Origin of the sequence: Rhizobium sp. TRM95796 (assembly GCF_025779995.1) — a bacterium.
Taxonomy (GTDB): domain Bacteria; phylum Pseudomonadota; class Alphaproteobacteria; order Rhizobiales; family Rhizobiaceae; genus Rhizobium_E.
In genome coordinates this window covers 171803-217396 of sequence record NZ_JAOXHE010000011.1, presented here as the reverse complement: position 1 = coordinate 217396, position 45594 = coordinate 171803, and the positions used below count along the sequence as shown (strand labels likewise).

Sequence of the window (45594 nt, the reverse complement as noted above, 5' to 3'; positions counted from 1 at the left end):
GGAGGTCGGTAAGACAGCCGCTCTTTCGAAGTACTCTCTTGAGCGGAAAAGCAACGACTGCTGGATCATACGTTTGGACGGACAAGAACCAATTTTCGCCCACACGGCGGACGCCGCGCGCTGGCTGAGCGGACGAGGGGCAGGGAGGCTAAATGGCATATCTCGCACTGACGCCACCTGCGAAGTCCCACGCTGGCCTCCAATCCTCGCCGCATCCGTTTCGACAAACGATAAAAATTACTCATCATAAGGAGACCGCATCATGACTTCTGTCGTTCTTTTCGACGTTCCTCCTGCCCCGACGGTCGCGGTCGCAGGGCTGCAAACGCGATTTCCCGTGAACAGAATTTTCTGCGTCGGCCGAAATTATGTCGAGCACGCCAAGGAGATGGGCGTGGAAGTCGATCGCGAGACGCCGTTTTATTTCCTAAAATCGCCGCATTCCGTCGTCGAGAGCGGAGCGCAAATAGCCTACCCGCCTGGAACCTCGAACTATCACTACGAAATGGAATTCGTTGTCGCCATTGGAAGCCCCGCCTATAAGGTGTCAGTGGAGGACGCGCTTGGCCATGTATATGGCTATGCAACCGGGCTAGACATGACCAGACGAGACCTTCAGCTCGACGCGCGAGCTAAAGGTCGTCCTTGGGATCTCGGCAAAGACTTCGAGCAATCGGCTGTGATATCGACAGTTGTGCGGCAGGAGGAATTTGGCGCCATCGCTGATCAACGAATCTGGCTCGAAGTGGACGGAAAAACATTTCAGGATGCTCAACTGTCCGACCTGGTCTGGCGCGTTCCAGAGCTTATCAGCCATCTGTCGGGATTTTACCACCTTCAGCCTGGCGACCTCATTTTCACCGGCACGCCTGCAGGGGTCGGGGCTGTTGTACCGGGGAATGAAATCCGCGGCGGCATTGACGGCTTGCCTGGTATCGAATTGCACATCGGGCAAGAATCGTGATGAAGTTTTTCGGTTATTTCCGCAGTTCGTCTGCCTACCGTTGCCGCATCGCGTTCAATCTGAAAGGGATCAATCCAGACTTCGTTTCGGTTCATCTCAGGCGCGACGGTGGCCAGCAAAAGAGATCCGAGTATCGTGCCGTCAATCCTCAGGCCCTTGTGCCAACGCTTGAAGACGGCTCTTTCATACTGACGCAATCTTTGGCGATCATTGAATGGCTGGACGAAACCCACCCTGCCCCTCCCCTATTGCCGGCTGATACAAACCAACGTGCTTGGGTGCGCGCATTCGCACAAGCAATCGCATGCGACATTCATCCTCTCCAGAACCTCCGAGTTTTAGATTATTTAAAAACAGATCTCGGCCACGACCAGAAAGCCGCTGACGAGTGGTGCCGACGGTGGATATCAGAGGGGCTGGCAGCATGTGAGTTGCTCCTGCAGAATCGTCCATTTGGTGGCCCTTATGTTTCGGGCGAGGCCCCGGGCCTCGCCGATTTGTGCCTGATCCCGCAGTTATTCTCCGCTGATAGATTTGGCGTAGAAACGACGGCGTTTCGCCAGCTCAAGGCGATCCGTGAACTTTGTGAGACCCATGACGCCTTTGCGCTCGCACACCCATCAAAGCAACCGGATGCCGAAATCTGATTGATGATTGACCCAGAAATCTAGTCTCGGCCGGCGGCATGTCGGCCACTGACCAAGATGGCGTGGAGGGCTCGCCGTATGCCCACAGCAGCAGGAGCCGCCGAATGGCCTCGATTTGTGGAATGCTGCGTTTCTCGTTTTCGGTCTTCAAGTGGAGCCTCTGCAAGCTCATTTTCAATGCGACGAAAGGAAGGTCTTTCGCATTTGAAAAGGAGAACAAGAATGTCCCGCATCCCCACACCGGCTACAATCGACGATGCACCAGAAGAATCCCGGCCGATCCTCGAGACCCTTAAGAAGCAGATTGGATCGGTGCCGAACATTTTTCGGCTGGTCTCGAATAGTCCTGCCGCGCTCAACGGACTAACGTCTCTACAAGGTGCACTGGCAAAAGGAAAACTCGCTCCAGCCACCCGCGAACGTATTGCGCTCGCGATGGCGGAAGCAAACGGCTGCGACTACTGCCTATCCGCTCATACGTTTACTGGCACCAAGTTCGCCAAGCTCGACGCCGACGAGATTTTTGCGAACCGCCGGGGCACATCGAATGATCCGAAGGCCGCTGCTGCTGTAGAATTCGCGCGTGTTCTAACGACCACCAGAGGCGCCATCGGCCCAGAGGAAATCGCCAAGGTCCGATCGGCCGGCTACGCTGACGCCGAGATCGTAGAGATCATCGCTCACGTCGCTCTCAACACCTTCACAAATTACGTCAACGAGGCGCTAGAGACTGAGATCGACTTCCCGCGCATCGACAAGGCTGCGGCTTAAAATCGTTAACGCTGCTGCTTAGTACCCATTTGAGGAGCTATCCAATGTCACGACCACCGCTTCCACCGTTCACCAGAGAGACTGCTATTGAGAAAGTACGCCTCGCAGAGGATGGCTGGAATAGTCGCGATGCTGCCAAGGTCGCCTTAGCCTATACCTTGGATACGCGCTGGCGAAATCGCGCCGAATTCGCCAAGAATCGGGCTGAAGCCGAAGCGTTCTTGACACGTAAGTGGAATAAGGAACTCGAATACCGACTTATAAAAGAGCTTTGGGCGTTTACTGACAATCGGATTGCCGTCCGCTACGCCTACGAATACCACGACGGCAGTGGCCAATGGTTCCGCGCCTATGGAAACGAAAATTGGGAGTTTGCTGAAGATGGGCTCATGCGGGAAAGGCATGCGAGCATCAACGAGCATCCCATCAGTGAAGCTGATCGGAAGTTTCGTTGGCCGCTGGGCCGTAGACCTGATGATCACCCCGGCTTGAGCGACTTTGGTTTCTGAAGCCGAAATAGCTCCGCACCTGCCTTGAACGCGCCGGTCCCTAAGGATCGACGCGTTTTGCGCGTTACCGTAGCTGGAAGACGAGAATCAGCGCTTGATATATTTCCAGGGCTGAAGGATTCCGTCGATAGTTCTCACTCTCGCGTCTTACGCTCTTCATGAGGCAGACCTCTGTAGAATGCAACCGGCGACCGTCCATTAACGGCATCAACTGTTCCGATATGAGGAATTAACAGTCTGGCAGGTGGAGTATATGTTGAATTCAGCCGACGACACAATCGCAGTCCGGGGCTAGTTCGTTTCCTTGTTGTGCGGCGAGAATTAGACAGTGTCTGTTCGAATCCAATGCAACCGACGAGTGATTCTGACCGTTCTACGTCGCAGGTTGATAAGCAACTACTAACCAAGGGGCAACCATTGTCACTCGCACTCAATGACACAGAAACTGACGCACGCTACACCGGCCTCTTTACTTGGGATCTGAAAGCAGACGCTGTCTATGCTGATGAGATCATGGCAGTTCTCTTTGGCATGGATCCTGAAAAGGCAAAGAGGGGACAGCCGATCATCGAGTATCTTCACAAAATTGTTCCGGCGGAAAAGTCCGGTCTCAAAGACGCGATTGACGACGCGATCCTGTCTGGGGATCGTTACTCCCATAAGTACAAAGTCCTGACTCATGACGGAGATCACGTAGAAGTAACGACTATCGGACAGTGTTTCCGAGATGCTTCAGGCACCCCGTCGGTCTACGCCGGCGTTATGTATCTCGGTTGGCATGATGATCTTTCGGCCGGGCCGGCCTTCTGGCATTGCCTGCGGGCATTGAGCCTCGCTCAAGCTAACAGGCGCCTCGATATAGTGAAGAATATAGAAAAGGCTTTGAAGCTGCTTCGTAAGAAGCTAACCGGGAACTTCGACTTGGCATCGCCTGGGTTGGTGTTTACCGGAAACCGGTGAAGTTCTTCGACACTACGGCCTCGTCTGCGCGGGCATAGAGCTCGCTCAAGTCGAGATCACGCTTGCTGGCGATGCGTTTACCTTTACACTCGATCATTCGAGGTGACGGATGCGATAGGAGTGGCCGGTAAGAAGCGTCCCTGCGCCAGCAGCAGGATCGATCCAACGCAAATGGCGATAAGACCTGCATTTGTTATAACGAACAACACGACCGACAGGCCCTCGAAGATTACGTCCTTGCCTGCGCTCGCGATCCTGATCCCGGCCGTCGAAATCGATGTCAGACCAAACGTAAAAGCCCAATATGACGCCGAGAATGGTTGCCTGAGAATCCAAGGCAGGAGGCGCAATATGATCGCAAGTTGCAATATGGCGTAACCCAGAAGCGCGTGCACGAACACATCTGGTTCGCTGTCAATGACGCTCAAATAGGCGACGCTCCCCACTGCAGGCGGTGCAAGTTGGATGCCGAGGGTTGGTCGCAATGCTGCGGTCATTTCGGGCAGGGTATAGAAACGATGCAGAAGGACCGATTCGATGGCGAGCCAAGAAAAGAAACCTGCCCCAAACGCCAGTTGCCCTGCTTCACGTGAACCCAGCGTGCCCAAAACGATCGCAGTGACAAATGAGCCTGCGACCGTTGGCAAATACAAAACAGCCGTAGATGCGGAGGGGTCTCTGGCACCTTGCCAGAGTCGACCGGTTCGCCATAGCGCGAAGAGAAAGGTGAACACGAAGCCAGTAACGAACAGCACCTCCGTCAAGAGCAGAGAATACGGAAGGAGGGCCAGACCAGCGAGCATCGTTGCAACTCCCGCCAATCCCACGTAGCAACATTGAACTGCATGCTCCGCCTCGGCGAGCGCCGCCGCGGGTGCTAGAACCCATTTGAGCCCATAGAGCACGGTGATGATCAACCACACCGCCACGCCAGACAGACTGAGGAGTTCGCCCGACAAGGAGGGCAACATCCATGCTTCCGACGCCGTCCGCCATGAACTCCCGAACCCGACCAGGCCTAGCACGATACCAAAGAATGACGCTGGCACCCTCGCCAGCCAGTCAGAAGCGGAACGGCGTCTTTTGCTCTCAACCATATCGTAGTTCCAGAATTGCATGAGGATGGGGTGAGCATCAAATTCCCCGGCTGGCTTGGTGGGGACCGAAGCTCCAAGGAGGGACGTGCAACTCAGCGGCGCGGCCATAGACCGCACCGCTGTGCTTACTTTACTTTTTTGCGGACAACTTTCGGTCCAGAAAGTTATGGATGAGCGGCGCCATCTCATCCAGCTTGTCCTCAAGCGCAAAGTGGCCCGTATCGAGAATGTGGATTTCAGCATCAGGCAGATCACGAAGATATGGATGTGCGCCCTCCTCCGGAAAGATCTTATCGTTTTTACCCCAAACGATCAGGGTCGGCGGCTTGCGATCGCGGAAAAACTGCTGGAACTTCGGATAGAGCGGCACGTTCGTTCCGTAGTCATGAAACAAATCAAGCTGGATGTCTTTATTTCCGGGGCGGTCAAGGAGAGCCTGGTCGTGGACCCAGTTATCAGGGCTGATCCGAGTCAAATCTTTTACGCCATCGGTATACTGGAATTTGGTGGTTTCGAGTGTGACCAATCCAGAAAGTGCCTCTCGGCTTTCGTTTGAACCATCTGCCCAATACTTTTTAATTGGGTCCCAGAACTCGCGCAGACCTTCCTCGTATGCATTCCCATTTTGTACGATAAGGCCGGTCACCCGTTCCGGATGCTTTAGAGCGAGCCGATATCCGACGGGTGCTCCGTAGTCCATGACATACATCGCATATTGCTTGGCGTCGATTTTACCAAGAAGCCCGTCAATGAGGTCCGCGTAATGTCCGAACGTGTAAGCGAACTTTGTATGATCTGGAGCGTCGCTTTGGCCGAAGCCCGGGTAATCGGGAGCGATTACACGATAGCGGTCCGCAAGTTGCGGGATTAGATTTCGAAACATGTGCGAAGACGTGGGGAAGCCGTGAAGGAGAAGCACAACCGGCCCGTCTTTCGGACCTGCCTCCCGGTAGAAAACATTTACTCCGTCCACTTCCACCGTCCGGTAGTGCACCACGACAGGAGCGTGTTGCGTAGCTGTGACGGCCTTTGCCGGTTGAGATGACGCGGCTTGAGAAAGCGAGGCAAAGCTCACGCTTGCCAACATCATGACTGCCAATATGCGCTTCATTTAAGTTCTCCCCAGGTTGACTGGCAGCGATGTGCTGACCTGATGAAGAAAATAACGGTTCGTGACGCGGCGATAATCGGCAGAATGTGGAAGGATTTATTTCAAATTGTGAAACGGTGGCGCCGCTGAGAGAACCAGGTCGGGCGCTCACAACAATAGCGTAGCAACGCCACTTGCTGGACGCCTTGGACCTGCTTTCGGAACATTCACCTTGCAAAATGTACGAGATCGCGAGCCGCAGCGCATTCGAAGTCACTCGATGCTCAACGGATGCGGTCTCTCCAAGCTGCTGGAGACACACCAAACTTCGCCTTGAAGACACGCGAAAAATGGCCTTGGTCCGCGAAGCTGCATTCTAAGGCTATCTGAGCGAGCGGTATTCCTTGACGCAACATGTCCTGAGCTTTGCGGACGCGATAATCAAGGAGCCATTGGTAAGGTGTTAATCCCGTAGAGCGCTTGAAAGCTCGAATAAAATACCCGACAGAAAGGCCGCAAAGGGATGCGATCTCGTCTATGACGACCTCCTTGTCTACGCAGCTGACGAAATACTGCGTCGCAAGATCCACGTGTTTGGCAGACAATCCACCTTTTCGTTCAGTCAGAGGAATGCCTCCGTATCGACACGCCACATGGGCTTTCACTGCTTCGGCAAGATGGTCTATCAGGAGCTTCCTGTGTGGTGAATTATTGGACACCAGCGGAACGAAGGTTTCCGCTAAGCCTTTGAGAATAGGATCGACAGGCCCATCTTCTATTCGCAACAGTGCAAATGGAACCCGACCTTGTTCGAGCGCAAAATCCCTCAATCCAGCGCTCGAGATGTTGAACCTCACATTGTCAAAGGCAGACTCCGGTCTACACGACCAATTTTCTTCGACGTCCATTATCGCCATGCTTCCGGATGCGTGCCCACCATGGAAGACCAGCCGTCCTGAGCGCCAAACACTGTGCCTTACGTAATCAATCCTTTGAACAACAACGCTAAACCCATCGAAGTTCGTAACCGGTTTCGTTTCGTTGTCACTGGCGTCCTGGTTGCCCGCCACGTGCACGACATCCATGCCATTAGCTTTAAGCGAATTTCTCTTCATTGATTAGAACACCCCAACCCTGTTCCCACTCTGGCGTTCAACGATCATCATGTGAAGAACCTCCAAATTGACTTGCAGGAGAACAAGGGGATGGGACGAAAGCGAAACCAACCTGTGGCGCTACATCCTCCGATTATCTCCCCCGGTCCCCTGATCAAACCTTAACACCCGACCACATAACACCAAAAAAATCAGTTCTTAAATCTCGTGGACACATTGGTCTGGTCGGACGTCTGCCATCGGGGGGTGGACAACATTCTCCAAAATCGGTTGTTTATCTTCAAGACCAAATCTCTCTTCTGGCTAAGGTAAGGTGCAAATTTCCTATTGGCGGCTAAATCGAGAAAAATATGGATCAGCAAGATAGCCCCGAGGAGATACGCGAGCTCATTGCTTCTTCCAGATCGCCGATCGGGCTGGTTATCGGAAACGTCTTTGGCTTAGCTGCTGCACCGACACGCCATACTGTCACGATAAAATCGTCCGCCATCACCCTCACGCATCTCGAGGTGGTTCACGCACTGCGCGAACTAACGACCCCGCTGCCCACAGAAAAAGCACTCCTTCTTTCGTTGTGGCTCACTCCTATGACTGGCCACGAACAATGGAAATGGGGTCATTTCGTCAATTCAGATGACTATCCTGCAGGCTCGATGAACCTGGTCCACCTCGAAGAGGAGACGCAAGGCCTATTCACCAACCCATTTTCCTCCATACAGATTCATTTACCCGAGATGGCCCTTCGTGAGCTATCTAACGATGACCGCGTCCCGGAATTTCCATCTCTTCTTGAAAAAAACTCACACGCCGACCCATTCGTGGAACTTCTTGGCCAGGCTCTCCTGTCAGCTCTTGCGAATAATGATGGCGTCGAAAGTCTGTTGTTTGACCATCTGATTCTAGCGCTCCACAGTCACCTTGTAGAGCGCTACTCCTCTGCGCCACGGCCTGGCGTGAAGTTCCGTCGCCTGAGTATGAGACAGGAGCGTCTCGCAAAGGATTTGCTAACAGCAGATCTGACTGTCGAGCCTTCTCTAGCTGATATAGCAGCACGTCTGGACATGCCTGTCTCTGTCTTTGGCAACGCGTTTAAAACGACAACTGGAAACCCGCCCTTTAGGTGGCTACGAGCGTACAGGGTAAAAGCAGCCAAGCGTCTTCTGAAAGAAACGGCGCTTTCTCTCGCCGAGATAGCTTACTCCTGCGGATTTTCCGATCAAAGCCATTTCACCCGCGTCTTCACAAAGTCGACGGGTGTGACCCCTGGCCAATGGCGTAGAGGCTCTTGAGAAGGGCTTCGTTGATTGCGGCCAGTCTCCTCCTGCCACCAAAGCACTGATTACCGACGTGTGGCCGAGCAGGAAATTGTTACGCAAAGCGGAATAAAGACTTACGCGCTTTGCCAATTATCGAATGCGCTCCGGGAGGTATGGTTTGGACATCGTCTGAACCAAGGAGGACCTCGCCGTGAACTTCGTAGCCAATTCACAACCTGTTAATCGCCGATCTCTTCTCACGGGCGCGCTCGCGACCTTCGCCGTTGCGCCTTTTCTGACATCCAATTCGCTGGCGAAATCTGGGACGATCGTGGACTCGCTCAGGGAAGCGGCAGCCCATGCCGACATCACCACGTATCCGACCCGTGGAAATATTGCTGTGCTGGAAGGCTCCGGCGGCAATATTGCCGTCTTGACCGGCCAACAGGGTAATGTTCTCGTAGACGCCGGTATCACCGCAACGCGTGCTCGGATCGAACAGGCCCTTTCCAAGCTGGGCGACCAGCCCGTTACGCATCTTATCAACACGCATTGGCACTTCGATCATACAGATGGAAACGAGTGGCTGCACTCGGTAGGCGCGGCAATCATTGCCCATGAGAACACCCGCCGTCACCTGCTTGAGGCCCAGCGGGTCGATGATTGGAACTTCGATTTTCCGCCTTCTCCCTCCGGCGCAATCCCAGCGACCCTGATCACGAGTGGCAAGGTCCTGGAGCTCGAAGGCACGAAGATTGCCATCACAGCCTATCAGCCTGCCCACACAGACAGCGACATCTCCGTTTATTTTGAGGAAGCAAATGTCATTCACGTCGGGGATATCTTCTGGAACGGCCTTTACCCGTTCATCGATTATTCGACTGGCGGGAGCATAGACGGAACGATCGCAGCTTCAGCAAAGGTCATCGCTGCAGTGGATGCGGATACCGTCATCATTCCAGGCCACGGCAAGCCGCTTGGGTCGCTGGACGAGCTGAAGCATTATCACGAGATGCTGGCCACCATCCGGGACAATGTCGCAAGGCTGAAATCAGCCGGCCGCTCTGTCGAGGAGGCGGTCGCAGCCAACCCGACCGAGGCTTTTGACGAGCAATGGGGCAAGGCGATCATCAGCCCCGCCTTCTTCACCCGCCTCGTCTACAAGGGCGTCTAAAACCGAGCACGCTTCGATCACTTTCTCATCTTCGAAGCAAGTGAACGCCACGCCATCAGCATGAGGACGAACATGAGTAAAGATCACGGATTTGACGTCTCGCGGCGAGACGTCTTGCTCGGAGGCTCAGCACTGCTACTGGCCTCTGGAATCCCAGCCTTCGCTGCAACAGGCAACGTACCAGTCACCCGAGAAGGAGAAACGGCAATGACAGAAGCATTCATCACCACCAAAGACGGGGTAAACATCTTTTACAAAGATTGGGGTCCGAAAGACGCCCAACCGATCGTGTTCCATCATGGCTGGCCGCTGTCGTCCGACGACTGGGACAACCAGATGCTGTTCTTCCTCTCTAAGGGCTACCGGGTGATCGCTCATGACAGACGTGGGCACGGTCGTTCACAGCAGGTGAGCGATGGTCATGACATGGACCACTATGCCGCCGACGCCTCGGCAGTCTACGAGCATCTAGACATCAAGAATGCTGTTCACATCGGGCACTCGACGGGCGGCGGCGAGACAGCTCGCTATGTCGCCGACTTCGGTGAACCGCAAGGCCGCGTGGCGAAGGCTATTCTCGTTAGTGCAATTCCACCGCTGATGTTGAAAACACCATCTAACCCCGATGGAACACCTATTGAAGCCTTTGATGGCCTACGAAAGGCATTGGCCGACAATCGGGCCCAGTTTTATCTCGATCTTCCGTCGGGGCCCTTCTTCGGCTTCAACCGACCAGGCGCCAAAATCTCGCAGGGCCTGATCCAGAACTGGTGGCGGCAGGGCATGATTGGGAGCGCCAAGGCCCATTATGAGGGGATAAAAGTGTTCTCGGAAACCGACCAGACTGAGGATCTGAAGAAGATTTCAGTGCCGACGCTCGTCCTGCACGGCGATGACGACCAGATTGTTCCCGTCAAGGCGTCCGCAGAACTTGCCGTGAAGTTGCTTAAGAACGGGACTTTGAAGGTCTATCCGGGCTATCCGCACGGTATGCTTGCTACCAACTCTGATGTCCTGAACGCGGACATGCTGGCATTCATCCAGAAATAAATCTTGTCGGCATGGGAGAGGTGGCCGCCGGCGCCTCTCTCTTTTCGACAATTCCGGGATTTGGCTCGTATTCCATGAGAGTGCAACGAAACATCGAATTCACGACGATCTTTCAATATCCTCGTTCCGCCGAATCTCGTGGATCAAGTCCACGAGCCGGCGGAGCTTCGCCGGGATATTTCGTCGGCCGGGATAGTAAAGGCATAAGCCCGGATAAGGCGGGGTCCAGTCACCAAGCACCTGCTCCAGCTTGCCGGCAGAAAGGTCATCTTCGACCTGCCACTCACTCAGATAGGCGAGCCCTGCCCCTTCACGTGCGGCCCGGAGCATAAGGTCGCTGTCGTCGAGCACGAGCTTACCGGGAACGTCAAGCGCAAAACTTTCCCCTCGCCGCTCGAACTCCCAGCGATAGATGGTTCCGCTTGCCATTCGGGCACGGATGCACAGGTGATTTTGGAGATCCGCCGGGACCTTAGGCTTTTCATGACGGCGGAAGTAATCAGACGACCCAACGATAGCGGGCCGGATACTATCACCGATCGGGACGACCACCATGTCGGGAGGAACGGCCTCTCGGATCCTGATCCCAGCGTCGAAGCCTTTGGCATTGACGTCGATCAGGGCGCCCTCCGTGACGATCTCCACCGCCATCTGCGGGTTCAGGCGCATGTACTCGAGGATCAGCGGCGTCAGGATCATCCTCGTCGCGCCCACCGAAGTGTTGATCCGCAAAGTGCCGGTTGCTTCCACCCGATGTTCATCGATGTGCTCGACGGCGCTTCGGATCGCCTCAAACGCCGGACCCACATTTGCCACGAACTGCTCTCCCGCAGCTGAAAGGACAACGCTACGTGTCGAGCGGTTGAATAGCCTGACACCCATACGGCTCTCTAACGTCGCGATCTGCTGGCTGAGCGACGAAGACGAGATTCCAAGTTCGCGCGCCGCTGCCCGGAAACCACCCAGAGAGGAAACGGCAAGTACAGCCTCCAGTTCAGCGAGCGAGCCGCGCAGCATTGTCCGTAATCTCCTGTCAGCCTGAGCGTTTTTGACCATCTTATCAGGACAGCTTGCAGATGCCAAATATCGCTCTACTGCGAATAGGAGTTTAAGATGCGCATCATCGACACAATTTACATCGACGGACGGTTCGTCACGCCAAATGGAACGGAGACCATCGATCTCCATAATCCCTCGACAGAGGAAAAAATCGGCACGGTTCGCCTCGGTGACGCCGAAGACGCTCATAAAGCTGTGGCCGCGGCAACGCGTGCATTTCCCGCCTTTTCGCGCACGGCGAAAGCTGAGCGCATAGACATGCTTAAGCAGTTGAACGCGGCTGTTCTTGCGCGGGTGCCAGACTTAACCGAAGCCATGGCACTTGAGTATGGGGCGCCGCAAGTCTTCACACGGTTTTCTGTCCCTCATGCCGCATCAAGCTTTGCCACTATGGCAACCGTCCTAGAAGACTATCAGTTCGAGCGGAAGATCGGCCGCGCTCGTGTCGTTATGCAACCCTCCGGCGTCGCCGCGGCCATCACGCCCTGGAACAGCAATATCGGCTTCATCACCTCGAAGCTGGCAACTGCCATCGCCGCTGGCACGACCATCGTCATCAAGCCGAGCGAGATGAGCGCTATCCAGACGCAGATCCTCATCGAGTGTCTTCATGAAGCGGGACTGCCGGAAGGCGTCTTCAACATCGTCAACGGGCTCGGGAACGTGGTCGGCGCCGAACTCAGCCGGCATCCTGATATTTCAAAGGTAACCTTCACGGGCTCGACCGCGGTTGGCAGGGAAATACTGCGAAGTGCTGCGGATAGCTTCAAGCGTGTCACGCTTGAGCTTGGCGGCAAGGGACCGAACATCATTCTCGACGACGCCGATCTTGAGGTGGTCATCCCTGCCGTTTTGAGGATGGGTTTTGTCAACAGTGGCCAGGCCTGCGTTGCAGGCACCCGCATTCTGGTTCCAAGCCATCGCCTCGACGAGGTTGTATCAAAGCTGAAGCAGGAGATAAACGCATTCAAGGTCGGCGAGCCAGATGATCCGGATGCGATGATCGGCCCGATGGTCAGCCAGAAACAGTATGACCGCGTCCAGTCCTACATTGAACTGGGATTGCAAGAGGGCGCCAGCCTGCTGGTGGGGGGGCCGGGTCGGCCTGAAGGGCTGCCTCGCGGATGGTTTACGAAGCCGACGATTTTCACGGACGTCAACAACCAGATGCGCATCGCGCGAGAGGAAATATTCGGACCAGTCCTGTCTGTGATTTCGTACCGCGATGATGACGAAGCCGTTTCGATCGCTAACGACACTCCTTATGGACTTCAAGCCTACCTGCATGGCAGCGACGTGGCACGCATGCAGGCGCTTGCGGATAGGCTCGACAGCGGACGCGTCGTCATCAACGGGGCACCCCACGAACCGCTTGCTCCTTTCGGAGGCTTCAAGCAGTCGGGCATCGGCCGCGAGTATGGAGTGTTCGGCCTTGAGGCATTTCTGGAGCCAAAGGCCATCATTTCGTGATCTTAGCCACGACGCGCGGAGCTTGGCATCGCGCGTCAACCCGCTCATAGTCGAACAAGGACCTTGCCGACAGCTTTGCCGCTCTCCTGCAATTCGTGTGCTTCGGTCACGGCGTCAAGAGGATATGTTTTCGCGATCTGCGGAGTGTATGCCGCAGAGGCAGCGCAGGCCGAAACCTCCTCGGCCGCCTGCCGTATAGCGGCTTCCGGCATCGTATAAACGTAGACGAAACGAAACGAGAACCCACCGAGCAAAGCTGGAAAGAATGGGATCGCTAACCTGCCTTGCGGCGACTCCGTCGAGTAGGCGGAGACGATACCGTCGCGGGCGAGACAGGCGATCGCCACGTCAATGTTGGCGGATATATCGACGTCGACGATACGGTCGACGCCATGGCCGCCGGTGGCTGATCGGACGGCCGCAGCGACGTCTTCCTCGCGCCTATTGACGATAAAATCGGCTCCGGCCTCTTGCGCGACCTCCGCCTGCTGCTCACGGCTCACTGTCGCGGCAACCCATGCCCCTGCCCATTTGGCAAGAAGGATTGCTGCGTTACCAACGGCGCCTGCACCTCCTTGGACAAGTACCCGTTTGCCGCGCAGGTCGCCGTCCGCAAACAGGCATCGATGTGCAGTCATTGCTGGAACGCCGAGCGAGGCCCCGATCTCAAACGACACGTTGTCGGAAAGCTTTGCGGCTTGAACGGACGGCACGACGACAAATTCCGCCGCGGTCCCGAACGCCCTACCCCATTGCGCCATGTAGATCCAGACCCGCTCGCCAATACGCGTATCGGGCACACCAGAACCGACGGCATCGATTATCCCCGCCCCGTCCTGATGCGGCACGATTCTGGGAAATGGCATAGCCTTGCCGCCAAATCCGGTTCTCGTCTTGATATCGGACGGATTGATACCGGAGACGACAATCCTCACGCGAACCTCTCCCGCGCCAGGCTGCGGATCAGGAAGTCCGCCCACGGTTAGCACATCTTTAGCCGATCCCTGCCGGTCGTAAAAAGCAGCTCGCATAACTCACCTTTCGAGTAACTTCCCTCAACTAGGTCCAAGACGGGCCCACTTGCAAGTAGGCAACAGTTTTGCCTATAGGTATAGAAAGTACACTATTGGAGCGCGTGATGACTGCTGGCCAGAAGTGCCCCGTCGAAACGACAGTTGATGTTACTGGCGGAAAATGGAAGCCGATGATCATTTATCGGCTTCTCACCGGTCCACGACGCTTTGGTGAGCTACGACGCTTGGTCGGCGACCCGAGCCAGCGCTCTCTGACAATGCAACTCCGCGAGCTGGAAGCCGACGGGATTGTGGCTCGCGAAGTGTTCGCCGAAGTCCCACCGCGTGTTGAATACTCGCTTACGCCTTTCGGGCAAACGCTCGCGCCAGTGTTGATGGCCATGCGCGACTGGGGTGCGGCGTTCCAGAAGCGTGATCGTTCGACATGAACTTACGCTCTCGTGCGTGGCGCTTCGCCAGAGATCGTCGAAAAACGCTCTACAAAAAAGTCGATCAGCACTCTCACTTTCCGCGACACGTGCGATCCTGGCGGCCGCACGATGTAAATTCCGACCTCAGGCAAGCTGTATTGTTCCATGATCGGAGTAAGCGTGCCAGCCTCGAGATAGCTTTGCGCGACCACGGCAGGTAGTGCCGCAATGCCCAGCCCAGCTGCGGTTCCTTCCGCGATACCCGCGGCGCTGTCAGCTTTGAACCTTCCTTGACCGCTGACGACCACCGTCCGGCTGCCGTCTGACACCTTCCAGCTTTCCGTGCCTTGGAGGATGGCTTGATGCTCGAGCAGATCTGACGGTTTTTGCGGAACGCCGTGCACGCGCAAATATTCCGGATTTGCGAACAGACCGACCGGAAATACTCCAATCTTGCGCGCAGTCAAACTCGAATCCTGCAGATAGCCGACCCGGATTCCACAATCAAAGCCGTCAGCGACAAGGTCGACGTATCTGTCGCTGTAATGTGCATGCAGCTGGAGCAGCGGATGCCGCCGGGCGAGTTCTGCGAGCGCAGGCGCGAAGTGTCCAGGACCGAAGGACGATGGAACAGCCACGCGAAGGCGTCCCCGTAGCTCTCCCGTCGGCAGCATTTCTTCGCGGGCGACATCCATCTCCAGGCACATACGGGCAGCATGTTCCCGAAAGGAGGCGCCTGCTTCAGTCAAAGACGCACCTCTTGTCGTGCGCGCGAGAAGCTGGACGCCGAGATCACTCTCGAGGCGCACAAGCCGCCGGCTGACGATCGACTTTGGCAGGCCGAGACGCTTGGCGGCAACTGTGATGCCACCACCGTCCGCCACTTCCACGAATGTCTGCATGTCCTCGAAGCTAATCATTTCTAGCGTTCCGTTTTTCGTTCTACAGAGTGGCCGATCATAGAGCTACCGCGCCACCAATCGCAACGCTAAATTCTAGTCATCGAGCGGATCGAAACAAACTTCACCAACCGCCGCTGACCAAAAAAGGAACACGACAATGCATAAGGACGTCTTTACCCCCGAGAATTCCGCCATGCTGCTGATCGACCACCAGATCGGCACAATGGCCTGGACGCACTCGCACGACATCAACCTAGTCAAGCAGAACGCGCTGAAGCTTGCTCGCATCGCCAAGGCCGCGAACATCCCGACGATCCTCACCTCTAGCATGGAAGACCAGATCCAGGGCCCCCTGCTCCCGGAATTGAAGGAGATTCTCCCAGAAGCCTTCGAAGCCCGCGTCAGGCGTCCTGGAATCGTCAATGCCATGCATCACGACGGTTTCAACCAGGCGGTCAAGGCGACCGGCCGTAAGAAGCTGTTCGTTGCCGGCGTGACGACTGAAATCTGTGTCACCTTTCCGGTCCTGCAGATGCTTGACGAAGGCTACGAAGTTCAGGTCTCGGCGGACGCCTCCGCCTCCTACACCAAGTACGGCGACGACATCGCCCTGCGCCGCATGGAAAAAGCCGGTGCAATCATCACCACCGTCGACCAGATCATCTCCGAGCTTGCCGTCGACTGGACGAGCCCACTCGGTCAGAAGCTGGTCGGGATCCTCAACTACCACTGAGAACCCACTGGTCGCCTCGGCGCGGGCAAGAGCCCGCGTCCGAACGAAAGGAGCATTCCATGATGACGACAATGATCAAGGTGCCTGCGGGGCAAACACGTGGCAACTTCGCCCATGGCTTCGGCGTCGAGATCCTGTATCCCGGACTGACGCTGACGCCGGACGATAGCGGTATTGGCCCGATAGGGAGAATTGATCGCGCCGAGGTTCAACCCGGTCATTTGATCGGCATGCACCCGCACAGGGACGACGAGATTCTGACCTATATTCGCGGCGGCGAGATGCTTCATCGCGATACGGTGGGAAACGAGAAAAAGCTCGGCACCACGCAGTTCATGATGATGAATGCCGGCCATACGTTTCAGCACGAGGAACTGATGCTTGGCGATCGCCCGATCAAGGCCCTGCAGATATTTCTGCGACCAAGCGTTTCTGATCTTGAGCCGAAGGTTCAATTCCATGATTTTACGGAAGAAAAAAGCGTCGATAGCTGGCGACTAATTGCCGGACCACGGACCGCGCCACTGATCGTTCGATCGGACGTCCGGGTTTTCGACGCGCGGCTGAGTGGCCATGTCCAGCTACGTCTCCCGGTTTCTGATAAAGGCCGGGACATGCTGCTTTACGTCTACAGCGGAAAGATCGCCTTTGAGGATGAGGTGTTCACGGAAGGTGAAAGCGTGTTCCTGACGAATAGCGATCGCCGGGTGCGTGCGTTGTCAGAGGCTGATGTCGTCCTCTTTACGTTCGATCCCGAGGCTGAGGTCTACCGCGGTGGCATGTTTAGTGGAAATCAGAAACGGCCATCTCAAGCACGCGTTTCCTAACCGCTTCGAAGCTCTCACACCCGTACTCCAAGTCATCGTTCCGCTTCTCGAAAGACTCCATGCCGCATTGTCGGGCTACCCGGCCTGCATCCTTGAACATAGCCTGGAGCCTTGAAACCGCGCAAAACTATCAGCGCCGCAAAGGTTAGACAAATGTCTCGCAGCACACCGACAGGCCCGGTTCTTGTCCCCGAGAAGCCTGAAACCCCGGCGCCGGCAGCCAGTCCGGCGCGTGACTACACAAAGATCGTGGTACCAGTCGCTGTAGTGGCTGCAGTGACTGCAATGGTAGCCTTAAGCTCTCAGCAATGGGACGTCTGGACTGCGGGTGCCGCGACGCAGACGACAGACAACGCCTATGTGCGCTCAGAAATGAGTAGGTTAAGTGCGCGGGTAAGCGGCAATGTCAGCGCAGTGAACGTGTCTGACTTCGCTTCCGTGAAGGCCGGCGATGTGGTCCTCCAGATCGACCCTTCAGACTATGAAGCAAAGCGCGATCAAGCTAGGGCGGCCCTTGAGGCAGCGCTCGCGCAATTGAAGAACCTTGCCAATCAGGAACAGCTTCAGCGGGCCGCAATTACGCAGGCAACCGCTCAGTTGGCGGTGACACAAGCGAATGCCGACCTTGCTCAGACAGAGGCCTATCGACAGGTCTCGCTCGCACAAAGTGGTGCTGGTGTTCAGCAAAAAAAAGAACAGGCGCTGGCGCAGGTACAGGTTTCGTCAGCTTCGGTGGCTGCGGCAACAGCTGCCGTTGCGTCGGCACAGGCACAGCTTTCGTTCATCGAGGGTCAAAAAGGGCAACTTGCTGCAAATATTGAGGGAGCCAAGGCGGCTCTGCAATCTGCTGAACTTTCGCTGTCCTACACGAAGATCACCGCCCCCTTCGATGGCGTTGTTGGCGAGCGGCAGGTCCATGTCGGCGATTACGTAACTACAGGGTCAAGCACGATATCCATCGTACCGCTACCATCGGTCTACCTGATCGCCAATTTCAAGGAAACGCAGCTCGGGTTGATGAAGGAGGGTCAGGTCGCCACGGTGAGTGTCGATACGCTGCCTGACGAAACTTTTGCGGCAAAGGTCAGCCGCCTTTCGCCCGCGTCCGGTTCTCAGTTTGCGCTTCTACCGCCAGACAATGCCACGGGCAACTTCACCAAGGTTGTGCAGCGCATTCCGGTCCGCATCGATTTCGAGCCATCGCCGGCACTTGCCAAACTGAGATCGGGCATGTCTGCGGTCGTCTCGGTAGCGGTCAAGCCTGAGTAGAGGTGGACAATCATGGCCAACATCGTATCTATGCCGGCTCATCCGACTTCCGTCGCCATGCATCGCCCCTTGCTGGCAGTGTTCGCGGTGCTGCTTGGGCCATTCATGGTTGGCTTTCACAGCCGCATGTTCGGGATAGGTCTCGTCGATCTGAAAGGCGCATTTGGCCTCAGTTACGACGAAGGCGCATGGCTGAGCACATTGGCGACAGCGCCTCAGATTATCCTGGCGCCTGCGGTCGCCTGGTTCGCCGCTGCCTATGGAATACGCCGCGTCATCGTCGGACCTGCACTTATCTACGCTTTCATATCAGCAATTATACCATTCGCCCGAGACTATCACTTCCTCATTGGACTTCACATCGTTCACGGCGCGTTGCTTGGCCTGTTTATCCCCGCAACGCTGATGATCATCTTTCAGACCCTGCCGTCAAAGTGGTGGATGTCGGCGATTGGCTTTTATGCCTTCCGCGCTGCGTTCACCACAAATTCGGGCCCCGGCCTTATTGATTTTTATGTTCAGCATCTGGGGTGGCAGCTGCTTTATTGGCAAGATGTCGTGCTCGCTCCTCTCATGGCTCTGCTCATCCTTAAGGGAACATCGAGCCGGGAGCCCAACCGTGAACTCATTCGCAGCGCCGACTGGGGAGGCATGATCCTCTTTGGCAGCGGATTGGCCATGCTTTTCGTCGCGGTTGACCAGGGTAACCGGTTAGACTGGTTTGAGAATGGAATCGTCGTATCAACGCTTCTTGGCGGCTTCGCCTTGATGATAGCATTTTTCCTGAACGAAGTGCTGGTCGCGCATCCATGGGCAAGCATAAGCGCGATCAGCGCGCGAAACGTCATCTTGCTGCTGGTGGTATCGCTCTTCTACCTGATGAGCGCCAGTTCCAATACCGCGTTGGTTCCGAACTTCCTCATTAATGTCATGCAGCTTCGGCCTGAGCAGGTGGGCTCCACACTCGTGATTTGGGCCTGTGCGCCCTTGATCGTCATGACCCCGGTGGCTGTCTGGGCAATGCATCGCATAGACGGCCGTTTGGTCCTGTTTGCTGGGCTGTGCTGCTTCGCGGGTGCAGCTCTCATTGGCACTGGTCTCACTTCCGACTGGAGTGGCGAAAACTTCAGGACCATGCTGGTGCTACAGGGGACAGGTCATATTCTCACGTTCCTGCCTGTCATTGCTGTTGCCATCGCCCATGGCGATCCCAAACGTGCAGTTGCAGTGGCTGCCTATATCCAGGTCATCCGCGTGCTGGGAACACAGACTGCGCAGGCCTTGATGACGACGTTCATTCGCAAGGGCGAGCAGTTCCATTCCTATGCCGTCGGCCTGAACTTGCAACGCGGATCGGAAATCTCGGCGGATGCGATCTCGGCCATTGCACGGGCCGTGGCGAGCTCGGGGCAAAGCCTCGCCGCGAGCCGAGCCACCGCAGTGGTTGCCCAACATGTTCAAAAGCAAGCGAACACTCTCGCCTATATCGATGCGTTTTGGCTGACATTCTACTGTGCGATGGCGGGGCTCATCCTTCTCGCTTTCGTCACGAAAGCACCCAAAGGTCCCTTATCGGCATGACCAGAGAGCCTAATCTGTAACCCGTGGTGACGAGTGCGGCTGGGAATGCCGTTCCTGCAAAATGGGTAGAAAGCCAGCGCTCAGACAGGGCCCGCATTGCAGTCGCCGCCTGCACTGAGATCAATGAAATCAAAATGAGAACGTCGGCTCAGCTTCATGGGCTCGCAAAGGCAACCATAGGAGAATTGCAATGAAACCGATCAAAATCGAGTCCTCTGTAAAGCACGGCGACTGGAAACACGGGTTTGGTGTCGAGATCTTTTATCCTGGGACAGCGCTTGACGAAGGCGACAGCGGTATTGGAGCGATCGGCCGCATTGATCGCGCGCTGATCCAGCCGGGTCACGTCATCGGCATGCATCCCCATAAGGATGACGAGATATTCACCTACAAACGCGGCGGGCGGATGTTGCATCTGGACACTGTCGGCAATCGTGAGGAGGTGAACGCTCACCGCCTCATGATGATGAATGCGGGCCACACCTTCCAGCACGAGGAGCGGGTCATTGGTGACGAGCCGACCAAAGCCTTACAGATTTTCTTGCGTCCTCGAAAAGACGATCTTGAGCCCAAGGTACAGTTCAAAAGTCTCGACAGCGCTTACAGTGAGGACGAGTGGCGACTGCTCGTGGCACCGAGTGGCGCCATATTTGAAGTTCGCGCTCAAGCTTGGGTTCGAGATTCTCGTCTTCATGCCGGACGGCGCTTGCAAATCCCCGCCCCACCTACGCCGTCTTCAGTAAACCTGCTCTTCGTCTTCGAGGGTGAGATAAGTCTTGGCGAGATCTCGATCAGTGCCGGCCAATTTTACTATCTGGGTACGGAATCACAAGCCATCGAGGCGTTGACCGATTCAGACATCGTCCTCTTCACCACCGATCCCAAGGCACCCGTGTTTAAAGGGGGCATGTTCAGTGGAAACGTCAAGTAATCGTCGTTCAGGGAAAATCTCAAGCCGTTCGTTGAGCGATAGCTCGCGCGCAAGGGCCTAGGGCAACCGTCAAGCACCGGACAAAACGTGAGGCCGGCTTCGCTGGCCCCTTCCTGACAAATCCAAAAGGTAGAGAGAGATGATCAAACTCAAGGCTCCACCATTGATCGCCAAGATACTCGATTGGCGCGGCACGTGGCTCACTGCCCGTCTCGCGATCGTCTTGGTTTTTCTCGTTTCGGCATTCGGACACTTGTTTGATTTCGGTGCGGCGGTTGCGGAACAGGTTAGCTATGGCTTGCCCGCGCCGGAATTTATGGCTGCCCTCACCGTGGCCGTTGAGGTTGCAGGATCACTTCTCATTCTCACTGGTCAGCTGGTTTGGTTTGGAGCCGGAATGCTGGGTGTTTTTACGGCGCTTGGTGCGGTGTTCGCTCACCCGTTCTGGGCGATACAAGGGGCTGCCCGCTTTGATGCTCTCGCCTCCTTCCTGGAGCACGTTGGACTGGTTGGCGGTCTGATGCTCGTCGCTCTCGTTGCTCGCCGTCTCGAATATGAGGAGCAAAAGAATGTCTGAGCAGTCCTTGATGCGCTTGCAGCGCCTGGAAGATAATCTGGCCATTCAGCAACTCGCTGCACGCTTCTCCGATGCAGTGAATGAGCGAGACGTTGACGCCTTTATTTCGACCTGGGCGGAAGATGGAGCCGTTTGGGAGATTGGTCAGCCCCTTCCTTTGCGCGGTGAAGGACGGGACGGCATACGAAGGATGCTGAATCAGTTGTTCACAATAGAGCACTACTTCATGCAGATGACCCATTCCGGTGTGCTCAGTCTCAACGGCGACCTTGCAACCGCGCGCTTTGTGATACGCGAGCACGGTCGCGGAGCAAATACATTCTACGATAACCTCGCCGTTTATAACGACGACCTCATCAGGCAGGCCGACGGTTGGCGGTTCCTGCGGCGTACCTACACCTACAGATTTCTGGCCCAAGAGCCGTTTGGGGGCACCGCTTATCCAGTGGCGGCGCCTTGACAACCCTATCGCATCCACGCGGCCGACATCGGCCTACAGATCGTAGCCGCGACACGCGGCCACGTCGGATAAATCGACATGAGAAAGGATTGACAATGTCTGACATCGAACATTTTGAATACGTTTTCCTGGGTGGCGGAAAGGGTGGGAAGACTCTCGCGATGGAGCTTGCAACAGTAGGCAAGAGTGTCGCGCTCATCGAAAAAGGAATGATTGGCGGGTCCTGCATCAATGTCGCCTGCATTCCTAGCAAGACTTTGATTCAAAGTGCCCGCATTGCCCACGCGGCAGAGTCCGCCGCACCGGCGTCATTCAAACCCGATATGCGCGCCGCAAATGATCGTATTCGCACAGTTGTGTCCGAAATGGTCGATATCAACATGAAGAGTTTTATCGCCTCAGGTTTCGACCTCATTCTTGGAACAGGCCGCTTTACCGCTCCGAGAACAATCACAGTCGAACTGAATGACGGCGGGACGCGGACTGTGGAGGGCACGCATGTCTTTATCAATACAGGGACCCAAGCGTCCATTCCGGATATTCCAGGGCTTCGCGCCAGTGAACCCTTGACCCATGTAGAGGCTCTCGAGACGACAGAAACGCCCGAAGAACTGATCGTGATCGGTGGCGGCTACATCGGCCTCGAAATGGCTCAGGCGTTTCACCGGCTTGGTAGCAAAGTGACCGTTCTTCAGGAGACGCCCCACGTTGCCAACCGCGAAGACGTAGATGTCTCCGAAGCAATCGAAACAGCGTTTCGAGAGGATGGCATCACCATCAGGACGGGCGTAAAGGCGGTTGAAGTTCAAGGGCGATCGGGTAGTTACGTCTCGGTCTCACTTAGCGACGAAACAAACGTCACCGGAACCCACATTCTCGTCGCGGCGGGGAGAACACCTCTCACCTCAGATCTCGGACTGGATCTGGCTGGCGTAAATGTAGACGAACGCGGCATCATCGAGGTCGATGAGCGGTTAGCGACTTCGGCTGCGAATACCTGGGCGATCGGCGAAGTGGCAGGGACACCGATGTTTACCCATGCGTCTTACGACGACTACAGGGTTTTGAAGTCTCAGCTATCAGGCGGAGACCGCACCACGCGTGATCGCGTTATTCCCTATGCCATGTTCATTGAACCGGAATTAGGACGCATTGGCCTGAATGAAAGAGAGGCAAGTGAGCGCGCCATAGCAGTCCGCGTGGCGAAGCTTCCAATGACCGCGGTGCCGCGCGCTCGCACCAATGGCGCTATGCGCGGCTTCATGAAGGTTCTCGTAGACGCTCATTCCGACCAGATTCTCGGGTTTACGATGCTGGGTACGAACGCTGGAGAAGTTGTCACCGCAGTGCAAATGGCGATGATTGCAGGGCTTCCTTACACGGCGGTTCGCGATTCGATCATTTCGCACCCACTGATTTCGGAAGGATTGAACCTGCTTCTTCTGAAAGTGCCAGGGAAGGCGGCGTAGTGGATGATACTCGCTCCTACTTGACGCTGCCCTTCGCCTCTTTCCATAACGAACGGAAAAGCCGAGATCATCACGAGTGAATGCTACTTCCCTCTTGTCGCCAACATCAGGCCGGAGCGCAAAAGGGTGGGTTATAAAGAAGTCTATCCACAACGACATAGGGGTCTCAGCTTTGTCAGGACCCCGAAAAGGCCCGCTCTAGCCCAACCAGTGCGACAACCTCACCGTCGATAATGACGAATTAATCAGGTAGTTTAACGGGTACGTTGTCAGCCCATCCAGCCACCGTCGGAAAGCGAGTTCGCCATGAACAGCAATCCGGCGCGCAGCTGTTCGCGGTTGACGATGCCCCCAAGACACACTCTGACCTACTCGTCAGGTGCGCCACGAACAGCAAATGCGTCCGACGGCATCAACCCGACATGACGACCGGCCATCCGTCCCATAAGTTCCGCCCTGCTGAAACCCTTGGGCAGCTTTAGCCATATGCTGAAAGCCTCCGGTTCGCCTCTGACATCTGAGTCTGGAAGCGCTTCGATAGCGATCTTATGTCGAGCTGAACTTCCCGTCCGGAGGAAGTGTCGAACGGCATCCTCAGTGCCATCCTTGATACTCTAAAAGGCGCTCTCGGCGCGAAGGGCTCCCCACAGAGGGAGCGCCCCACGCGGTGCTTCATCTCATCTGCGATAGGCTTCCGCAATCTGCCCCACTAATCCCGCCCAGGGCATATCGATTGCCGCGTATACTGCAGCTGCTTCGGGCTTGGCATTGTCTTTTAGGATTTCCACCATGAGTGTGGCGTAGTCGGAAACGATGACGCCGGCCTGCTGCATGCGGAGCAAGCCCGTTTCCCTCTTGGTTTTGTTGAAAGTCCCCGACGCATCGACGGCGACGAATGCAGTGTAATTTTTCCTCACCGCCGTCATCGCGGGGAAGGCAGCGCAAACCTCAAGCGAGATGCCTGCGAAAATGAGATTTTTGCGGCCCGTCGCTTCGATAGCTTGAGCCACATGCGCATCGTCGAATGCGTTGACCGAGGAGCGATCGATAATGTCGATGCCCGGAAGGACTGCAACTAGTTCCGGGAAGGTCGGCCCCCACATGCTGTCGCGAGCGGTCGTTGTAACAACGATCGGCAATTTCAGCGCGCGAGCAGCTTTCGCAAGCGCCACGACGTTGTGTTTAAGCTCTCCGGTCTCATAATCTCGAACGCCCGTCATCAACCCAACCTGATGATCCACGAGGACGAGAGCGGTGTTTTCTGAGGTGAGAGGTTCATACGCACGAACTCGTTCAGACATGTTCGTCTCCCTTGAAAGATTAGGTTGAGCGGCTGTCGCAACTGCGGGCGCAGCCAAAGCCGTGGACACGGCACCACCAAGTGCCGCCATGTGTAAAAAATCACGCCGTTCCATGAGTCTTTCCGTGCTTTCCTGACCTGCCTCTGGCCGATGAGGTCGCGGCTTGTGCAGCGACACAAAGCAACTTATCCCCTGGACGAGCGGCTAAGAAGACCTCAATATTTAGACTTAACGTTCGACAGATTGGACGATTGGACAAGTTATGGTTGACCTAAATGACTTTTTTTATTTCGTGCAAGTCGTAGATCGCGGAGGATTTACGGCTGCAGGGCGAACGTTGCGAATGCCCAAGTCAACGCTTAGTCACCGGATACAGCAATTGGAATCTAGCTTGGGCGTGCGGCTCCTTAATCGATCGTCGCGTCAGTTCGGGATGACTGACGCCGGTCAGGACTTCTATCGCCATGCTGTTATAATGCTGCAAGAGGCAGAGCGGGCCGAGACCGCAATTCGCCATCGGCTTATTGAGCCGATGGGCACAGTTCGTATCACGGCCGGTAAGGCAATATCGCAGTTCGCTTTACGTGATCTCATCGCCAAATTTCTTCTTCAGCACATGAAGGTCAACGTCGTTCTGCATGCAACTGATGATACTGTCGATATCGTTGCTGAAAACTTCGATATTGCCGTCCGCGCGCATTCCGGTTTGCTTCCGGACTCAACGCTCGTTCAGAAGAGGCTGGCCTCTGCCCCGTGGCATTTGTTCGCCGGCACCACTTACATTACAACCAACGGTGAACCAACTACGCCCAGTGAGCTGCGCCAGCACGCGGCCCTCTTCATGATGCGCAAAGGAGTTGCACCAACTTGGCGTCTTCAGCAGCCGCTAGGCGGAGGAAATGAGGTTGTGATCCCATTGACGCCGCGCCTGCTTAGCGATGACATGATCGGCCTTAAGCAGGCAGCGATCGCAGGACTTGGGATTGTTGCGTTGCCCAGCTATGTCTGCCGTGAGGAAATCCAAAAAGGAGTGTTGCAGAGAGTTCTGCCGGGCTGGCTAACGGGGGAAGCAACATTGACCGCGCTGTCCCCATATCGACAGGGTTTATTGCCTTCGGTAAGAGCGCTTATTGACTACCTGTCGGCGACTTTGCCGAAGGCCATTGGCCCCTAATGCCTCCTGCGAGCTTGAGACGGACCGCTTACTGCGAAATTGACGTCTACCTCGCGACGGGAAGGTGTGACGCGTCTAATCACTTCTACCACAGAGCCGTGAAAGCGCCCATCTATCGCGATCACATCCCTCAATCTAATCTTGTCCCCTGGCAGATAAAGCCCATAATGGCCGCTATATCATCATGGAGAATACCGGCTTTGTATTCCTTTTCAGGATAGCTATGATGGGCGAACTCTATTAGCTAAAGGTCCGGCCTGCACTAAAGGCCGCCTTGAACAATCGATTGCAGAATGCGTGCATTTTGGTTATGGGTGTCTGCAATCGCGAGGAAAGCATGGCATCTTCCACATCACCCCGACGTAAAGTAACTATGGCTGACGTAGCAGCGGCAGCAGGTGTCCATTCATCAACAGTATCGCGGGCCTTGAACCCCGACACAAGAAAAATGGTGGTGCCAGAGCTTGTCGATAAAGTCTTAGCAGCTGCAAAAGATCTTGGATACAGAGTTGACCCAATCGCCAAAAGTTTGCGAACGGGAAAGTCGAGACTAATCGGCGTTCTCATTCCTGATATTGCCAACACGCTATTCGCGCCAATTCTGAGTGGGATAAACGACTGGCTCCGCAATACCGGTTATTCGGTCATTGTCGCAGAGGTTGGAAATGATGTTGCAAAACAGCTGGAGCTTGCAGACAGGCTTGCAGCGCAACGCATCGATGGTCTTGTTCTGGGGACGGTTTCAAGAAGCGATCCACTTGTTGACTTTTGCATTGATAACGGAATTCCGGCAGTCCTGGTCAACCGCGCCGAGACAAGCTCTCGTCTATCGGCCGTGATCTCCGACGACATGGCGGGAATGCAGATCGCTGTCGAACATCTTCATCAGCTTGGCCATCGCAAGATCGCGCATATTGCCGGTCCTCCGGAACATTCGACCGGCTTTTTGCGCCGGCGAGGCTTCGACTTTGCGGCGTCATCCCTGGAATTGAAGGACCTGCCCTGCGAGGTGGCCTCGGCATACAATCGCAGCGAAGGCGCCTCTGCAATGAACCGTCTGCTCGATCGACGACCCGATATTACAGCCGTTGCAGCCGCCAACGATCTGCTGGCACTCGGCGCCTACGATGCTCTCGCCTTACGGAGCCTGTCCTGCCCAGATGATATCTCCATCGTCGGCCACAATGACATGCCACTTATGGACATCGTACATCCGCCGCTGACAACTATCCGAATTGGGCACAAGGAGATGGGCCGACAGGCGGCACAGCTTCTGCAGCAGGCCATTGAACACAATGATCAGACATGCCGCAACATTGTCCTGCCGGCGAGCCTCATTGTCAGGAAGTCGACATTACCTCCAGGTAGTCGGCGCGGATGATCATTGAAGAACCTATTCCAGGCAACAAGAAAATGGGCGCTTACTGCGCCCATCAGACTGCTGACAAACCCGTCGATTTTTTTTCGGCGGTTTTTTGCGTTTTTGGAAGTTTGCGCTCGGGTGATGTTTTCGCGAGGGTGCGGCGCATGTTGAATTCGGCGTGAAGCCCTTATCCGCAGGCTGGTTTGGGGGTTTTGGTCATTGCCATTGCGATCTTCTTGATGTTCTGGGCGCTAGCGGCAAGCAGGCATTGCCATCTGACCTTGATGAGGCCGCGGAAGCGGGCATAGCGGTGCCCGTGTAGCTGTTTGGCGTCGGCGAAGGATCGCTCCACCGTCTCCTTCCGTCGTTCGTAGATCGCCTTGCCCCAAGGCGTCTTGCGGTGACTGTCGGTGCGCTCGCGAGCATCCTGCCAAACATGCCGGGTGATGGTGCGCTCCGCCTTGGCGTTTGAGGTGCACGAGACCAGAAGCGGGCAGTCGCGGCAGACGGACGGGTCCGAGCGGTAGTGCTTGTAGCCGTTGCGGTCGGTGGTAGCATAGGTGAGGAGCTGGCCTTCAGGACAGCGATAGCCATCACTCTCGGGCTCAAAGACGAACTTCGATTTGCGCATCATCCCGTCTTTGGGCGGAGTGGGGTTGCGATAGCCGGTCACGCCGAGGATGGCGCGGTCTTCCAGCCCCTTGGCAATGCCAGCCGTCGCATAGCCTGCATCAAGGCCGACAGCCCCAACATCGAAGCCGAAGCGCTCGCGCTGCCGGTCCAACCGCTCCAGGTAGACGATACTGTCATGCACATTGGCAGGCGTCACATGCGTGTCTGTAATGATCGCATGGCGGCCATCGACCGTGCGATGATCGAGATAGAAGAAGCCCTTGGGCTTGCCGTCGCGCACCATATAACCGCTGTCCGGATCGGTGCGGCTGACCTTGGTTTCCTTCACCTCCGGCTCGCGGTCCTTTTCCTTCAACGGCTTCTGGCCGTGCGCCATCCGCTCCATCTCGATTGCCCGATCGAGATCAGCCCAGTAGTCGGCGCGCGACTTCGCAAGCATCTCAAGATCATACTTGCCCTTGTTGGCATTGGCCTTCAGATGGGTTGAATCCGTATAAAGCACCGTGCCATCGACCAGGCCGTGCCGGATCGCCTGCTCCACGATCGCATCAAAGATGTCCTGGGCCACCGAGGTGTCGTTGAACCGGCGGCGGCGGTTCTGGGAAAGCGTCGAGGCATCGAAGACAGGGTCCGTCAGCTTCATCCGCAAGAACCAGCGATAGGCGACATTCACCTCGATCTCGCGCACCAACTGCCGCTCGGAACGCACGCCGAACAGGTAGCCGAGGAACAGCGCTTTGAACATCAATGTCGGGTCGAGCGGCGGGCGGCCATTGTCGGCGCAGTAAAGGCCGGCAACCCGATCATGGATGAAAGAGAAGTCGATCACTGCATCGATCTTGCGAAGCAGATGATCCTTCGACACTAGCCCATCGAGCGTTACCATCTCGAGAGCCGTCTGTTCGGGAGCAGGTTTCTTCAACATGTCCCACTGAATCATAAACCCCCGGCCAAGACCAGGGGTTTGTCAGCAGTCTGATGGGCGCTTACTGCGCCCATCTTAAAATAGGTCGGGTAAATAGTTTAGGATGGCGCTATCATGCGTTCTCAATCATGGCCAGCTTACTCTCGAAAGCCTTGTTAACGGCGAGCAGCTCTCTAGGAAATTTTGAGCCGAAACTTTCAAAGTAAGAGCGATGATCTTCGATCTCCCCGATGAGCGATGACCTGTCGAGGCAGCTGAGCGCTGCGAAGCTCTCCTTGGGGTATTCGAGCCCTGCCCAGGTGATGTCGTTATAGGCGGGCATACGGCCAAGCACGGTCTCGAACGAACTCCCTACCCCCTTCAACTGATCCGCGATCCACTTCAACACTCGCATGTTCTGGCCAAATCCAGGCCACAGAAACAGGCCTTCATCATCCTTGCGGAACCAGTTAACGCGAAATATTTGCGGCGGTTGTGCGAGCTTGGAGCCGATCTGTAGCCAATGGGCAAAGTAGTCGCTCATGTTGTAGCCGCAAAACGGTAACATCGCGAAGGGATCGTGGCGGATGGTGGCCTGGTTTTCGGCAGCAGCCGTCGCCTCAGAAGCCAGCGATGCCGCCCAATACACCCCCTCCTCCCAATTCTGGGTCTGATAGACCAGTGGGTATGTGTGGGACAGTCTGCCGCCGAAAATGAAGGCGGAAATCGGAACGCCCAGCGGATTCCTGCCCTCCGGGTCCATGCTTGGGCAATTAGCTGCGGCAACGGTGAAGCGCGCATTGGGATGAGCCGCAGGCCGTCCGGCACCCGGTGTCCATTCTTTACCCTGCCAGTCGATCAGATGTTCAGGCTTGACCTCCGTCAACCCCTCCCACCAGACATCTCCCTCGGGCGTCAACGCGCAGTTGGTGAAAATCGTATTGCTTCGCACCGCCGCCATCATATTTGGATTCGTCCCGGCATTCGTGCCCGGTGCCACGCCGAAAAAGCCTATTTCGGGATTGACCGCCCATAGTCGCCCGTCATCTCCCGGTCTCATCCAGGCGATATCGTCGCCCACCGTCTTTACCTTCCAGCCATCGAAACCGTCTGGCGGTACAAGCATTGCGAAATTCGTTTTTCCGCAAGCGGAAGGAAATGCACCCGCAACATAGGTCGTTTCTCCATCCGGACTTTCTATACCCAGGATCAGCATATGCTCGGCCAGCCAGCCTTCTTTGAGAGCCCGCGCTGAAGCCGTTCGCAATGCCATACATTTCTTGCCAAGCAGCGCGTTGCCGCCGTAACCAGAGCCGAATGACACGATTGAATCATCGTCCTGAAAATTGACGATGTATTTCTTGTCGGCATTGCAAGGCCAGGTGCTGTCAGTCTCACCCGGTTGAAGCGGTTTGCCGACGGAGTGCAGGCACCGCACCACTTGGGCCTGATCGAGATAACGCAATACTGGCTCGCCAATATGCGCCATAAGTTTCATATTCGCGACGACATAGGGGGAGTCGGTCAACTGAACCCCATACATCGCATAGGCTGAACCGGGCTGACCCATGGAGAAAGGGATGACGTAAAGCGTCCGCCCACGCATCGCGCCGCTGAAGAGATCTTTCAATTCGGCTCGCATCTTCGAGGGATCGGCCCAATTGTTGGTCGGGCCGGCATCTTCCTCTCGTTCGCAGCAAATGAAGGTGCGGTGTTCAAGACGGGCAACATCGGTCGGGTCGGATCTGCACAGGAATGAATTGGGTCGAAGATCCGGGTTGAGCCGGATCATCATTCCCGACGCAACCATTCGATCGCAGAGTTCCTGATATTCGGCGTCGCTTCCGTCACAGAAGTGAATATCTGCGGGTTGGCATAGCTCACGGATGTCATCGATCCACGCAGAGAGCATTTCATTGTCGATCATCAGGTTGTTATTCGTCATAAGGCCTCGCCTTGTCGCAATACGCGCGATGCAGTGTATTTAGTTGTCTCGCAGTGAACGCTTGAACTGTTCCGAGAGCCAGTCCGCGACAAGCGGCCGATATTTCCAGGAAATATTGTTGCAGACGTGATTGCCTTCTGGGAATATGTCCAGAGTGCTCTCTGGACCGGCAATCGCCATGCACCGCTCTGCCTCGGATGGCGGGAAGATCTTGTCCCGGCCGCCGTGCAGGATCAATGCGGGAATATCGAGGTGCGGCGTCTCTCTGAGCGTGAAGCGTTTGGCCCGCTCAAAGGTATTGTCTCCGCCAAGCGAAAACCGCATATTGTCGTGATAAACTTGAGGCAAGTCCGGCCAGAAGTCGCCGAGATCGAAAAAGCCGTTGATTGAGACGACTGCGGTAAACCCGCCGACCTCCGCCGCACGCAGCGCGAGATGACCACCAAAAGCCATGCCAACCAGGCCTCGCTCCCCATTTAGCCGTTCATCGCTCGACAGGTGATCGACTGCCGCCCGGACAGCGCGCGAAATATCAGGCTGCAAAGGACCAAACTCCCTGCCCTCGCCCTGCCCCGGGCCGTCAAGCGAGAGCGTTGCGATGCCGCGAGAAAGCAAGTGCTTTTCGAACGCGGGAAATTCCTCCTTGGTCGAGTCCGAGCCGGGGATGATGACGGCCAATGGATGCCGGCCTTCGGGCTTCGGATAACGAAGGATCGCTTTCAGCATCCCGCCTTCGTAAGGAATGACAGTGATATTGCCTGGTGGATCGAGAAGCGGTACGGCACGCGCGAACGTCTCGACTTTTTTCTGCGCAACCTCCTGCTTGGCGGAGAGATCGTCAAAGGCCATGAACTGCCCGAAGTGATAGAGCAGACTCGCCCTGGCGAAAGCCTCTCCAGCGGTTATTCGCCGGCCGGCTTGCAAAGCCCGTTCGCCAAGCTCCGCATGGACGTCTCCCTCCTCGGCCCAGGTTTGCAGCCAGCGGTCCCACGTGCCGGCGCGATCGATAATCGCTCGTGCCGTTGGCGAGGGAATCCCGGCAACCTCAATCCTCGGCAGCCAGTGTTCGACGACGCTAAGAAGTCTATTTTCGCTCTTCATCTCTTTTTCTCCCAGGCGATCACTCCGTCGCCGCTGAGCGCTGCTCTAAGGTCTCTGGTCTTCGAACGTCGCCAAGGCAGTCGGATAGAATTCAGCTTTTTCCCGATAGCGTTTCGCACCGGCCGAAAAGCGATCCGCCGCCTCGTCCGAGAGCACTTTCACGATTTTTGCCGGCACGCCGACGACGAGCGAATTGTCCGGAACGATCATGCCTTCCGGAACGAGCGCGTTTGCGCCGACGACGCAACGCTTGCCGATGGCTGCGCCATTCAAAATAGTTGCGCCCATACCGACCAAGCTGCCGTCACCGATCGCGCATCCATGAATGATTGCACCGTGGCCGATCGTCACGTCCTGTCCGATCGCGACTGGAAAGCCGGGATCGGTGTGCACGACGCAGCAATCCTGCAGATTTGCCCCTTCGCCCACTATGATCGGCTCATTGTCACCGCGCAGAACTGCGTTGAACCAAATGCTTGCCTTGCTGCCAATTCGCACATCACCGATGACTGCCGCTCCCGGTGCAACATAGAACCGTCCTTGCGCCGGGAGTTTGGGAGCCTTGTCGCCAAGGCGATAAAGTCCATGAAACGACATGGTAAGATCCTTCATCACCGGGTTGGCATTGCAAGCAATATCGAAGCTGGTGCGTTCGTCTTGTTGACGAGACGCCGTGCCTCACCCGGGGCAAGGCGACAACTGTCAAGGAACGCGAGCGTCACGGCTTCCGTTGGCGTTTCGACGGTAACCTCGCCGGCCACCACGACGTAGATTTTCTCGACGGCAGCGTCCTTGAGGGATGTCTCGCCGCCAGGCAGAAGGTGCGACAGTCCGATCCAGATCGTATCGGTTTGCGTCGCTTCCTTGCCTTGAAGGCGCAAGCACGCCATCCCGTAATGCTCCGGCGCCTCGTAGGGGCGTGCTTCACTATATCGCGTGACCTGCATCGTCTTTTCCTAAGGCTTCAGCAGAACGCGGTCAGGTGTTCCCCGCAATACCGAGGCATAAGCCTTGGCGGCATCGTTCAGGCCATAGCAGCTGGTGGGATTGATCGGAAACGGCTTCAGCAAGCCTTCCTCGAACTTTGGACGCAGCTTGTCGAAAATCTTGGCACCTTCGACAGAGGTGAGCGCCAGCGTGTCGATGCCGATGAATTTGTGACGGCCGCGGAAGAAGTTGAAGATGTCAAACGGCACCGCGCGATCAAAAGTCGAAATGAAGATCTGCCGGCCTTGTTTTGCCAGCGCCTTGTTGGCGAGCTCGAAATAGGGGCTGCCGACCGTGTTAAAGACAATATCGGCACCATGTCCATTCGTCTTCTGCCGGACAATGTCGGCCACGTCGTCCACCGAGCTGTTGAACAGCTCGACAGGCTTGTTGGTATGCGCCATCAGTTGCTGGGCCGTATGTTCGACGGCGAAAACGGTCGCGCCGGCCATCGTCGCCAGCTGGATCGCAGCCTGCCCGACCTTGCCGTTGCCGCCGCAAACCAGAACGACATCGGTCGGCTGGACGCCGCCCGCCTCCCGCAAACCCTCGTATGCGGTGATGAAGGGAACGCCAATCGAGCCTGCCTCTTCCATTGTGAAGTTCGATGGCTTGGCGCGGACGGCCTTCTGATCCAGCACCATCCATTTGCCATGGCTGCCGTCCTGGGTAATACCGAGCTCTCCGCCGCCGCCCCAGACTTCCAGGCCGATCATGTTCGTCGGCCCTTCGCGGACGATGCCGCTGAAGTCTCGCCCGGGGGTGCGCGGCCATATCGCATGCGGCATGTGGCCGAGCGACGCTTTAACATCGCTTGGATTCACGCCGGCCGCAACGATCTCTACGAGTACCTGCCCAGGTCCAGGCCGCGGCGGGGTTATCTCTACCAGTTCGACCAGAAGATTATCGAGATCCTGCGAGGGCTGGCTGACGCGAAGGGCGCGGCCGGTGACGGTTTCATTCCTGATGTCCATGTTGTTGTTCTCCCTAGAATCTTGTTAGGCCTTCAATCCGAGAATTTCCCGGGCCTGGTTTGCGGAGGCAATCCTGCCGCCAAGCTTTTCGATAAGGTCGCGTGCGCGTTCAACGAGCTCACCGTTACCCTTGGCAAGCACGCCTTTGGAAATGTATGAATTGTCTTCAAGGCCGACGCGGACATGGCCACCGAGAAGGTAGGCCTGCATAGCCATCGAGAACGACATCCGCCCCACACCAAAGGCGCTCCAGACGGCATTGGGAGGCAGAAGGCGAGCAGCCATCGCCATCACTTCCGGTGAGGCTGGGAAGCCATATTTGACGCCAGTGACGATCGTGAACATCGTCGGGGCGCGCAGCGTGCCATCCTTCAGCATGTCGAGTGCGAGCTGGATGTGCCCGGTATCGAAGACTTCGAGTTCCGGCTTGGAGCCGGCCGAATAGATGATGTCGGCCATGGTCTTTACGCTCTGGGGCGTGTTGATAACGACCTCGGAGCCGAAGGTCATCGTGTTCAGATCGAGAGTCGCGATGTCCGGCTTGAGGGCGACTATATGCTCCACGCGTTTTTCGGGCCGCATAAGCGTCGTGCGAGGTCCGGCAATAGCCGGGTTTTCATCACTCGGATGATAGCGTCCGCCAGGCCCGGTCGTGACGTTAAGGATCAACGCGCTGTCCTTTTCTCGGATGCGCCTGATCACCTCTTCGTAATACTTGAGCTCCATCGACGGCTTTCCGGTTTCCGGGTCGCGCACATGGATGTGTGCGATTGCAGCCCCAGCTGCGGCAGCCTCAAGACAGGAGTCCGCGATTTCCTGAGGTGTCACAGGAAGCCCGGGATGATTTTCGCGGGTCGTCAGGTTTCCTGTTACCGCGCAGGTGATGATCACATCGGATTTCATCGTCCACCCTCTCTTCAACTACACACATGATGCAATTTACTGCAATCGATTGCAAGAAATCTCCACCGAAATCATGCGTCAAATATTGCGTTTCTCGCTCTACCGAACTCTGATTAGAGGCTCGGGAAACAAACGATTGTGAGCCTCAACGGTGGCCCGGAGGCATGCGCCTCTTGGCCGCGCAGCAAGCAAACATGTTCTCGTACGCACACGCACCGAACGTGGATGCTCAGGGTACTAAGATTACCGCGCCAACTTGTCCAAATCCCGATCAGGGGTGGCGCCTGGAACCACCCCTGCCGCTCCATGCAAGCGGCGGACATTTCTGTTCCCAGGAAACGTCACGACGGTGGCGTAGCCCGGCCTTGTCGATGACAGAGGCCGCAAGCGTTTCGACCTCCTGCAGAACACGTTCTCTGTCCTTGAACTTCGTGAACTCGCCATGGCGATACACCACATCACCGTTGACAATCACGAACCGCGCGTCCGAACCCTTGCCAGCGCCGACAAATGCGGAAAGCGGTCTCTGAAGAGATCCGACATGAGGTGCCCGCATATCGAAAATGGCGATATCGGCGAGCTTTCCGGCTTCCAGAGAGCCCAGCTCGTCGGCGAGGCCGAGCACTTCAGCGCCATTGATCGTCGCCATTTCGATCCCGCGTTCGAACGACATCCGGGTCGGGTCGAGATGACGCTGGTGCTGGAAGAGGACGCAGGCCTTCACCTGCTCCAGCATGTCGTTCGTATAGTCGACCATCGCGCCATCGGTTCCCAGTGCCGTCGCCACGCCGGCACGCAAGGCGTTGGCTGCGGGTGCGATGCCACCGCCGCGAACAGCTTCGCTGGTCGGCGTATAGACAAGCCCGGCTCCCACATGCGCCATGTGTTCAAGATCAAGTTCTGTGCAATGAATGCCGTGGATCAGCATCCACTGATGATCGAGAACGCCGAGTTGCATAAGGTATCGGACGTCTGTTCGGCCGGTCTCGCGCAGATGTTTGAGAAAGCCTTTCTCAACCGAGAAGGTGCCGCCCGCGATGTGGCTGCTGATCTTTACGCCGAGCTTGCGGGCGAGTTCGGTACCGCGAATGATCAGTTCCTCGGTGCTCATTCCCGATGAGGTCCAGTGGGCATTGGCTTCGATCACCATGCCCATGCGGATAAGGCCGTCGGCCTTGCCGTCCCAATTTCTGATGTCTTCTTCCACAGCCGCCAGGGACTCGTCCAACGTCAGCGGGTGATTGAGGAAACGAGCATTGCGGCAACGCAACTCCTTGCCGAAGACCTGCCGGATTCCGAGCTCGGCCTGCGGCTCGACGATCGCTTTGACCGTCTCCGCTGTCGTGACCGAAACGGAATGGTTGAACGAGGTCGTCGTTCCCGTCGCAAGCATCTCGATGCCGCACTGATAGCTCGCAAGCCGCATCGCACCGTCCGAGAGATTGGAAACCAGCGGAAAGACAAGATCGCTGATCCAGTCCTCAAGAAGCAAGCCATCGGCAATGCCCTTGAACATCGCATACCAGTGATGCTGATGCAGGTTGATCAGTCCGGGAATAACCAGGCATCCCTTGGCATCGATGACCTCGTTGAAGTCGGCATCCCGCGGTGTGTCTGCGGCTGCATAGACTCCGCTGATCGTCTTTCCACGGATGGCGACGGCGCCGCCATCGTGGATTTCGCGCTTGCCGTTGACGGTCACGACATATCCGTTCTTGATCAGGATCGTCTTCATTTTTGTTGTTCCACCTCTGTTTTTTGCGCGTTGTCGCGATTGTGGGGACAATTAGTCCTTCGGCGGCCAGGTTGGGATCACCCCTTTGCCGGACGGGAAACGAACGTTTTTAGAACGAACGAATTCCCGAAGTGTTTCGGTCGCATTTTCGCGTCCGAACCCGCTGCCCTTGACGCCGCCGAACGGTGATCCCAGAAAAGCTCGCCGCATGTAATTGTTGACAAAAACCATGCCCGCCTCAAGCTGGCCTGCCAGCTTCCAGGCTCGGCTCTCGTCCGTCGTCACCATCGCAGCCGTCAGGCCGTAAGCCGTCCCGTTTGCGATCTTGACCGCCTCCGCCTCATCGGTGAACGGCATCAGGCACGCGACCGGACCGAAAATCTCTTCCTGGGCCACTGTCATTGTCGGCGTTATATCGGCAAGAACAGTCGGAGCGATCCAGTAACCATTCTTGTATTTCTCCTCTGCCGGCAGTTTTCCCTGCGTAACGAGCCGTGCGCCTTCCTTAAGCGCGATATCGATATATCCTGCGACCCGGTCGCGCTGTTTGGCATCGACCATCGGACCGATATCGGTCTTCGGATCGCGCCCATCGCCAACTACAAGCTGCTCAGTCGCACGGGCGAACTTCTCTTCAAATTCCTTGTAACGGGAGGCGTGGACGAGAATTCGCGCTGTCGACGTGCAGGCCTCTCCCTGGTTATAGAACATGCCTTCCAGCGCTACATTGATCGCCGTCTGCATGTCCGCATCTTCGAGGATCATCAGCGCATTCTTTCCGCCGAGCTCCATCGTTGCATAAGTAATATTTTCGGCCGCACTTTGCAGCACGCGCCGGCCGGTCGCGGTCGCGCCGGTGAAACTGATCCGTTCGACCAGCGGATGCGACGCGAGTGCTGGCCCTGCCTGGAGGCCGGGGACGACATTCAGGACGCCCGGCGGCAGGACTTCGTTTGCCAGTTCGACCAGTCGCATGACGGTCAACGGCGCCTGTTCGCCCGGCTTGACGACCACGGTGTTGCCTGCAGCCAATGCCGGGGCGCTCTTCTTGGCAAAGTGGATCGGCGGCCAGTTGAAGGGCAAGATGGCGGCGACAACGCCGTAAGGCTCGAACAAGACGCGGGCCTCGATCGCGCCCTGATCGAGGATCTCCCCGTGCAGCGTATCAGCAAGCCCGGCGAAATAGTCGAAGCAGGCGTGGCTATAGGATACGTCGAAGCGCAGGGCATCCCGCTTGGGTTTGCCGACTTCCAGCGCTTCAAGTTCTGCCAGTTCATCCACGTGGTCGCGGATCTTGGCGGCGACTTTCTGCAAAAGTTGAGCGCGTTCGCGCGGCGAGCGCTGCCGCCAGTCGTTTTCGTAGGCCCGGCGCGCATCGCGCACAACCTCGTCCACAAGGGCCGCATCAGCAGCCTGCACTTCCGCTATGTCTTGTCCTGTCGCAGGGTCCTGAACAATAAACGTCGCGGCAGACGTCACGACGTCGGTTGCCTTGCCGTTGAGGATCGTGCTCCACTTTCGCGGCTGCAGATGCTTATCTTTGAACAACGAGCTCATTTCAATCTCCATACAATCGATTGCAGATTTCTGCAAAATTTCAAGGTTTTGAGGTCAAAGAGCTCTGCCGCCATCGACCTGAATGATATGACCGGTCGAGAAACCGAGATGCGTGGCGCATGCGACGATCGCGCCGGCAATGTCGTCCACCTCTCCTATGCGCCGCAATGGGGTGGACGAGGCAACTTTATCGTTGAAATCCGCTCCGCGTCCGGGCACGAAGGACGTATCGACGACCCCTGGCGATATGGCGAGAACCCGTACTTCGGGAGCGAGGACACGAGCCAGAGCTTTCGTCATCACATCGATACCGGCCTTTGCCGCACAATAGGCGATGTTTGATCCAACCCCCGTGAATGCAGCAATCGACGACAGCGAAACGACCAAGCCGTCTCCTGATGCCTTAAGAAGGGGAGCGAATGTACGAATGGTCGCGAACTGCCCCCGCCAGTTGACCTTGAAAAGGTCGTCGATCAGGTCGTCGGTCAGCGCATCAAGATCGTGATGGGCAATCGGCTTTGTGTAACCTGCCGCGTTGATCAGAATGTCGAGCTTGCCAAATTTCTTTTCGATCTGATCGCGCACACTGACAAGGGTTGGCGTATCGGTAATATCAGCGGCGAAAGAGGCATGATCCTTATTTCCACCCAGAGCAGTGACGACCTTGCCAGCGGACTCAAGATTTTCATCGCCGGGCATATGGCTGATCAGAACCGTCACGCCGGCATCGGCAAGCATCTTGCCCGTCGCCGCACCGATCGCCCCGTTACCGCCGACTATCAGGGCAACCTTGCCCTTGAGAGATTTGGGATATCGCATGGAAGTTCCTCTTTACTTGATCGGGGGCACGGGGAGCTTTGCTTCTCCCGGTTCCATCATGAAATCATAGTCAAGGCTGCACCAATGGGTCACCGACGGATCGTCAGGCGAAGGGGTGTCCGCATGCTCCTTGAACTCGCCGATGAGATGCCGCGTCACACCGAAGACCACATCGCTGTTAAGACGCTCGTCGCCGTCGACGAAGACCTGGGTTATCAGCGTCTTAAAGCCGTGCTTGAAGCCCAGAAAATGGAGATGTGCCGGGCGAAAGGGATGACGGTTTTGGGCACGCAGCAAGTCTCCGGCCGGCCCGTGCGTCGGCACGGGGTAGCCTGCCGGCTTGACAGACCGGAACCAGAACTCACCGTTGGCATCGGTCATGAACTTGCCGCGCAGGTTCATGTCGACCTGGTTTTCGTCCTGGTTCTCATAAAGTCCCACCGGAGAAGCTTGCCATACGTCAACTTCCACATCCGCGATCGCATGACGCTGCGGATCGGTTATGCGGCCACGTACATAGAGTGGCGGACCTTCGGTCTTAGAGCGAACGATTGTTCCACCGTTCTCAGTGCTTGGGGAATGTTTGCGCCAGAACGGACCCAACAGGGCGGCCGCAGTCTCAGTGGCTCCTGAATTTCCGTTGTTCAACAAACACACAAGCGTGGAAAAGCCCAGGATATCCGAGAACAGAACGGCCTCATTGTGGCTATCGTTGGTTTCCTGACCAATCCTGTTGAGAATCTGGAGTCCAACCTCGAACTCCTCCTCGGTAAGCCGCGCATCCCTGGCAAATTGATGAAGAGCCTTAACAAGCGCGGTCATTATCTCTTTAAGGCGCGCGTTCTGCGTGCCCTCCATGGCGGCAAGAACCACGTCAGTAAGCGTTTGTTGGTTTTCAATAATCATCTTGCAGCCTCCTCTACGCAAAAAACTACTGCAATCGATTGCAGATGGCAAGACAAAATCTTGAACAACGTGTTGTGACAAGCTTAAGCGACTGATCTGATTATAGTATTTTACGCAAAAGATCCTCGATGGTCACTTAACCGACGACCTCTAGCGTTCGCTTCCGCCGCCCAGAAATGTCCCTAAGACGAAGACCGAGCTTCCCGACGCCTCTGCCGAAGTTTCTCTAAGCCTCTGTTTATGCTTGAAAAAGATCGTCGCATCCGCCGCGTGGCAATGGTCCATTCGGCTAACAACCGATTTAAATTCCAATAGCCATATTGACTTAGCGCATCAAGTCTGCAATCGATTGTAGATAGCATGTGTATGCTGCCGAGCCAGTAACTTGATGTGCAGCCGCATCGTCCCATTCATAAAAAAAGAGGGAACTGTCAATGTCTATGCAAAAACCTACGATTTCCGAGCGGCTTGATCGGTTGTCGATCAATGCCTTCCACAAAAGACTGTTCGCTGTCGTGGCGATCGGCATGTTCTTCGAGGGCTTCGACATCTATCTCGCCGCCAGCGTCCTCGGCGATACCTTCAAAAGTGGCTTTTCGACACTTGCCCAAAACGGTCTCTTTATATCCGCGACGTTTGTGGGAATGACCTTGGGAGCGCTCGGATCCGGTTTCATCGGCGACAAGATTGGACGAAAGAAAATATATCAGTGGAACCTGCTGCTCTTTGGAGGAGCTGCCGTTGCCTCGATCTTCGCTCCCAATATGACCTGGCTTATCTTTTTCCGCTTTTTGATGGGAGTCGGCATCGGCGCAGAGACCGTTGTTGGATACTCCATCATTACCGAGTTCTTTCCTGCATCCGTGCGAGGACGCTGGCTCGGATATATCGCGACCGCCGTGTCAGCGGGCCTGCCAGCCTCCGCGCTCTGCGCCTACCTTTTTCTTCCGACGTTCGGCTGGAAAGTCATGTTCGTTTTCGGCGGGCTGGGTGCATTGGTGGCATGGCTCCTGAGACGTGAGCTTCCAGAATCTCCACGCTGGCTCGCTTCCGTCGGTCGCGACGCCGAGGCCGATGCGCTGCTGTCCAAAATTGAAGCCTACGGTTCTTCTTCTCCAACCTCGGCTCTCCCTGAAGTTCCGGATGACGTCCCACTCGATGCCGGCATATTTACGCGCAACGCGGTCGCGGGGTCATTAGCACTTATGGCCGTCAACACCCTGATCTATGGATTCATTGTCTGGCTTCCCACTTTTATGGTGAGCCAAGGCGAAACGATTGCCAAAAGCTCTGCCTTTGCGCTGATCATGTCGCTCGGTGGATTAGTCGGATCCTTTGCCGGTGGCTGGCTTGCCGACCTCGTTGGACGTCGAGCTACCATCATTTCCTCTGGCGCGTTGGTCATCGTGCTTGCGGCCCTGTTTTCAACCACAACCGATCCATTCTACATGCCATTGATCGGCTTCCTGTTGACACTGCCAATCTATGTCCTGGTCGCTGTTCTTTTCGCAATATACGTGCCGGAACTCTTCAATACGAAAACCCGCCTACGCGGAGTCGGAATCTGCAATGCTTCCGGCCGTGCCGTAAGCATTTTCGTTCCGCTCGCGATCGGTCCAACGTTTGCTGCATACGGGACATCAGGCGTGCTGATCATCATGAGTATCGCGATCGTGGCGATGATCACAGCGGTTGCCTTCATCGGCCGAGGTGTCAGCCGAAATAGTCCGATCACGTCACCTGCGACGGGAAGGCAGACTTTCTAATTCAACCAATGCGAGAAGAAACGGAGCTCACACTCCGTTTCTTTCTTTTAGAGAGATCGTTCAAAAGGCGGAGCACCAATGCTGATCTCGTCACTGACCAACCTATGGATCTGGCTTAAACTTGCATTGCGACACAGGGCTCAACTGGGGCCCATTTGCAGGACACACCAGCGTCCATCCCGCTGAACGATATGTCCGGAAATCATTATCTTTCCGAACTGGGATTGTTCCTTCAATCTGACCGAAACAGTAAGCGTTATCCGAGAGCTCCCTCTGATCATTCAGGCCGGATGAGCGGCAAATTTGAGGACATTCGAATGCAATTTGGCGTTTTCACAGTTGGGGATCTCACGCCAGATCCAAACACCGGCAAAACGGTTACCGAGAATGAGCGTATCAAGTCGATGGTGCGCATCGCCTTAAAGGCAGAAGAACACGGGTTTGACGTGGTTGCGTTCGGCGAGCACCACAATCCTCCATTCGTCCCGTCATCGCCGACGACGATGCTCGCCTATGTGGCGGCGCAAACGAAGCGCATTATCCTGTCAACCTCCACCACCCTGATCACCACCAATGACCCGGTGAAGATAGCAGAGGATTACGCGATGCTGCAGCATCTTGCCGACGGTCGCGTCGACTTGATGATGGGGCGTGGGAACACCGGGCCGGTCTACCCCTGGTTTGGAAAGGATATTCGCGACGCGGTAGCGCTGGCCTTTGAGAACTACGATTTGCTTCGCCTGCTTTGGCGAGAGGATGCCGTCGACTGGTTCGGAAAGTTCAGAGCGCCCTTGCAGTCGTTCACGTCCACGCCGCGACCGCTCGATGGCGTGCCACCCTTCGTTTGGCACGGTTCAATCCGCACGCCGGAGATCGCAGAGCAGGCTGCCTATTATGGCGACGGCTTCTTCCACAACAACATCTTCTGGCCAGCCCATCATACGAAACGGCTGATCGAACTTTATCGCCGGAGGTTTGAACATTACGGCCACGGCAAGGCTGACCAGGCAATCGTGGGGCTCGGCGGGCAAACCTTCATCCGCAAGAACTCCCAGGACGCCATCAATGAGTATAGACCCTATTTCGACCGCTCCCCGATTTACGGCGGCGGGCCATCTCTTGAGGAGACGATAGCGCAAACGCCCCTCGCCGTCGGCAGCCCGCAGCAGGTCATCGACCGGACAATGAAGTTCCGCGAGGACTTCGGCGACTACCAACGCCAATTGATTAACGTCGATGGCAATGGGATACCATTGAAGATCGTTCTTGAGCAGATGGATCTGTTGGGCGAAGACGTGATCCCTGTCCTGAGAAAGGAAATGGATGCTCGTCGTCCTGCCCACGTGCCGGACGCCCCCACACACGCATCGCTTCGTGCCAAAGAACTTGCAGCAGGTACGGGTCCACAAGCCCCAGGGGAGGCCGCAGAATGAGTGCTCGTAGCCTTTGCCAAATTGAGCCAACCGTCATCGACGCGCCTCCTGTCCGAGCAGATCGCTGCCGCAGTGCCGCGCAAATGTGCCGAAGACGGCCTGAATTTCGATACGCAGTACATTGAAGTACGCCACGTCGCGCACGATCTCGTCAACAACCTGCAGACAGGCTTCCCCTCACCGGGCTAAAAGAAAATTTGTAGCGCGTCGCGAAATCCGATGCCCTCCTGGTCGTAAGCCCTATCTTTACCGGATCGTTCGGCGGCGTCACGCGCTGATGGCCGTATCACCCGAACCACTATTTAGATGAGCTATGACTGACACAAGGATTGGATGCAGCACGGCTTCTAAAGAACCATCGCATTCTCGTTTCGAGATCCTTTCCTAGGGTGCCACTGCTGGCCAAAACTACCGTCTCGGGCGCAAGGACCTCGCTGTTATGAGGAAGTCGTGATAGACGCCTTGAAAGGAATCGAACCAGCGACCCGGTAGGAAATCGCCAAGGGGGCTGTTCCTCGCTCCCGACGATTCAAGCTTTGCCAACGGAGCCGAAATCTTCGCCGACGGCGGTCAGGCACAGGTCAGAACAGCAAAGGCGGCGGGAAGATTGTCCCGCCGCCATCCAAGGCTTTTGCCTACGCCGTTTATACGACGGAGAGGACGGCGGGATCGCCTGAGCGCCATACATTGTCGATGGTGTTGTGCGTGATGACCCAGGCGTCGCCGTTTCTTACCAGTTTGACGTCGTAGCGGTTCTTCATCAGATAGTGACGCGATGGATCGCGGCGCGGCACGTGCTGGGCTTCAACGAGGACGTCCATGCGAGCGGTGTCGCCATCGATAGCCACTCGCGGATTGCTAACGGAATGCGTCGTGTCCAACGTAGCGAGCGATGCCGTCAGGGCGGACACGATGACATCCCTGCCCTCAATGACCGGATAATCGAATCCTGCCTTCGCCGCGGCCGGCCGGAAGTCGGAGACCGCGTTTTCCGCAAGCGACGATGCGAGCAAGTTGCTATCGCGAAGATCGATCCCGGCGGTGAAGCGATAGAGTGCTTCGACGACGGCGAGACGGTCTGCGGTGTCCTGTGTGAAAGATGGTGATGTGGTCATGAAGGTTCTCCTTGTCGTGCCGGAGGCTCACGGAGCGCAAGCCTTCCCGTCATCGGCGCCTGGGGCGCAGATAGTCGTGATCGATGGATTGTCGGTGAGGATGCTATTCGAGGTCGGCGTCGATACGTTGGATCAGGCCGTCTGCGTTGACGACGATCTTGAGGACACCGATCTCGTGTCCGAAATCGCCTGTAAAATCGAGGCGGATGGTTGCGTTGAATTCGTCGAGCCTTTCAAGTGACAAAAGCTCGCTCTTTGTGTGGTAGCCAACGAAGAACCGTTCGAGGTAATCGCGAACACCATCCCGACCGACGAAGGCGTCGCCCACCGAAACGTCATCGATGACGGCATCCGACGAGAACAGGGACAGCGCACCATCGACGTCGAAGGCGTTGGCAGTGCGGATGAAGGATTCGACGATCTTCTGCATGACGATTTCCCTAGAGATCGATGATCGTGGTGTCGGCGATGGTTTGCGCGAAACCGTTTCCGAACAGGCCAGCCGGGGTCTGGAAACCGGGGCACGCCTCGCCTGCCAGAATGCGGCGCCCGGCCTCGGCCGCAGCCATGGCCGTGAACGTGTAGCCGTTGACTGTGTCGAGGAGAGACCGGACGACCTGCCCTTGGTCGTCCGTGACCTCGACCAGCGCCTGGTAGCGGTTCGCCAGCCGTTCTTCCTCGCTCGGCCCGTCCGGCAGCAACGAGAGGTCGCCCTGCGAGAATCCATCGCCGGTGACATGCACGAAGGTTTCGATGTCGGGAACACCGGTTGCCCGCCAGATCGTGATCAGGTCGGGTAGCGTTACACGGAAGCAATCGACGGCGCCCTTGCCGAAGTCGAAGGTCTCGATGTCGACCTCCGCCGGGGTCAATGCGCCATGCACCCGCTTCAAGGTCTCTACCGTCAGGTTCTCCGTAGCGCTGATCGCCGATCCGCGTGACAGACCGCCGGCGACATGCAGCACGATTCTGATCTTGCGGGGCTTCGAGACACGCTCGACACCGCGGCCGGCAAGGCTGCCGAGCATGGCGACGCTGCCACCTCCGCCCGGCATCAGCATGACTCCCGCTGCCTTGGCCTCGTTGTCGAGCGCTTCGGCCAAGCGGTAGCTGTCGAGTTCTGCGGCAGTGTCGAGATAGTGCACGCCATTGCGGATCGACGCCTTCATCAGCGCATCAGCAGTGCGCATGAACGGACCCGCGCAGTTCAGCAGAACGGAGATGCCGGCGAGGCCCGTGCCGATCGCCGCGTCGTCGTCGAGACCGAACGCGCGATACTCCACTCCGAGTTTCGAGGCGAGCTTCGCCAGGGTCGCTTCGCTGCGTCCGCCAAGGACAATCGGCGTTCTAGCCGCAATTGCGTGCTCGGCCGCCATGCGGCCGGTGTAGCCGGTCGCGCCGTAGATCATCAGTTTTGTCATGTCAGTGCTGCCATTCCTTGTAGACGAATTCGAGGCTGTAGCCGTCAGGGTCGCGCACCTGCGCGGCGTAGTAGCGAGGGTCGTAGTGAAGCTGCGGACCAGGCGGACGGATTTGCGAGGCGCCCACAGCCATCGCCGCGGCGAACGCGGCATCGACCTGGGAGGCGTCGTTCGCGACAAAGCCAACATGAGTCGCGTGACC

The 45594-nt window shown here is 56.5% G+C and carries 45 protein-coding genes and 1 pseudogene (1 of these 46 running past the window's edge); 24 read left to right on the top strand and 22 right to left on the bottom strand.

Annotation, left to right across the window (positions count from 1 at the left end):
* The first annotated feature begins 262 nt into the window (after positions 1–262).
* From OCK01_RS21965 to OCK01_RS21945, 5 genes are all read left to right on the top strand, one after another.
* On the top strand, positions 263–964 hold the full coding sequence (locus tag OCK01_RS21965; RefSeq protein WP_263825816.1) for a fumarylacetoacetate hydrolase family protein: 702 nt from the start codon (positions 263–265) through the stop codon (positions 962–964).
* Positions 964–1611, top strand: a complete 648-nt coding sequence (gene maiA, locus OCK01_RS21960) for a maleylacetoacetate isomerase (protein ID WP_263825824.1) — start codon at positions 964–966, stop codon at positions 1609–1611. The genes OCK01_RS21965 and maiA overlap by 1 nt, the downstream gene beginning before the upstream one ends.
* 222 nt (positions 1612–1833) lie before the next feature.
* Entirely contained in the window at positions 1834–2382 is a 549-nt protein-coding gene (locus OCK01_RS21955; protein WP_263825815.1) for a carboxymuconolactone decarboxylase family protein, read from the top strand.
* 44 nt (positions 2383–2426) lie between these two features.
* Entirely contained in the window at positions 2427–2891 is a 465-nt protein-coding gene (locus OCK01_RS21950) for a DUF1348 family protein (RefSeq protein WP_263825814.1), read from the top strand.
* Positions 2892–3308: 417 nt separating this feature from the next.
* Entirely contained in the window at positions 3309–3851 is a 543-nt protein-coding gene (locus OCK01_RS21945) for a PAS domain-containing protein (RefSeq protein ID WP_263825813.1), read from the top strand.
* A gap of 83 nt (positions 3852–3934) precedes the next feature.
* Here OCK01_RS21945 and tehA read toward each other — a convergent pair whose 3' ends face one another.
* From tehA to OCK01_RS21930, 3 genes are all read right to left on the bottom strand, one after another.
* Entirely contained in the window at positions 3935–5056 is a 1122-nt protein-coding gene (gene tehA, locus OCK01_RS21940; RefSeq protein WP_318530254.1) for a dicarboxylate transporter/tellurite-resistance protein TehA, read from the bottom strand.
* A gap of 22 nt (positions 5057–5078) precedes the next feature.
* The gene (locus OCK01_RS21935; protein ID WP_263825812.1) at positions 5079–6059 is read right to left on the bottom strand and encodes an alpha/beta fold hydrolase; all 981 of its coding nucleotides are present in this window, start codon (positions 6057–6059) and stop codon (positions 5079–5081) included.
* Between the two features lie 263 nt (positions 6060–6322).
* Positions 6323–7153 carry a helix-turn-helix domain-containing protein gene (locus tag OCK01_RS21930; RefSeq protein WP_263825811.1) on the bottom strand — a complete coding sequence of 277 codons (831 nt, stop codon included), beginning with the start codon at positions 7151–7153 and terminating at the stop codon, positions 6323–6325.
* A 350-nt stretch (positions 7154–7503) separates the two neighbouring features.
* Here OCK01_RS21930 and OCK01_RS21925 point away from each other — a divergent pair, with 350 nt between their 5' ends.
* From OCK01_RS21925 to OCK01_RS21915, 3 genes are all read left to right on the top strand, one after another.
* A complete protein-coding gene (locus OCK01_RS21925; protein WP_263825810.1) occupies positions 7504–8442 on the top strand; it encodes a helix-turn-helix domain-containing protein in 939 nt (312 codons plus the stop codon).
* Positions 8443–8620: 178 nt separating this feature from the next.
* Positions 8621–9583, top strand: coding sequence for an MBL fold metallo-hydrolase (locus OCK01_RS21920; RefSeq protein WP_263825809.1), 963 nt, complete (start codon positions 8621–8623; stop codon positions 9581–9583).
* A gap of 207 nt (positions 9584–9790) precedes the next feature.
* On the top strand, positions 9791–10633 hold the full coding sequence (locus OCK01_RS21915; protein WP_318530253.1) for an alpha/beta hydrolase: 843 nt from the start codon (positions 9791–9793) through the stop codon (positions 10631–10633).
* A 99-nt stretch (positions 10634–10732) separates the two neighbouring features.
* On the opposite strand, the gene OCK01_RS21910 is transcribed toward OCK01_RS21915, so the two are convergent.
* Complete coding sequence (locus OCK01_RS21910) at positions 10733–11650, bottom strand: LysR family transcriptional regulator (protein ID WP_263825807.1); 918 nt, start codon at positions 11648–11650, stop codon at positions 10733–10735.
* Between the two features lie 96 nt (positions 11651–11746).
* Between OCK01_RS21910 and OCK01_RS21905 the strand changes: the two genes are divergently transcribed.
* Positions 11747–13162, top strand: a complete 1416-nt coding sequence (locus OCK01_RS21905; protein WP_263825806.1) for an aldehyde dehydrogenase family protein — start codon at positions 11747–11749, stop codon at positions 13160–13162.
* 44 nt (positions 13163–13206) lie between these two features.
* On the opposite strand, the gene OCK01_RS21900 is transcribed toward OCK01_RS21905, so the two are convergent.
* Positions 13207–14193, bottom strand: a complete 987-nt coding sequence (locus OCK01_RS21900; protein ID WP_412179054.1) for an NADPH:quinone reductase — start codon at positions 14191–14193, stop codon at positions 13207–13209.
* Between the two features lie 107 nt (positions 14194–14300).
* Here OCK01_RS21900 and OCK01_RS21895 point away from each other — a divergent pair, with 107 nt between their 5' ends.
* Positions 14301–14624, top strand: a complete 324-nt coding sequence (locus OCK01_RS21895) for a winged helix-turn-helix transcriptional regulator (protein WP_263825804.1) — start codon at positions 14301–14303, stop codon at positions 14622–14624.
* Positions 14625–14626: 2 nt separating this feature from the next.
* On the opposite strand, the gene OCK01_RS21890 is transcribed toward OCK01_RS21895, so the two are convergent.
* Positions 14627–15526, bottom strand: a complete 900-nt coding sequence (locus tag OCK01_RS21890; RefSeq protein WP_263825803.1) for a LysR family transcriptional regulator — start codon at positions 15524–15526, stop codon at positions 14627–14629.
* Positions 15527–15665: 139 nt separating this feature from the next.
* Here OCK01_RS21890 and OCK01_RS21885 point away from each other — a divergent pair, with 139 nt between their 5' ends.
* The 8 genes from OCK01_RS21885 (at position 15666) to OCK01_RS21850 (ending at position 23355) form a co-directional block, all read left to right on the top strand.
* Positions 15666–16241: an isochorismatase family protein gene (locus OCK01_RS21885; RefSeq protein WP_263825802.1), complete on the top strand. Its 576-nt coding sequence runs from the start codon at positions 15666–15668 to the stop codon at positions 16239–16241.
* 59 nt (positions 16242–16300) lie between these two features.
* Positions 16301–17068, top strand: coding sequence for a pirin family protein (locus tag OCK01_RS21880; protein ID WP_263825801.1), 768 nt, complete (start codon positions 16301–16303; stop codon positions 17066–17068).
* 153 nt (positions 17069–17221) lie between these two features.
* Entirely contained in the window at positions 17222–18337 is a 1116-nt protein-coding gene (locus OCK01_RS21875; protein ID WP_263825800.1) for an HlyD family secretion protein, read from the top strand.
* Between the two features lie 12 nt (positions 18338–18349).
* Positions 18350–19918 (top strand): MFS transporter, encoded by a 1569-nt coding sequence (locus OCK01_RS21870; protein ID WP_263825799.1) that lies wholly within the window; start codon positions 18350–18352, stop codon positions 19916–19918.
* Between the two features lie 190 nt (positions 19919–20108).
* Complete coding sequence (locus OCK01_RS21865; protein WP_263825798.1) at positions 20109–20849, top strand: pirin family protein; 741 nt, start codon at positions 20109–20111, stop codon at positions 20847–20849.
* A 139-nt stretch (positions 20850–20988) separates the two neighbouring features.
* The gene (locus OCK01_RS21860; RefSeq protein WP_263825797.1) at positions 20989–21426 is read left to right on the top strand and encodes a DoxX family protein; all 438 of its coding nucleotides are present in this window, start codon (positions 20989–20991) and stop codon (positions 21424–21426) included.
* A complete protein-coding gene (locus tag OCK01_RS21855; protein WP_263825796.1) occupies positions 21419–21886 on the top strand; it encodes a nuclear transport factor 2 family protein in 468 nt (155 codons plus the stop codon). Before OCK01_RS21860 ends, OCK01_RS21855 begins: the two co-directional genes overlap by 8 nt.
* Before the next feature lie 95 nt (positions 21887–21981).
* Positions 21982–23355 carry an FAD-dependent oxidoreductase gene (locus tag OCK01_RS21850; RefSeq protein WP_263825795.1) on the top strand — a complete coding sequence of 458 codons (1374 nt, stop codon included), beginning with the start codon at positions 21982–21984 and terminating at the stop codon, positions 23353–23355.
* 677 nt (positions 23356–24032) lie between these two features.
* On the opposite strand, the gene OCK01_RS21845 is transcribed toward OCK01_RS21850, so the two are convergent.
* The gene (locus OCK01_RS21845) at positions 24033–24770 is read right to left on the bottom strand and encodes an isochorismatase family protein (RefSeq protein ID WP_263825794.1); all 738 of its coding nucleotides are present in this window, start codon (positions 24768–24770) and stop codon (positions 24033–24035) included.
* Positions 24771–24918: 148 nt separating this feature from the next.
* Here OCK01_RS21845 and OCK01_RS21840 point away from each other — a divergent pair, with 148 nt between their 5' ends.
* Both OCK01_RS21840 and OCK01_RS21835 read left to right on the top strand, forming a co-directional pair.
* Positions 24919–25830 carry a LysR substrate-binding domain-containing protein gene (locus tag OCK01_RS21840; RefSeq protein ID WP_263825793.1) on the top strand — a complete coding sequence of 304 codons (912 nt, stop codon included), beginning with the start codon at positions 24919–24921 and terminating at the stop codon, positions 25828–25830.
* A gap of 373 nt (positions 25831–26203) precedes the next feature.
* Entirely contained in the window at positions 26204–27211 is a 1008-nt protein-coding gene (locus OCK01_RS21835; RefSeq protein WP_263825792.1) for a LacI family DNA-binding transcriptional regulator, read from the top strand.
* A 169-nt stretch (positions 27212–27380) separates the two neighbouring features.
* On the opposite strand, the gene OCK01_RS21830 is transcribed toward OCK01_RS21835, so the two are convergent.
* From OCK01_RS21830 to OCK01_RS21780, 11 genes are all read right to left on the bottom strand, one after another.
* The gene (locus OCK01_RS21830) at positions 27381–28751 is read right to left on the bottom strand and encodes an IS1182 family transposase (RefSeq protein WP_263825791.1); all 1371 of its coding nucleotides are present in this window, start codon (positions 28749–28751) and stop codon (positions 27381–27383) included.
* Between the two features lie 112 nt (positions 28752–28863).
* Complete coding sequence (locus OCK01_RS21825) at positions 28864–30675, bottom strand: phosphoenolpyruvate carboxykinase (GTP) (protein WP_263825790.1); 1812 nt, start codon at positions 30673–30675, stop codon at positions 28864–28866.
* A 39-nt stretch (positions 30676–30714) separates the two neighbouring features.
* Positions 30715–31776, bottom strand: a complete 1062-nt coding sequence (locus OCK01_RS21820; protein ID WP_263825789.1) for an alpha/beta hydrolase family protein — start codon at positions 31774–31776, stop codon at positions 30715–30717.
* A gap of 45 nt (positions 31777–31821) precedes the next feature.
* On the bottom strand, positions 31822–32373 hold the full coding sequence (locus OCK01_RS21815; RefSeq protein ID WP_263825788.1) for a gamma carbonic anhydrase family protein: 552 nt from the start codon (positions 32371–32373) through the stop codon (positions 31822–31824).
* 14 nt (positions 32374–32387) lie between these two features.
* Positions 32388–32723, bottom strand: a complete 336-nt coding sequence (locus OCK01_RS21810; RefSeq protein ID WP_263825787.1) for a cupin domain-containing protein — start codon at positions 32721–32723, stop codon at positions 32388–32390.
* Between the two features lie 9 nt (positions 32724–32732).
* On the bottom strand, positions 32733–33737 hold the full coding sequence (locus OCK01_RS21805; RefSeq protein ID WP_263825786.1) for a quinone oxidoreductase family protein: 1005 nt from the start codon (positions 33735–33737) through the stop codon (positions 32733–32735).
* Between the two features lie 24 nt (positions 33738–33761).
* Complete coding sequence (locus OCK01_RS21800; RefSeq protein WP_263825785.1) at positions 33762–34640, bottom strand: 3-keto-5-aminohexanoate cleavage protein; 879 nt, start codon at positions 34638–34640, stop codon at positions 33762–33764.
* A 271-nt stretch (positions 34641–34911) separates the two neighbouring features.
* Positions 34912–36375: an amidohydrolase family protein gene (locus tag OCK01_RS21795; protein WP_263825784.1), complete on the bottom strand. Its 1464-nt coding sequence runs from the start codon at positions 36373–36375 to the stop codon at positions 34912–34914.
* A 51-nt stretch (positions 36376–36426) separates the two neighbouring features.
* The gene (locus OCK01_RS21790; protein WP_263825783.1) at positions 36427–37932 is read right to left on the bottom strand and encodes an aldehyde dehydrogenase family protein; all 1506 of its coding nucleotides are present in this window, start codon (positions 37930–37932) and stop codon (positions 36427–36429) included.
* A gap of 54 nt (positions 37933–37986) precedes the next feature.
* Positions 37987–38751, bottom strand: a complete 765-nt coding sequence (locus tag OCK01_RS21785) for an SDR family NAD(P)-dependent oxidoreductase (protein ID WP_263825782.1) — start codon at positions 38749–38751, stop codon at positions 37987–37989.
* A gap of 12 nt (positions 38752–38763) precedes the next feature.
* On the bottom strand, positions 38764–39657 hold the full coding sequence (locus OCK01_RS21780) for a dioxygenase (RefSeq protein ID WP_263825781.1): 894 nt from the start codon (positions 39655–39657) through the stop codon (positions 38764–38766).
* 434 nt (positions 39658–40091) lie between these two features.
* On the opposite strand from OCK01_RS21780, the gene OCK01_RS21775 reads away from it, so the two are divergent.
* From OCK01_RS21775 to OCK01_RS21760, 4 genes and pseudogenes are all read left to right on the top strand, one after another.
* A complete protein-coding gene (locus tag OCK01_RS21775) occupies positions 40092–41423 on the top strand; it encodes an MFS transporter (protein WP_263825780.1) in 1332 nt (443 codons plus the stop codon).
* A gap of 155 nt (positions 41424–41578) precedes the next feature.
* A complete protein-coding gene (locus tag OCK01_RS21770; RefSeq protein WP_263825779.1) occupies positions 41579–42856 on the top strand; it encodes an LLM class flavin-dependent oxidoreductase in 1278 nt (425 codons plus the stop codon).
* Complete coding sequence (locus OCK01_RS21765) at positions 42857–43045, top strand: hypothetical protein (RefSeq protein WP_263825778.1); 189 nt, start codon at positions 42857–42859, stop codon at positions 43043–43045.
* A gap of 319 nt (positions 43046–43364) precedes the next feature.
* Positions 43365–43439, top strand: a pseudogene (locus tag OCK01_RS21760) (short-chain dehydrogenase); the annotation flags it as partial.
* Positions 43440–43500: 61 nt separating this feature from the next.
* Here the strand turns inward: OCK01_RS21760 and OCK01_RS21755 are convergent.
* The 4 genes from OCK01_RS21755 to OCK01_RS21740 all read right to left on the bottom strand — a co-directional run.
* Positions 43501–43971, bottom strand: a complete 471-nt coding sequence (locus tag OCK01_RS21755; protein WP_263825777.1) for a nuclear transport factor 2 family protein — start codon at positions 43969–43971, stop codon at positions 43501–43503.
* Positions 43972–44074: 103 nt separating this feature from the next.
* Positions 44075–44401, bottom strand: a complete 327-nt coding sequence (locus OCK01_RS21750) for a nuclear transport factor 2 family protein (RefSeq protein WP_263825776.1) — start codon at positions 44399–44401, stop codon at positions 44075–44077.
* 10 nt (positions 44402–44411) lie between these two features.
* Positions 44412–45392: a saccharopine dehydrogenase family protein gene (locus OCK01_RS21745; protein WP_263825775.1), complete on the bottom strand. Its 981-nt coding sequence runs from the start codon at positions 45390–45392 to the stop codon at positions 44412–44414.
* A gap of 1 nt (position 45393) precedes the next feature.
* On the bottom strand, positions 45394–45594 hold the 3' portion of the coding sequence (locus OCK01_RS21740; RefSeq protein ID WP_263825774.1) for a VOC family protein. The gene runs 195 nt beyond the window's last position; 201 of the gene's 396 nt are visible here — the last part of the coding sequence; its start codon lies beyond the right edge, outside the window; its stop codon occupies positions 45394–45396.

What these genes read in the sequence shown, in the direction of transcription:
- OCK01_RS21965 (WP_263825816.1), top strand. Translation starts at nt 263, where the DNA reads ATGACTTCTGTCGTTCTTTTCGACGTTCCTCCTGCCCCGACGGTCGCG.
- maiA (WP_263825824.1), top strand. Translation starts at nt 964, where the DNA reads ATGAAGTTTTTCGGTTATTTCCGCAGTTCGTCTGCCTACCGTTGCCGC.
- OCK01_RS21955 (WP_263825815.1), top strand. Translation starts at nt 1,834, where the DNA reads ATGTCCCGCATCCCCACACCGGCTACAATCGACGATGCACCAGAAGAA.
- OCK01_RS21950 (WP_263825814.1), top strand. Translation starts at nt 2,427, where the DNA reads ATGTCACGACCACCGCTTCCACCGTTCACCAGAGAGACTGCTATTGAG.
- tehA (WP_318530254.1), bottom strand. Translation starts at nt 5,056, where the DNA reads ATGGCCGCGCCGCTGAGTTGCACGTCCCTCCTTGGAGCTTCGGTCCCC.
- OCK01_RS21935 (WP_263825812.1), bottom strand. Translation starts at nt 6,059, where the DNA reads ATGAAGCGCATATTGGCAGTCATGATGTTGGCAAGCGTGAGCTTTGCC.
- OCK01_RS21930 (WP_263825811.1), bottom strand. Translation starts at nt 7,153, where the DNA reads ATGAAGAGAAATTCGCTTAAAGCTAATGGCATGGATGTCGTGCACGTG.
- OCK01_RS21925 (WP_263825810.1), top strand. Translation starts at nt 7,504, where the DNA reads ATGGATCAGCAAGATAGCCCCGAGGAGATACGCGAGCTCATTGCTTCT.
- OCK01_RS21915 (WP_318530253.1), top strand. Translation starts at nt 9,791, where the DNA reads ATGACAGAAGCATTCATCACCACCAAAGACGGGGTAAACATCTTTTAC.
- OCK01_RS21910 (WP_263825807.1), bottom strand. Translation starts at nt 11,650, where the DNA reads ATGCTGCGCGGCTCGCTCGCTGAACTGGAGGCTGTACTTGCCGTTTCC.
- OCK01_RS21905 (WP_263825806.1), top strand. Translation starts at nt 11,747, where the DNA reads ATGCGCATCATCGACACAATTTACATCGACGGACGGTTCGTCACGCCA.
- OCK01_RS21900 (WP_412179054.1), bottom strand. Translation starts at nt 14,193, where the DNA reads ATGCGAGCTGCTTTTTACGACCGGCAGGGATCGGCTAAAGATGTGCTA.
- OCK01_RS21895 (WP_263825804.1), top strand. Translation starts at nt 14,301, where the DNA reads ATGACTGCTGGCCAGAAGTGCCCCGTCGAAACGACAGTTGATGTTACT.
- OCK01_RS21890 (WP_263825803.1), bottom strand. Translation starts at nt 15,526, where the DNA reads ATGATTAGCTTCGAGGACATGCAGACATTCGTGGAAGTGGCGGACGGT.
- OCK01_RS21885 (WP_263825802.1), top strand. Translation starts at nt 15,666, where the DNA reads ATGCATAAGGACGTCTTTACCCCCGAGAATTCCGCCATGCTGCTGATC.
- OCK01_RS21880 (WP_263825801.1), top strand. Translation starts at nt 16,301, where the DNA reads ATGATGACGACAATGATCAAGGTGCCTGCGGGGCAAACACGTGGCAAC.
- OCK01_RS21875 (WP_263825800.1), top strand. Translation starts at nt 17,222, where the DNA reads ATGTCTCGCAGCACACCGACAGGCCCGGTTCTTGTCCCCGAGAAGCCT.
- OCK01_RS21870 (WP_263825799.1), top strand. Translation starts at nt 18,350, where the DNA reads ATGGCCAACATCGTATCTATGCCGGCTCATCCGACTTCCGTCGCCATG.
- OCK01_RS21865 (WP_263825798.1), top strand. Translation starts at nt 20,109, where the DNA reads ATGAAACCGATCAAAATCGAGTCCTCTGTAAAGCACGGCGACTGGAAA.
- OCK01_RS21860 (WP_263825797.1), top strand. Translation starts at nt 20,989, where the DNA reads ATGATCAAACTCAAGGCTCCACCATTGATCGCCAAGATACTCGATTGG.
- OCK01_RS21855 (WP_263825796.1), top strand. Translation starts at nt 21,419, where the DNA reads ATGTCTGAGCAGTCCTTGATGCGCTTGCAGCGCCTGGAAGATAATCTG.
- OCK01_RS21850 (WP_263825795.1), top strand. Translation starts at nt 21,982, where the DNA reads ATGTCTGACATCGAACATTTTGAATACGTTTTCCTGGGTGGCGGAAAG.
- OCK01_RS21845 (WP_263825794.1), bottom strand. Translation starts at nt 24,770, where the DNA reads ATGGAACGGCGTGATTTTTTACACATGGCGGCACTTGGTGGTGCCGTG.
- OCK01_RS21840 (WP_263825793.1), top strand. Translation starts at nt 24,919, where the DNA reads ATGGTTGACCTAAATGACTTTTTTTATTTCGTGCAAGTCGTAGATCGC.
- OCK01_RS21835 (WP_263825792.1), top strand. Translation starts at nt 26,204, where the DNA reads ATGGCTGACGTAGCAGCGGCAGCAGGTGTCCATTCATCAACAGTATCG.
- OCK01_RS21830 (WP_263825791.1), bottom strand. Translation starts at nt 28,751, where the DNA reads ATGTTGAAGAAACCTGCTCCCGAACAGACGGCTCTCGAGATGGTAACG.
- OCK01_RS21825 (WP_263825790.1), bottom strand. Translation starts at nt 30,675, where the DNA reads ATGACGAATAACAACCTGATGATCGACAATGAAATGCTCTCTGCGTGG.
- OCK01_RS21820 (WP_263825789.1), bottom strand. Translation starts at nt 31,776, where the DNA reads ATGAAGAGCGAAAATAGACTTCTTAGCGTCGTCGAACACTGGCTGCCG.
- OCK01_RS21815 (WP_263825788.1), bottom strand. Translation starts at nt 32,373, where the DNA reads ATGTCGTTTCATGGACTTTATCGCCTTGGCGACAAGGCTCCCAAACTC.
- OCK01_RS21810 (WP_263825787.1), bottom strand. Translation starts at nt 32,723, where the DNA reads ATGCAGGTCACGCGATATAGTGAAGCACGCCCCTACGAGGCGCCGGAG.
- OCK01_RS21805 (WP_263825786.1), bottom strand. Translation starts at nt 33,737, where the DNA reads ATGGACATCAGGAATGAAACCGTCACCGGCCGCGCCCTTCGCGTCAGC.
- OCK01_RS21800 (WP_263825785.1), bottom strand. Translation starts at nt 34,640, where the DNA reads ATGAAATCCGATGTGATCATCACCTGCGCGGTAACAGGAAACCTGACG.
- OCK01_RS21795 (WP_263825784.1), bottom strand. Translation starts at nt 36,375, where the DNA reads ATGAAGACGATCCTGATCAAGAACGGATATGTCGTGACCGTCAACGGC.
- OCK01_RS21790 (WP_263825783.1), bottom strand. Translation starts at nt 37,932, where the DNA reads ATGAGCTCGTTGTTCAAAGATAAGCATCTGCAGCCGCGAAAGTGGAGC.
- OCK01_RS21785 (WP_263825782.1), bottom strand. Translation starts at nt 38,751, where the DNA reads ATGCGATATCCCAAATCTCTCAAGGGCAAGGTTGCCCTGATAGTCGGC.
- OCK01_RS21780 (WP_263825781.1), bottom strand. Translation starts at nt 39,657, where the DNA reads ATGATTATTGAAAACCAACAAACGCTTACTGACGTGGTTCTTGCCGCC.
- OCK01_RS21775 (WP_263825780.1), top strand. Translation starts at nt 40,092, where the DNA reads ATGTCTATGCAAAAACCTACGATTTCCGAGCGGCTTGATCGGTTGTCG.
- OCK01_RS21755 (WP_263825777.1), bottom strand. Translation starts at nt 43,971, where the DNA reads ATGACCACATCACCATCTTTCACACAGGACACCGCAGACCGTCTCGCC.
- OCK01_RS21750 (WP_263825776.1), bottom strand. Translation starts at nt 44,401, where the DNA reads ATGCAGAAGATCGTCGAATCCTTCATCCGCACTGCCAACGCCTTCGAC.
- OCK01_RS21745 (WP_263825775.1), bottom strand. Translation starts at nt 45,392, where the DNA reads ATGACAAAACTGATGATCTACGGCGCGACCGGCTACACCGGCCGCATG.